This window comes from Allobaculum sp. Allo2 (genome assembly GCF_022701175.1).
In the GTDB taxonomy this organism is placed as follows: Bacteria; Bacillota_I; Bacilli_A; order Erysipelotrichales; family Erysipelotrichaceae; genus Allobaculum; species Allobaculum fili.
This window is the reverse complement of the sequence record NZ_CP078088.1, coordinates 1,871,704-1,928,218: the sequence shown is the minus strand read 5'-3', so window position 1 is coordinate 1,928,218 and position 56,515 is coordinate 1,871,704. Positions and strand designations below refer to the sequence as shown.

Sequence of the window (56,515 nt, the reverse complement as noted above, 5' to 3'; positions counted from 1 at the left end):
AAAGGAACCGCAAAGGATATATACACGTTTCAAAAACGAAGCCGGGCGGAGACAGCCGCACGTCAAAATCCTCAGATTTGTGATTCAAGTAAGGGGTGTCAGAAAATGCACTGTATTATACTGAAGTGGAATAGAGGTAAATATCCATGTCTGTTTTAAAACCTGTCGATTACGATGAATATAAGAAAGTCGTTCCGAAATTTCGCGAAGGAGCGGAAAAATTCTTCAATCACCAGATGAATATGAAGGAATACAAAGGCTTCTCCGGAAAATACGGAAGCTACGCCCAGCGCGGCGGCCAGAAAAGCATGCTGCGTCTGCGTATGAGCGGCGGCCGCGTCACGCCGGAAAAACTGCGCTTTATTGTTGAAATGATTCGCAAGCACGATGTCAAGATGGCGCACTTTACAACATGCCAGACCATCCAGCTGCACGATCTCGATGTCGATACCGTCTGCGACATTATGGAGCAGGCCCCAATGTCGGCATCGTCTGCTACGGAGGCGGCGGCGACTATCCGCGCAACGTGATGTGCTCTCCGCTCAGCGGCGTGGAAGAAGAATACTTTGACGTTATGCCCCATGCCCTTGCGGCTGCTGAATTCCTGCTCGATTTCATCGACCAGGACAAAATGCCCCGCAAGCTGAAAGTCGCGTTCTCCAATTCGAAATCCAACGTCACTCATGCGACGTTCCGCGATCTTGGCTTTGTAGCCAGAGAAGACGGCCGCTACGATGTCTATATCGCCGGCGGTCTGGGAAACAATCCTAAATTTGGCGTAAAAGTCAAAGAAAGCCTGGAACCGGGTAAGATTCTGTACGTCATTGAAGCGATGATCCGCCTGTTCCGTAAATACGGCAACTACGAAAACCGCTCCAAAGCCAGAACCCGCTATTTGCAGGAAAGCCTTGGCCGCGATCGTCTGATCGAGGAATTCGACAAGGAATTCCGCAAGCTCAAAGAAGAAAAGAACCTGTATGTAGACAATTTTGAAGATCTGCGCATTCACAAGGAAGGCGAGGGCGAACCGCTCGAAGAGTCCTTCATCGTGAAGCATCAGACCAACGGCGATCTGTACAGCGTTCTCTTCCATCCGCGCGGCGGCGTTCCTTCGATCGAAACGCTCGGCCGTCTGTCCGGCGCTCTCGAACATATGGATCAGGTCGAAATGCGACTGTCCCCGGACGAAGGGGCCTATATCATTAACCTGACTGCAAACGAAGCCCGTCAGATTCTGGAAATCATTGAATCCGAAGCGGCGCGGACGGCGTTCGAAACGTCCGAATCGTGCATTGGTGCGTCCATCTGTCAGGTCGGTCTGCGCGATTCGCAGGATCTGCTGCGCACGATTCTGGCCAAAGTCAGCGAAGCCGGCGTCGCCGATGACGCTCTGCCGCAGATTCATATTTCCGGCTGCCCGTCGAGCTGTGCCGCCCATCAGATCGGCAAGATCGGTTTCCGCGGCGCTCTGAAAGTCGTCGATAAGAAGCCGGTTCCGACCTTCCTGCTTTATGCCGGAGGAAACGATGAACAGGGCGAAGAAAAATGGGCGTGGAGCTCGGCAATATTCCGGTTGGATCGCATTCCGGATTTCCTGATCCATCTCGCGCGCATCGTGGAAGCTTCTGGCATGGGCTATGATGCCTGGGAAAAGGCCAATCCAGACGGAGTAAAAGAAGCCGCTGCCGATTACCTGATTTAATATCCAATTTGATTTTCACTCACGCTTCGGCATCAGAATTCTGATCCCGAAGCGTTTTCCTGATTCAGACCGGTTTTCTTACACCGGTTTTCAAAACACCATTCAAATACTGTCTTATGAACAAAATTACAAAACGAAACCTGAATTTAAAATCTTCCTTAGCCTCGCGCCTTCTGCTTTGCGCCGCCGTGACTTCTCTTCTGGGCGGCTGCGCGTCGAACTCTTCGCAAACCGCGGATGCTTCCGTTTCTTCCCAGACGTCCTCGCTCTCTTCGGCGCTTTACACCCAGACGGATGAGCAGACGATTGTTCTTAAGGACGATCTTGGCCGTGAGGTCGAAATTCAAAAGCCGGAGCGCGCAGCCATTCTGATCGGAAGCTTTGCGGACCTTTTTGCGGATGCCGGCGGCAAGGATCAGATTGCGGCAGCGGCGCACGATACGTGGACGTCCTTTGATCTGGATCTCGATTCCGAAAAGGTACAGGATCTGGGCGATGTGAAATCCATTGCGCAGGAAACGCTGCTCTCATCCGATCCGGACCTGGTCATCGCCAGTGCCAAAAACGATTCTCAGAAGAAAATGGCGGATCTGCTGGAGGAATCCGGCATTCCTGTCGTTTACTATGATGTGTCTTCCTTTGAAGACTATCTGCGCGTCCTGGAACAGTTCTGTCGTATTACCGGGGATACAAGCAGCTATGAAAAGAACGGTCTCGAACAGCAGAAACGCATCGAAGCCATTCGAAACAAAGAGCGCAATAACCCGCCAAAAGTTCTGGCTCTTCGCGAAACTGGAAAGGGAATCAAGGCGCTTGGCTCTTCCAACTCAGTATTAGGCTCCATGTTAGCGGATCTGAAAACGGAAAACATTGCTGGCGAAGACGGTCTGGACACGCTGTCCATGGAAGTCATCGCGAAAGAAAACCCGGATCAGATTTTTATGTCGCGCAGGGAAAAACGAACGAACAGGCGCAGGAAATCGCCGATGCCCTGTTTCAGAGCGATGCATGGAAAAACCTGGACGCGGTTAAAAACGGAAAAGTGTATGTCCTCGATCAGAAGCTGTACAACCTGAAGCCAAACGCGAAGTGGGCGGATGCTCTGGAAAATCTCGAAACGATCGTCTATGGCGAGTAAACCGCGCAAAATGGTGCTTGGCGCGCTCATTCTCCTGGTTGGGCTTTCTGTGATTTCCATACTGGCCGGTCCGGCCGGCTGGCTGGATCCGATGCAGGAATCGATGCGCTCGATCGTTTTGCATCTGCGTCTGCCGCGCGTACTTGGCGCTCTTCTTGCGGGAAGTGCGCTCGCGCTCTCCGGCGCTTTGGTCCAGACCATTTTGCATAATCCGCTGGCCTCGGCCAACATCATCGGCGTCAACGCCTCGGTCGGCTTTTTTACCATTCTTGGCAGCAGTCTCTTTCCGCTCTCCTTCAGCGCAGGAACGGTGTTCGGCTTTTTGGCGGTCTGGCGTGCGGCCTTCTCGTCGCCAATCTGGCCAGAAAGCGAAAAGCGTCCCGGCTGACAATCCTGCTGGCGGGCATGGCGATCAGCCAGCTGTTTTCTGCCGGGATCGATCTTCTGACCGTCCTGGTCCCGGATGCGCTGAGCGGCTATGCCTCGTTTAAGATCGGATCGCTGGCTTCGCTTTCCTTAAATAAGGATCTGTATGCGTCCATCTTGATTTTGCCGGCAATTGTTCTGGTGTTCCTCTTTTCCAGAGAACTGGAAATGTTTACGCTTGGCGACCGGCAGGCACAGACGCTCGGTCTGAATGTGGAAAAATGGAGTGTCTTCTTTCTGTTTCTTTGCGCGCTGCTGGCGTGCGGGGTCGTTTCGCTCTGCGGCATGCTTGGCTTTGTCGGCCTCATTGTCCCTGCCTGGCTTTCGCGCTATCGTCTGCCGTTTAAGACGTTTCTGCTTCTTTGCGTTCTGGTCGGCGCACTGCTCGTCGGCGCGGCGGATCTGATCGGCCGCTGGATTTTGCTTCCGTGGGAGCTGCCGGCCGGACTGGTCCTCTCACTGGCTGGCGGTCCGTATTTTCTCTATCTGCTTCTGGAAAGGAGAAAACTGGATGCTTAAAGCTGAACATATTCGCGCCGGCTACGGAAACAAAGTCGTCATCCAAGACTTTTCCTCCGATTTTAAAGAAGGAAAGCTGTATATCATCCTCGGCCGCAACGGTTCCGGCAAAAGTACGCTGCTTTCCATTCTCGGCGGCTGGATGAAACCGCAAAGCGGCAGCGTATTGTACAACGGGAAAAATCTCCTTCCTCTTTCTGCGATGGAACGGGCGAGAATTACCGGGCGAATCGCGGACGATACGCTCAATGTGCAGATGAGCGTTCAGCGCTTTGTGGAACTGGGCGATTACGCCAGAGAAGAGAGCCGGTTTTCGCGTTTCTGGAAAAAAGCCGGGAAGACAGATCTCTCCGGCATGCAGTCAGAAGATGCAGCAAAACGGGCACAGGATGCGATGCGTGCATTGTCGATTGACGCGCTGGCGACGCATCGCCTGGATGAAGTGTCCGCTGGCGAACGGCAGAAAGCGGCCATCGCACAGGTGCTCGTTCAAAACCCGCACTGTCTGTTTCTGGATGAACCGGGAGCCAACCTCGATCCTTCCGCGCGTTTTGAACTCATGGATCTGCTCTGCATGCTGAAAGATCCTTCGCGCATTCTCGTCGTCGTGGCGCACGATCTTGATCTCGCTTTACGCTATGCGGATGAAATTCTCGTCCTGGATGGACATCAGAAAGTGTTTCAGGGCAGCGCAATCGAACTTGCCCAAAGCGATCTTCTACAGGAAGTTTTCGAGATCCGCCTGAACGACTGGGACCCGTCTACCCGAACAGCCAGACTGTTTCCGCTTCGTGAAAATCGAACGTTCTTTACGGTACGGGATGAATAAACTTTTTCGATTTTCAGGAATGGGTGTACGTTTTCTTTACGGCTCAAACGGTTTATACAGGACCGGTTTGAAAAGAGAGAAAAGAGGTACGAAACGATGAAGCATAAACTCGAATCTTGCGAGCTGACGACGATCTGTCTGCTCACACGGAATGATGAAATTCTTTTACAGAAACGGAATAAAGGCGAATGGGACGGCTGGGTTTTCCCCGGCGGCCATGTCGAACACGGCGAATCGTTCGTCCACGCCTGCAAGCGGGAAGTTCTCGAAGAAACCGGGCTGCGCCTGCGTACGGTGAAACTGGTCGGCGTGAAACAGTTTCCTCATGGCGATTCCCGCTATATCGTTTTCCTGTTTCGCTCAGACGACTTCGAAGGCAGTCTGATTTCCAGCGAAGAAGGCGAAAACCGCTGGTTTAAGAGGGATGAACTCCCAGAGGGACTCGTCATGGACTTTGATCTGATGCTGGAAGCGATGGACAACGATCATCTCGGTGAATTTCAGTATCGAATCGAAGACGGTCTGTATGTGCCGATTCTCTTTTACGATGACAAAGAGCAGCCGGTACAGCTCAAAGCCGAACACAAAGCCGGAAGCTGATCCGGTCTGGCTTCCAACGAAAATTTCAAAAGAAACAGGCAGAGGAAATCTCTGACTGCACGAAAAATGCGAACGGCTTTAAGCTGGCTGTTCGCATTTTTATGTCTTCGTGTTTCCTGTTTTCGTATTTTGGGTCTTTGCATACGTGATGGGGTCAGGGAAGCAGCGTTTCAATGGCTTCGGCCATGCCGTGTGCATCTGGCGTTTCGGCAATGCGAAGATCGATCGCTCTCTTACTGCGTTCATTTTCCAGAATATCGGCAACTTCTTTCGAAATGGCAACAATACATTTTGTACGGTCGAGCAGATGATCGCGCAGGACGGCTTTGGCACATTCCCGGCTGGAAACGGCGAGCACATCCGTCTGGAGAAGCTCTTTCCAGGCCGGTGAATCGTCTTTTACTTTTGCCGGGAGAAAATCCATGCTCGAACTTTCAAAAGTCACTTCATAGAGCGGATGTTCTAGCACAGTAATCGAAGAAATTTCCTGCAGTCCTCTGGAGAGAACATCAATGGCCTGCCGGCTTTGTGCGAGGAAAACGCGATCTCCCTCAGCGAGTTCGGGCTTGAGGGTTTCAAGAAGGGATTGACTGGAGGAAGGCGATGCGACAAGGTCGGCGAAAATCCCGTACGATTCGAGAACTCTGGCGCTCTGGCGTCCGATCAGCGCAAACCGGGTATTGGCCAGTTTCCTATGATCGATGTGCAGGCGCTGAAATTCGCGCATGAGGACATGAATGCCGTGCGCGCTGGTCAAAACGATCCACTGCGGCAGACCTGAATCAAACAGATCGTCTGGCAAAGGCAGATCGTGATAGCGGACTTTGAGCAGCTGCTGATACTGCACAGAAGCGGGGAGAAGATCTTTCAGCTTCTGATTGAGAGCGTCCGATCCGCAAAGCCCGACGCGCAAATGCCTGGGCGGATCGTATAAAGCGGCCGTTCCGGAAATGACTACGATGGCCGGCGAAAACAGCTGATGCTCTTTTGCACAGGCAGAAAGCGAATCGAGCGTGCAGGAAGCGCTGGCGGTCATCATGGATGAGCGTGACGAAAAAATGGCGCAGGGCGTATGCGGATCCATACCGGCTTCCATCAGATGATGGGAAATTTCATCAAGCCGGTTCATCGCCATCAGAAAGACGATCGTTCCGGAAAATTCAGCAATGTTTTTCCATTCTTCCTTTGTTCGCGGTGTGTTTTCGCTCGTTCCGGTCAGAACCATGAATCCGCCGGCAACATTTCGCCGGGTCAGACCAAAGAGATCTTTGGCGGGAATGCCGTAAAAACTCGAAATGCCGGGAAGAACCTGCAGATCGATATTGTGCTGTCGAAGAATTTCGATTTCTTCCATGCCGCGGCCAAAGACCATCGGATCGCCGCCCTGCAGACGGACAATATGCGCATACCGTTTTGAAAGCTCCAGAAGCAGTTCATGAATTTCCTGCTGACTGGAGCTTTTTCATGTCCGCGCTTGCCGCGTTCGATTTTTCAGCATTGGGGTTTAAATCCAGAATTTCCGGATCGATCAGACGGTCATAGACGATGACATCCGCGCGTTCGATCGCATGCCGGGCAGCGAGTGTAAGGCCTTCAATACCGGCACATCCGGCCCCGACCAGAGAAATTTCAGGCTTTCGATTCATAGAGTTCCTCCTGTGTTCTGCGTGCTCAATCAGCCGTTCGACTTCCTTTGCACAAAGGGCACTTCCTTTCCGTATGGCGTCTTCAAACAGCCTTCGAAAAACGACGGGCCGAAGGGAAGACGGAACGGTCTCGCGAATATAAGGGCGAAGCTGCTTCAGCCAGAGAAGAATGGAATCAAAGTCTTCCGGGACGATCTCCCGGATTTTCTGTTTTAAATAGCGGGCAGCCGTCGGCGAAGCGCCGGAAGTGGAAATGCCGATAGCGTACTCCGTTCCGGAAACGACCGCTCCAAAGGTGACGGTGCACCAGTCCGGATCGTCCACGCAGTTGCAAAGAACGTTTTTCTCTTTGGCCCACAGGGCAATCGCGTGATTGATTTCGGGCTGATCGGTCGCCGCAATGATCAGCAGATAGTCGGTCGGACAAAACCAGTCGGGCGACCATTCCTGCTCGATTTGCATCACGGGTAAAGACGCAAATGCTTCAAGAAAAGAAGGGGAACAGACCGTAATACGGGCATGGAAGGGAAGAAGCCGCTGCGCTTTTTCCAGAGCGGCATGACCGCCGCCCAGAATGAGAACGGGTTTGTTTTCCAGATCAAAAACAGAGGAAACCAGGCCATGAATAAAAACTCCATCTTTCTGCACGCCTTAAATGAAACATAAGGCAAGACTATCGTACGCAAAGATCGAGAAAAGGTACTTAAATACGAACAGGATTTCTCCAGAAGGAAACGGGAAAGGAAATTCGGGCAGGGAAAAAGACGGACAAAACGGATTTTTAAAAATGACCGGAGCTGGAATTTAGCACTTTTATATTAGAAAGCAATAAGGAATCGTTAATGAAAATGAAAGGAATTCTTTCACAGCGCTTTTTCCCTTACTTGTTCTTAACAAAAGCAACCCTCTTTTCTTTATAAGTAGAGGAAATTCCGGGAAGGGGGCATAATGTACAGGAACACTTCAAAATGAATGCGCATTCAAATGGATGAGTCTATCATCACAAAACGATTCGAACCCATTTGAATCGGATTTCAACATAATCCGGATCCGATTTGAATAAAATTGTGGAAGACGAATAAAAAATATTGTAAATTGTCTCATAAAGATACAAACTAAATTTAAAGACACGTTCAGCACAATTTCGTGCAATTCTATTACCCTGTAAAGATGATAAAGGTATACAAAAATCTTAATTTATCGACAGAAAAAATGCTGAATGGGTACTTTCCGCCTCATTATTCCCACCCCGGCCGGATTAAGATTGTTCAAAGACGTTCCATGGGCTTTAAGAACGTGAATCGATCCGGCGAGTTCAGAAAGGAAAAGCTTCTTCGCAAACCGGAATTCTGAGTGCAAAGCTCCTGAAATGCATCATGAAGCAGGCAGCCTGGATTTTGAAATCCAGCAGGGGCTGTTTTCTTTCGTACGGTTTTTGTCCGGCTGCTGCTTTCGCCGGCACGTGAAGAAAATGACAGGTCCGGTTCATGACGGACCTTTTGGAGAAGCCGATCTGATTATGGTTATTTCAAAGCGGGAAACACCGATTGACCTCGAAGAAGGCAGTCCTGAATACGCAATCGTTCATGCCATTCTGGATACCCGGGAAAGACTGCAGATCACGCAGAGCGAGCTAGCCCGCCGCACCGGTATTGACCAGGGCGATATCTCCAAGCTCGAGCGGGGACATCGCAACCCTTCCCTGAAGCTGCTCAAGCGGCTGGCCGACGGCCTGGGGATGGAACTGCGGATTTCTTTCATTCCTATTGAGGACGCAGCATTACAAAACGGGAAGGCCCGGTTCTCTGTCTGCCTGAAGAACCGGTTGAAGAGATGGACTGAAGGCTTCGCTTTTCAGCTGCTGCACCGTATCCCAAAACCACTATTTAAGGCTGTCTGTAAAAGGGCAGCCTTTTTCCATGGGACAGCAAAGACAGATCGCCAGAAACCAGACAGAAAATATCGAAACCAGACTGAAAATAGAGAAAGGCTCGGCTGCGGATCTGCGTATACCCCTAATAAGACCGGCCTGGAGTCGGCTGCTGCTTTCTCATACTGGCCTTGCCGGCCGTCTGGACTGCCCGTCTTGTGAAAAAGAGGCAGTTTTGACAGACTGCCCTCGGAAGTCCAAAATATAAAGAACTGCAAATTTCCCTGCACAATCTTAACGGTGCAGGTTTTCGCGTCCTCAGGCGCCAAAAGAAAAGGACGAAAAGAGGAAAGTCTGCACGGTTTCAGAACAGACGGGATCCGGCAGCCGTTTTTCTCTGGCAGTTTATCCTTGAAGGAATATCGAAACAGAACAGGAAAGGAGTTCAAGTATGAAAGTACTCGTCGGACTGAGCGGGGGCGTGGACAGTGCCATTGCCGCCTATTTACTGAAGGAGCAGGGCCATGAAGTGACCTGCTGCTTCATGCGCAACTGGGATTCGTTTCTCAACCATGACATTGCGGGAAATCCGGATCTGTACAATTCCGTCTGCCCGCAGGAGCAGGACTATCACGATGCCCAGGCCGTTGCAAAGCATCTGCAGCTGCCCTTGCTTCGTGTCGATTTCGTACGGGAGTACTGGGACAACGTGTTTACGACGTTCCTGGAAGAATACAAAAAGGCCGGACGCCGAATCCGGATATTTTGTGCAATCAGTACATCAAGTTTGACTCCTTTTATAAATACGCCATGGAAAACGGATTCGATGCTATCGCGACCGGTCATTACTGCTCGCGCATTGACGAAGACGGATTTGCCTGGCTTGGCCGTGCCGCCGATCAGAATAAGGACCAGACGTATTTTCTGGCGCAGATCGCCAAAGAGCCGCTCTCCAGAACGCTCTTTCCATTAGGTACGCTGACTAAGCCGGAAGTGCGCAGGCTGGCCGGTCAGCTTCTTCTGGATTCGGTTTCCAAAAGAAGGATTCCACCGGCATCTGCTTTATCGGCGAACGCAACTTCCGGGAGTTTTTAAGCAACTATCTGCCGGCGAAAGAAGGAAAGATCATCGATATCGATACCGGTCGGGAACTGGGTACCCATCAGGGGGTGCTGTATTACACGATCGGTCAGCGAAAAGGCTTAAACATTACCGGCTTTGTCGGCCCCTGGTTTGTCGCAGCAAAGGACGTCGAACGAAACCTTCTTTTCGTAGCCCGTACCGACCAGATGCACTGGCTCGTTTCGGATCGTGCCCGTATTGAAAGGATCAACTGGCTCGTTCCCGACGGATTTGAATTCCCGAAACAGTGCACGGTGAAATTCCGCTATCGCCAGAAGGACATTCCGGTAACCCTCGAGGTTCATGGCAATCAGGCGATCGTTTCCTATCCGCAGGGTGTCGAAGCCGTTACGCCTGGTCAGGAAGCCGTATTTTACATGGCCGATAAATGCCTGGGCGGCGGTGTCATTGAACAAGTTTTCTTTGAAGATCGCGATGTCTTTGAAACGATCGAGACCCGAGCCGAAGCCGCAATGAAAGAAGAGGCCGTTCGTCAGGCGGAAGCATTAAAGAAAAAGAAGCAAAAGAGCGGGAAAAGGCCAGAAAGGCCCGACGTAAAGCTGCCAAAGAGCAGAACAGCGCGTCTTCTCAAACCGAAGACACGAAATAAGCAAGCCGGATCGATTTCCAATTTCGAAATGGAATGGCCAGAAAGACGGGAGAAGTTATGAGCGAGTACGAAACGCTGGAGCTGGAACAGCCGGAAACCGAATCGATAAGCGGAACCGTCCGCACTTTCATTTTTGAGCGGGGAAGCTTTAAGATCGGCCGTCTGCAGTATGAAGAAAAAGAGATCTGGTGTTCAAGGGCGGCGGTCTGAATTCTCTGCTCGTCGGAGACGCGGTGACGCTTTTCGGACACTGGATTCAGGATCCCCGCTATGGACTTCAGTTTGAAGTTTCAAGCTGGCAGGCGCAGGAAACCAGCAAGGAAGAGACGCTGGTCCGCTTTCTCAGTTCCGATTTTTTCCCGTATGTCGGCCAGCGCAGCGCCGAAAAATCGTCGACGCGCTCGGGGAAAGCGCGCTTGAGAAAATTCGAGAAAATCCGGAAGTCCTGATCACCAAATGCGATCTGCGCCCAAATCTGGCGGTACGCGTCAGCGAAGGCATTGCGAATCTGCAGGGAAAAGAAGAACTCGCTCTGACCCTGATGCACTGGGGCGTCAGCCTGTCCGAAACGCGTGCGATTCTCGCCCGCAATTACTCTCTGGAAGATTTACAGAAAAGCTGCTTCGCCCCGTTTTACGGCGGGATGGGCGTAACGTATGGCGCCTGTACGCGCATTGCCAACGGACTGAAGCTTTCCGCCACGGATCACCAGCGCGCAGAAGCGAGAATTTACTACGAACTGAAAAACGCCTGTTTCCAGAGCGGCAGTACATTCATTGTCCGTCCGTTTCTGTATGAGCTCTGCGAGCGGATGGACCATTTTGAAGAAAGTCTGATTACCCTGTCCAACTGTGAAATGATCAAGCTGGAAAAGACCGCGTATTTCCGCGGTTTCTCTGGGAAGCGGAAAATTCGATCTGCGATCTTCTGGCTGAACGGATGCTTCAGATGCAGGAACATCCGGGTTCATCCAATCCTGGATATGACCGGCAGTCTCTGATCGAAAAGATCGCGCAGATTGAACGGCGCGATCGCATTACGTACAGCGAAAAGCAGATCGAAGCGATTGAGACGTGCTTTTCCAGTCCGGTTTCCATTTTGACCGGCGGTCCCGGAACCGGTAAAACAACGATCGTCAAAGCCATTCTCGAATGTCTGGATACCGTAATGCCCGGCTGCCGCTATCAGCTCTGTGCGCCGACTGGACGGGCTGCCAAGCGCTTAAGCGAACTGACGGGCTCCACGGGACGTACCGTTCATTCGCTGCTTGGCTGGGATCCCGATGCGGATGTCTTCGAAAAAACGAATACAATCTGTATTCGAGCGATTTTATGATCGTGGATGAATTTTCCATGGTCGATACGCGTCTCTTTTCTGCACTGCTCAAAGCGATGCCCGCAAATACCCGTCTTCTGATCATCGGCGATGAAGAACAGCTCGAAAGCGTTGGGGAAGGCAAGGTGCTCAGCGATCTGATCGCTTCAAAAGAGTTTCCCACGATTCATCTCGACCAGCTTTACCGTCAGAAAAAGGCAGCGGCATCGCAAAACTGTCGGATGAAATTCGCAAGGGCAGCCCTTCGAATTTTCGGATGGCGTCGAACTTTGCGCGCCTGAGAAAAAATGTCGGAGCAGATCGCGCAGATCGTCATGGAAAAGCCAAATCCCGGCAAGGTGCAGATTCTTTCTCCGAAATACGAAGGGGAAGGCGGCGTATTTGAGCTGAATGCGATTATGCAGGAACTGCTCAACCCCTTTTCGACTTCAAAGCCGGAAATCGTAGAAAAAGTAAGACATAACCAGGGCGGCTATCACGAAGTGCATTACCGGGAAGGCGATAAAGTCATGTTAAAAGTGAATATCGCTCAGGAAGGCATTTACAACGGCGATATTGGAGAAATCGTGGAAATCGTCCCGAAAACCCGTACGGCTCTCGTGCATTTTGACAACATCGAATACGAAGTGACCAGCCCGTTCAACGCAATGATTTCCCACGCCTGGTGCGTTTCGGTCCATAAGGCGCAGGGTTCGGAATATCAGGACGTTGTATTTTCCCTTCCGGAACAGGCGATGAAGATGAGCGCAAAACGTCTGGTCTATACCGCTGTTTCCCGGGCCAAGCGGGATCTTAAGATTGTTTCGGTCCGGGAAGTTTTTGAAATCTGCGCCAGACGTATCGATCCTGCTTCGCGGCAGACCACGCTCAAGGAACGTCTGCGCTGGAAAATCCTCTGCGCAAAACGCGTAGCCGAAAAACGCCTAAAGCAAGGCGAGAAGGCACAAAAAGCAGTCAGCCGAACGAATATGCCGCTGCCGGGCACATCGCTGACCTCGCCGGCCTATCATGCCCAGATTGCACAGGCTGCTGAGGCAGAACCGGTACGCTCAAACGAATCGACCGTTTTATCCGCTTTAAATGAAACCCATGCCGATTCATCGGCGATCGATAAGGAAATTGTAGATTTATCCGCCATCGAAGATCTCGATCTGGACGAAGCGCTGGATCCGGGAGATTCGGCCGATATGGATCAGAGAGCTTTAAGTATTCAGCCGGACGCGTCCGATGCAGCCGGCGAAAACGAATCGGATTCCGGTGATCTGCACGACGAATTCCGATCCCAGTCTTCTGAAGAAACAAAATAGGATGCCTGCGACATAAGGCGTCCTTTTGTTTCCAGAGCGTAGCCCGAAGTTTGTGTACGTTTTGGATGGGCGATCGGGAATCGAATGGGAAGGCCGCACGTGTTCTTATGGGATTTGTTTGCGCACAGCTTTTTGAGAGTTTATACTTCTAAAAGCAGCATTGAAGGGAAAAAGGACAGAGTTGCGGCTTGCAGAGAGTCTTCGGCGGTGAAAGAAGACAGCGCATCTGTCTCGAGCCATCCTTGAGCTGCCGCAGTCTGGCGTTATCAGAAAATTAAGGGTGTCCATGGGAAAACCATGGGCAAACCGGGATGGCATCGCGTGTACACGTTCCTGGAAACAGGGGCGTTTTTTATTTTGTCTGTCCATACGCTCTGATAGCCGCTTCAGATTCGAGTTTGAAATGGGAATTATAAGCAGGAAACTGCTGAAAGGAGTCATATGAAACAACTTACCGGAAATCAGGTTCGTCAGATGTTTCTGGATTACTTTGAATCCAAGGGCCATATGATCGAACCCGGTGCAAGCCTTATTCCGCATAACGACCCGACGCTTCTCTGGATCAATGCCGGTGTCGCCGCACTGAAGAAATACTTTGACGGATCGGAAAAGCCAAAGAAAAACCGGATTGCCAACGCGCAGAAATCCATTCGTACCAACGATATTGAAAACGTCGGCAAAACCGCCCGTCACCATACGTTCTTCGAAATGCTTGGAAACTTCTCCATCGGCGATTACTTCAAGCCGGAAGCCATTCCGTTTGCGTGGGAATTTCTGACCAGTGATGAATGGATGGGCATCGACAAGGATAAGCTCTACATCACCGTCTATACGGATGATGACGAAGCGTACCGGATCTGGACCGAAGTATGCGGCGTAGATCCCAGGCACATTTTGCGTACCCAGGAAAACTTCTGGGAGATCGGCAAAGGTCCGGGCGGACCAGACACCGAAATCCATTTTGACCGCGGCGAAAAGTACGATCCGCAGCACCTTGGCGAAAAGCTCTTCTTTGAAGAAATGGAAAACGATCGCTACATCGAAGTATGGAACATCGTATTCAGCCAGTACGATTGCGATCCTTCGATCGACCGCAAGGACTATAAGGAACTGCCGCAGAAAAACATCGATACCGGCATGGGTCTCGAACGTCTGGTTGCGCTCGTTCAGGACGGCGAAACCAACTTCGATACCGATCTGTTCCTGCCGATCATTCACGAAACTGAAAAACTTTCCGGCAAAAATACGAAGGCGAAAACAAAATGGCCTTCCGCGTTATTGCCGACCATATCCGTACGCTCGTCTTCGCGCTGTCCGACGGTGCCGGCTTCTCCAACTCCGGCCGCGGCTACGTTCTGCGCCGCGTACTCCGTCGTGCCGTTCGCTTCGGTCTGAAGCTCGGTCTGGATGAACCGTTCCTTTACAAGCTCGTTCCGACCGTCAGCGAAAACATGAAAGACTTCTATCCGTATCTGACGGATAAAATTGACGAAAACGAAAAAGTCATCCGTCAGGAAGAAGAAATCTTCAAGAAAACTCTGAAAAACGGTCAGGCGCTGCTCGATGATGAAATGGCCAAAGCCAAAGACGGCAAGCTGAGCGGTGAAATTACCTTCAAGCTTTACGACACATACGGTTTCCCGTTTGAAATGACCCAGGAAATCGCCGAAGAAAACGGTCTGAAAGCGGATCGCGCAGAATTCGACGAACAGATGAAGCAGCAGAAGGAAAGAGCACGTGCTGCCCGCAATGTCGAAGATTCCTTCGCCAGCCAGAACGAAGATCTGATGAACTTCACCGGCGCGTGCAAATTCAACGGCTACAACGTTCTTGCCGAAGAAGGCAAAGTCATCGCTCTCTTCAAGGACGGTCATCTTGTCGATGAACTCGACGGCGACGGTCAGGTGATCCTGGATGTTACGCCGTTTTATGTACAGTCCGGCGGTCAGGTTGCCGATACCGGAACGATCAGCTCCGATACCGTAAAAGCCCGCGTAGTGGATGGCGTTAAAACCCGCAACAAGCAGCACCTGCTCAAAATCGAACTCGATGAAGGCATCCTGCATGTCGGCGATACCGTATGGCAGAGCGTGGATGCGGTCCGCCGCGAAAACGTAACGGCCAACCACTCGGCAACGCACCTGCTGCAGAGCGCACTGAAATCCGTACTGGGCGATCAGATTCATCAGGCCGGAAGCTTTGTCGGACCGGACTATCTGCGTTTTGACTTCAACATGCGCGATAAGATCGGCGAAGAAAAACTCGCGGAAATTGAATCCAGAGTCAACGACATGATTACCGACTCCATTCCTGTATCCTGGGAAATCCTCGATATTGAAGACGCAAAGAAAACCGGTGCGACCGCGCTGTTCGATGAAAAGTACGGCGATCAGGTTCGTGTTGTAACGATGGGCGACGTCTCCAAGGAATTCTGTGCCGGCTGCCATGTTGACAACACGAGTGAAATCGGTGTGCTCAAGATCGTCGGCGAGGAATCCATCGGTTCCGATACCCGTCGTATTACCGCCAAGACCCGCAAGGCGGCGTATAACGATTTCGCAGCGCAGCAGAAAATGCTTGAGCACATTGCGCACACCGCTAAGGCGAAAGGCATTAAAAATCTGGATGCGAAGATCGATTCCGCTTTCGATCAGATGAAAGATCTGCAGAAGAAAATTGCGGAACTCGAAAACCAGATTGCTTCCTTCAAGTGCAAGGAATGGGCAATGGAATCCAAGGACATCAACGGCCTTCATGTTCTCTGCAAGAAAGTCGACAACATGGACTGCAAGGCTCTGAAGGAAATTGCCTCCAGCATTAAAGGAAACGACCCGAAAGCAGCCATTCTGCTCATCGCGCAGAACGGCGATAAGCTGACGCTGGTTGCTGCTGCAGGAAGCGATGCAATCGTCAAAGGCGTCAATGCAGGAACCGTCGTTCGTGAAGCCGCAGTACTTACAGGCGGCAAAGGCGGCGGCAAAAAGACCTCGCTCAGGCCGGCGGCAGCGATGCCTCCAAGATCGGCGAAGCCTTCGATTCCTTTACCGCGATGGCCAAATCGCTCTAATTCTGGATCAGTAACAAAATCAACAGAGCCAAAACGGCTTTATACAAGCCGAAAATCAATGCGTTAGGCAAGACGAAAGCATGCAGCGAAGAGAGTTTTCCTGCATGCTTTTCTCTTGCTTTGTTCGGACGCTGTCCGAATGGAACAGGCAAAGAAGAAAGACTGCGTCCAAAAGAAGGTATGCTGGAGGCAGTTCGAATCCAGGAAAAGGGCGGAAACTGCGCGCCTGACGTCTCTGGAGCGCTTTTGGCGCTTGCTTTTCAGCCTGTTTTTCTTGGTGTATGATTAGAATATTATAGAGGAGGGTAAATTATGGCCCGTATTACTGAAACCGTGATGTTTACCACGGAAAAAATCCGTCGTGAGAACATCAAAAGATTCTTCGCGAAGTTTCTGAAGCACTCGAGGAACGCGGATACAATTCCGAAAACCAGATCGCAGGATATCTGATCAGTTCCGATCCTGCCTACATTTCTTCTTATAAAGATGCCAGAAATACCATCCAGAAGATTGAACGCTATGAGATCATTGAAGAACTCGTCCGGGCGTATCTGGAGAAATAAATGGAACGGATTATCGGACTTGATCTTGGATCGGTAACCTGCGGCATTTCGATCAGCGATCCGCTTGGCATGATCGCCAGAGCGCTGACCACGGTCCGCTTTGCACCGGACGACTACGATGCGGCTTTGCAGGATGTACTGAAGGTGATCCGGGAAAACGGCGTTAAAAAGTCGTACTCGGTCTGCCGCGCCACATGAACGGCGATATCGGCATTCGCGGTCAGGTTTCAGAAAAGTTTGCCAAACTGCTGGAAGCCGAAGGCATCCAGGTGGAACTCTGGGATGAGCGTCTGACGACCGCCGCCGCAGAGAAGATCCTGATTTCCGGCAACGTAAAGCGCAAGAAAAGAAAGCAGATCATCGACCAGATGGCCGCCGTACAGATTCTGCAGAGCTATCTCGACCGCCAGAGCGGCGGACTGGTGATGCCTTTTAATTGATGCATGTCTGTTCATTCGCCAGATTCGTTTAGAATCTGGCAATGTTTTCGGTACAATGAACAGGAACAGTCAAAAAGGAAGCAGACGATTGCACAAATAAGCGAAAAATCATCTGCCCTGAATTCTGTTCATCAGTAAGAAAGAAATAAAAGAAAGCTGTAATAAGGGGAATCCCTCAGGCCTGAGGGAGCTGAAAGGAGAAACCGCGATGATTGACTCGAATTCACTGTACGTCGTTGATGAAAACGGCGAAGAAAAACGCATGGTCATTCTGTTTACGTTTGACGATCCGAACACAGGAAAACAGTACGTCGTCTTCCAGGATCCGCAGGGAACGGAAGAGGAAGTATTCGCTTCCGCCTATAACGATGAAGGCGAACTGATTCCGATCGAAACCGATGACGAATGGAACATGGTTGAAGAAGTCATCGGCGCTTTTGCGACCGACGAGGAGGAAACAGAAGACTAGTTCAGGTCGACCTGACGGAGTGTACTGTCTTTCCTGCAATGAAAAAGTAAGAAAACGCAAATCACACGTCGGACTAACTGTTACCATCATCCTTCTGGTTCTTGTGCTTGCCGCAGGAGCCGGAGGCTGGTTCTGGTTTCAGAGCGGACTTGAACCCGTTTCTGACCAGACCGAATCCATCGCGATTAAAGTTACCGAAGGTGAAAGCGCCGCTGAAGTTCTCACGTCGCTTGACGAAGCCGGCCTTCTGAAAAACCGGACGGCAGCCGAATGGTATTCCAAAATTCACGATGGCTTTTCCTATTACGTGGGCACGTACGAACTCGCGAAAAACATGAGCGTTCCCGAAATCCTTGACTATCTTTCCGATCCGGCCAATCTCGCCGCCTCCTATGCGGTCGTGACGATTCCGGAAGGAAGCTGGGCCAAGGATATCGCCAAGCGAATCAGCGAAGCGCTGCCGGATCTGACGGCGGATCAGCTTCTCGATCTGTGGAACAGCAATGAGTTCATTCAGCAGGCGAGTACGCGCTATTCCTTCCTCAATCCCGAGGAAGTCTGCAACGATCAGTATTTTGTAAAACTCGAAGGCTATCTGTACCCGGAAACCTACTACATGGATTTCGACATGAGCGCCGAACAGGTCACTTACATGATGCTCGATCAGTTCCAGGCATATTATGATGCACATAAAGCGCAGTTTGATGCCTCCTCGATGAGCGTCCAGCAGATCGTTACGTTTGCGAGCGTCGTTCAGTTTGAATCGGGCGATGCGTCGATTATGCCTGATATCGCCGGCGTGTTTAAAAACCGCCTCGAGCAGGGCATGCCGCTTCAGAGCTCCGTCACGGTGTGCTACGCACTGTATGACCAGTTCGAAAAGCCGGAAGACTGCGAAACCAATGCCGATATCGATTCGCCCTACAACACCTATATGCATGACGGTCTGCCGATCGGACCGATTCTCAATCCGGGTGCAGCGGCTTTAGATGCGGCGCTTTCCCCAGCGGATAACGACTATCTCTATTTTGTCAGCGACATTTATGGAGACGGCGCGACGCATTTTGCACGAACTTACGAAGAGCATCTCGAAAACGTGGAAAAATACAACCTCAATTACTAAGTCGGTTTTGAGGCTGTGGTACAATTCACCTGTTTCTGACTGCCCGTTCTGCATTTGGAATCGGCAGGAAATACATACGTCAGAAAACAGCGTACGTCTGTTGTATGGCATAAGGTAAGGAGAAATAATCAATGGCAGAAAAGATTTTATTGACCCAGGAAGGTCTCGACAAATATAAAGCCGAACTTGAAGATCTGATTCATGTCGTTCAGCCGCAGGTCATCGTTGAACTGCAGGAAGCCCGTGCTCAGGGTGACTTGTCCGAGAACGCCGACTACGATGCTGCACGTGACCGTCAGGCCCGTGTAGCAGCCCGTATCAAGGAACTCGAAGCGCTTATCAAAAATGCGGTTCTGATCGAAGAAGATACCGGCGACGCGAAAAACGTTCGTCTTGGATCCAACGTAACGATCCGCGATCTTTCCGATAACTCCACGTTCAGCTTTACGATCGTAGGTACATTCGAAGCGGACATTTACGAACACAAAGTGTCCAATGAAACTCCGGTTGTCAAAGCGATCATGGATAAAAAGCCGGCGATACGGTTGTCGTTAAAGGCGTTGACGAACCTTACGAAGTCCGCATCGAATCCGTCAGCTGATTTTTCATCCTGACTCCATTTCAAAATCATCAGGCATTTCTTTTCTCTGGAAAGGAAGTGCCTTTTTCTTATGGAGCTTTACGTGTTTTGGATGGGGCTGGCGCCGATCGGGCAAAAGCGGGCACCGTAAGGGAAGGGATTGTGCTCGTTCTGGATAATGGAAGCGAAAGCCCGATCTGGATCTGCCGCCTGTCTGCGCCTGTTTCTCTGCGCATTTTTTGTCTCATCCTTTTCCAGAATGCATTTCTGGAACGGAAACCAGAGTGCAGACCAATCCAGAATTCAATATTCGAAAGAGAAAATCAGGCGTATCCAAACCGGCAAAGGAGGAGAAATATGAAAAACGAAATGGATCCTTCATCCAGAATGGAAAACGATATTTTGCCCAAAGCGGCGGATTCTTCCTCGTCGATGACAAAGCCGGGAATTCTGCGCGGCGCTTCACCGGATCCGGCGCTGCAGTTTGTCTTTGCGATGTTTGCCACGCTGACGTGGCTGTCTAAAATCGTCATGATTACACCGGATGCCCGCTTAGTCATGGGCGTTTTGCAGCTTTCACTTGGCGTGGCGGCTTTTACCGGAAGCCGTATGAATCTGCTTCGGGATGATCCGCATGGAAACATCAATCTGATTCTTTCTGTTATTCTGGGCTTTGCAAACGGTCTGACGCAGATCGCGTGGAGCGCAGCAGAACTTAGTCACCTTCATTTCCATCCCTGGATTCTTTCTGTGGTATTGCTGGTGGGCGGCGTATACATGCTGTCGTTTCTGCCGCTGATGATGCATGCGCCCGTTTACGTATGGGTGGCTCATCTTTGTGTATCGCTTGGCTTTCTGAGCAGTTCGTTTGGCGACCTGCTCTCTGTTCCGTTTCTTTCCCAGCTTTCCGCCTGGCTGCTGTTCGTGTTCGCCATTCTTTCGCTGTATCAGGGAATGAGCGAAATGTATGCCCAGTACGGCCGGCATCTCTGGCAGGGGCCAAGAATCTGATCGACGGAAAGAACAAGCTGCTTTTCTTTTTGTACCTTTTTCGGATCTGCGCTTTGGCAGGTCCTTTTTCTTCAGGAAACAGAGAGGAGAGCGAGGAACAGGCGGAGAGCAGGCGAGGAGAATTGGCTTCGGGTCAACGGTTCCTGACCCAGCCCTGCGATGGGTCGATTTTGGCTTTCGAGAAGAGGACCGGTACAATAGAGGCAATTCGAATTCTCCTTCTGGAGAATGGAAACAGGCAGTCAGGAAATGAGGGTGCAGCCATGATGTATATTCTGGTCGGTGAAGACGAAGCGAGAATGCAGTATAAGCTCGAAAAGATCCGCGAAAAGGAGAAATGCGAAGAGACCGTTCGCATCGATGCGAAAGCGGATGGGGAAGCGGCACTTCTGTTTGAGATGGATACGATGAATCTGTTTGGAACGAAAACGCTCCTGATCGTGGATAACGCCTCTTTTCTTGGTGCAAAAACGATTCTGGCGTCGATCCGGCAAAAGTCGCTGAACGCAAGCCGGACGATAAAGTTGTTGTTTTCCTCTGTCATTCCAAAAGATCGATACCCGTAAAAAGGCGATCAAGACGCTGGCGACCAATTCGACCGTGATCGAATGCATCGGTCTGACTGAAAAGACACAGCCGGCGGAAGTAAGGGAAATGATGAAGGAAAAGGGGATTACGATGGATCCGGGTGCGTTTGAATGGTTTTGCGCGCACGCCGGCTATTCTTCCTCGAACCTTTCCATGCAGCTCGACAAGATGGCGCTCTATTCGAATCACCTTTCTATGGGGGATGTGAAGGCGATGACCACCGTCGAACCGGCAACGAACGTCTTTAAAATGACAGATGCCCTCTTCGAAAAAGATAAAGTCCGCCTGCTTGGCCTGTACCGGAATTTTCGACGGCAGAATATGGAGCCGATCGCGATTCTCGCTCTGCTGGCCAGCCAGATTCGATTTGTCTATCAGGTTCGCGTACTCATGGACGAAGGCCGCAGTCAGAATGACATGATGAAAATTCTGAACGCTTCTTCCGGGCGGATCTGGAACTCGATGCGAAACGCGCGTCGCTTCCGGGCCGATCAGCTGCTCGATGATCTCGCCTGGCTCAGCCGGCTGGATGAAAGCATGAAAAGCGGGCGGATCGACAAGGACGCCGGCTTTGAAAACTTTATTTTGCAGGTGGGAGCGCAGGAAATTTAATCCGCGCGGTATGCGAATATCAAAATTTTGCTAAATGAAAAAGGAACGCGATGTGTTTACACGATCGGGTTCCTTTTACGGCTGATTTACGGATTGTATATCAAAATAAAAAACGATATCGACGGATCACGCTAAGCTTTCAATCGGATATCGTGTTTCTCATTTTACTGAATGGAGTTGACAGCCTGTGCCAGTCTTGATTTCTGGTTGGAAGCATAATTTTTATGCTTGAAACCTTTGGCAACAGCTTTATCAAGCTTGGAGCAAGCCTGTGCGTAAGCTGCCTGGGCTGCTTCTTTATCCTGTGCTTCTACAGCTTTAAGAACTTTCTTAATGGCAGTTTTGAGAGCGGATTTCTGCGAAACATTGCGGCTTCTAGCTTTATTATTCGTGAGAACACGCTTTTTCTGCTGTTTGATCTGCGGCATGGTGACACCTCCTGACATAATGCTTTGAAATTATAGCAAACCCAATTATGAGATGCAACAAAAGGGATAACTATCGTTTATAATAGTGATCCGAAAGGAGGGCCGACAAATGGAAAATCGCATTATTTTTATGGGAACCCCGCAAATTGCCGCGGATGTTCTCCAGGCTCTGATTGATGACAAGGCAAATATTGTGCTCGTAGTTACCCAGCCCGACCGCAAGGTAGGACGCAAGGGCATACTGCAGCCCTGCGAAGTAAAACAGCTTGCTCTTGAACATGGCCTGCCCGTCTTTTCACCTGAGAAGATTTCCAAAGACTACAAACCGATCGAAGACTGCCATGCAGATCTGATCGTAACCTGCGCCTACGGACAGATCGTCCCCGAAGGCGTTCTGAACGCACCGAAACAGGGGTGCGTCAATCTCCACGGATCGCTGCTTCCGTTATACCGCGGAGCGGCTCCCATTCAAAGGGCGATCTGGGACGGCTGTCCCAAAACCGGTATGTGTCTCATGCTCATGGAAAAGGGAATGGATACCGGTCCGGTCGCGGACAGTATTGAAATTCCAATCGACAGCTGCGAAACCTCGACTACGCTCTTTAAGAAAATGGGCGAAGCCGCCGGAAAGCTGATCGTAAAAATCTGCCTGCTCTGCTGAAAGGCGAACTCGTCTTCCAAAAGCAGGATGCATGCAAGGCTATGTACGCGCAGAAAATATTGCCGGAAGACGAAAAGGTCGATCTGAGCAGGGATGATCGTCAGATCTGCTGCCAGATCCGTGCCCTGTCCAGAGAACCTGGAGCCTATGTCATCGCCGATGGCAAAAGCTCAAGATTCTCGAAGTACGCTACGAACCGGGCGAAACCCCAGGCATCGGCGTCTTTACCAAAAAGGAAAGAAACAGTTTGCCATGGGCGGACACGAAGGACTGTTTCTGCTCGATGAAGTGCAGCTTGAAGGAAAGCCTGCCATGAAGTCCGCCGATTTTTAAATGGAAAAGGCAGAAGCCTGCTCGATAAGAAAGCGGGGATTCATTTGGATCAACAGCACATTCGTAATTTTTCAATTATTGCCCACATTGACCATGGAAAATCCACTCTGGCCGACCGCATCCTCGAACTGACGGATTCGGTGGAAAGAGGGAAATGAAGTCGCAGATTCTCGACTCCATGGATCTGGAGCGTGAGCGTGGCATCACCATTAAGCTCAACGCCGTTGAACTGGTTTATCACGCAAAAACGGGGAAGACTATCTCTTTCATCTGATCGATACACCGGGTCACGTCGACTTCTCGTATGAAGTGTCCCGATCGCTGGCCGCCTGCGAAGGCGCCATTCTCGTCGTGGATGCGGCACAGGGCGTGCAGGCCCAGACGATGGCCAACGTCTATCTGGCCCTGGAAAACGACCTGGAAATACTTCCCGTCCTCAATAAAGTTGACCTTCCAAGCGCCCAGCCGGAAGTCGTTAAACAGGAAATTGAAAACCTGATCGGCCTCGACTGCTCGGAAGCGGTGGAAATTTCAGCCAAATCCGGCCTGAACGTCGATAAGGTTCTCGAAGAAATCGTCAACAAGCTTCCGGCGCCGACCGGTTCCAAGGACAAGCCGCTGCAGGCGCTCGTCTTTGACTCCGTTTACGATCCGTACAAAGGCGTTATCGCCTGGGTTTCCGTCAAAAACGGCGAACTCAAAGTCGGCGACCGCATTCGTCTGATGCAGTCCAAAGCCGAATACGAAGTCACGGAACTCGGCGTTCGTACGCCCAAGCTTTTAAACAAGGAAAAGCTCTCCGCCGGCGATGTCGGCTGGGTTGCTGCTTCGGTTAAGGACATTAAAACCGTGCGGGTCGGCGATACGATTACGCTCGCCGATCAGCCGGCGGACGCGCCGCTGCACGGCTATAAGGAAATGCAGCCGATGGTGTACGCCGGTCTGTATCCAGTCGACAATGCCCGTTATGACGATTTAAAGGAAGCGCTCGAAAAGCTGCAGCTCAACGATGCGTCCCTTCAGTTTGAGCCCGAAACATCGCAGGCGCTTGGCTTTGGCTTTCGCTGCGGCTTTTAGGCCTGCTGCACATGGACGTTGTCGAAGAGCGTCTGGAGCGTGAGTATAACCTCAATCTGATTGCGACCAGTCCGTCGGTAATTTATCAGGTTCATAAAACCGACGGCACGGTGGAAGAAGTTGACAACCCGGCCGCTCTTCCGCCCGCGCAGAACATTGACTGGATCGAAGAACCGTACGTAAAAGCGGAAATTCTCGTTCCGAAAGAATACGTCGGCACGATGATGGATCTCTGCCAGAAAAAGCGCGGCGAGTACATTGATCTGCAGATGATCGACGACACCCGCATGGAACTCATTTATGAAATGCCGCTTTCGGAAGTCATCTTCGACTTTTTCGACCGCATGAAAAGTTCTACCAAAGGCTACGCCAGCTTTGACTACACGTTCTCCGGCTATCGAAAGAGCGATCTGCAGAAACTCGACATCCTGCTGAACGGTCAGCCGGTCGATGCGCTGAGCATCATCGTCCACAAGGATTTCGCTTACGCGCGCGGCAACGCGATGGCTGTCAAGCTGAAAGATCTGATTCCCAGACAGCAGTTTGAAATTCCGGTCCAGGCAGCGATCGGTTCCAAGGTCATCGCCCGTACCAACATCAAGGCGCTGCGCAAAAACGTTCTGGCAAAATGCTACGGCGGCGATATTTCCCGAAAGAAAAACTTCTCGAAAAGCAGAAGGAAGGAAAGAAGCGCATGAAGATGGTCGGCAGCGTCGAAATTCCGCAGGAAGCCTTCATGGCCGTTCTAAGCATGGATGACGACAAATGATCCCTTCGGCTTACGTTCACGTTCCGTTCTGCTCCTCGATCTGTTCCTACTGTGCCTTTGCCAAAAGTGCCCGGCTTGAACTTGTCGATACGTGGCTCGACGCCCTGCAAAGCGAAGTGGAAGCTGAACTTGGACCGCTGAAGCAGAACCATCCGGATTTTCGCTTTCAGACGCTCTATTTTGGAGGAGGTACGCCCAGCGTGCTGAATCTTTCACAGACAAAACGGCTGCTCGAGCTGTTTAAGTACTTTGCAAATGAAAATACGGAGTGGACGGTTGAGGTCAATCCCGAATCGATCACTAAAGAAAAGCTCCGGCTGTATCGAGAAGCTGGAGTCAATCGCGTTTCGATCGGTCTGCAGACCTTTGATGAAGAACGACTGAAGCAGATTGGCCGTACGAACACCGTTCCAAATTCGCTGAAAGCCATCGCGCTATTAAAAGAAAGCGGGATTGAGCGGATCTGCGCCGATCTGATGTACGGCTTTCCTGGAGAAAGTCTGGAAGATCTCAACCGGGATCTCGACGCGTTTTTGAATCTGGACATTTCGCACCTGTCCATTTATTCGCTGATTCTCGAACCGGGAACCCGCTTTGGCAGTCGGTATTCCGAAGACGATCTGGATGAAGATCTCTGCGCTCTGCAGTACGAAACGATCGAAAAACGGCTGGAAGCTGCCGGATACGAGCATTACGAAATTTCGTCCTATGCGAAAAATCAGGCGTACGGTAAACACAACCTTCTCATATGGCAGGATGGTCTGTATTACGGCTTTGGCTTTGGTGCCGTCGGCCGGGATGAAACGGGACTGTACGAACACGCCTCGTCTTTAAAAGCCTGGATGGAAAATCCGTTCGAAAAGATCCGCCCGGAAAATCCCAATCCTGAATTTGACGCGATCATGACCGGCCTGCGGACACGCGAAGGTCTCGATGTTCAAAAGTGGAACGCGAAGTACGGAATGGATCTGGAAAGCCGCTACGTGGACGTTTTAGACAAGTGGAAAGACGTCTTTATCCGAAAAGACGGAAAGCTTTCCTGAGTGAATCCGGCATGGAAGTTCTGGATTCGATTTTAGTTGATTTTCTCTTGAGTAAAGAGTAATCTGATATAGATTCGTGCCCGGCACAGGGTTCTCCAGCCCCTGCTTGGCGCTGAATGACACCAAATGCATTGAGGAGGATATGAAAATGACCAGTGCAGAAAAACAGGCGATTATTAAAGAATACGCCGTACACGAAGGAGACACCGGCTCTCCTGAAGTTCAGATCGCAATTCTGACCCGCCGGATCAACGAGCTCACAGAGCACTTCAAGGTTCACAAACACGACTATCATTCCTACAGAGGTCTGATGAAAATGGTTGGACACCGCAAAAGCCTGCTCAACTACCTGAAGCGCGAAGACCTCGACCGCTACAAAGCTCTGATCGCAAAACTCGGTCTGAGAAAGTAGTCCAAAACAAAGCTATGCTTTCGGCAGTGCCAGACGCACTGCCGTTTTCTTTATCGTCTGGAAAGGAACTGTCTACAAAGGGTCCCTTTCCGCTCTGACGGATCATGCCGGCTTTGGATTTTTCCGGCATTATTCTTCACATTCTTTCGCAATTCTTTTCTGGCTTATGTAAAGAGTTTCGATGCCTGGGAAAATTAATCTTTCTTTTAGAAAGTTTCGATACCGTCAGACAGTGCACAGACAAAAACAGATTCTCGCCGTATCCGCCGTCGTTTTTACCGGACGGCTTAGTACGGGTTTTCCAAGGGCGAAACAGGAAAACGAAAAAGAGGAAAAAGGGTCTGTGTCTGGATCTGGGCTTGATCGATTTACAATAGTGATGATTTTCAAAAAAGTTCCTGGCTGGCCTCTGGCTGCCGTATGCCTTTTTCTGAAAAGAGACAGGAGTACACGTATGAAATTTTTAAAATGGACATCGGCGGGGGCGCTGGCCTGCGGTCTGCTGCTTTCCGGATGTGCCAAACCCGTCCCGGTGACGGAAGACAACGCCCCAAGCGAACTGCTGAAAAAGGCGGCAGCCATTAGCAGCGAATCCACGATGGATGACATCGTAGAAGTGTTCCAGGGCATCGTTGATCAGACGTACGACGCAAATCCGGCCGGTCTGGTCTACGACGAAAGCGGAACATCCACTTCCATCGATACGCTTTCGGACAAGCTCGAAGGAACGAAGACGTCTCTCAGAAGCTACGACATTCGCGTACCGGCTAAAGACCGGTTCTATCAGCTGTACGAATATTCGCTCAAAGATGAAACCGAGCCAAAGGCAAAGGAAAAATCGAGCAGCGAAAGCAGCTCGGTCGAATCGGGAAGCGAGAACGGTTCTGCAGCTGAAAACGCCGATCAGGCTTCCAACAACCAGCAGATCAGCGGCCTTTCGGAATATTCTCCGTACGGGGAAACCGTGGTCTACACCTCGCTTGCAGACGGCGTTCGTATTGCTGGAGCCAACGATCCAATGACCATCACCAGCATCAGTTCCTACGAAAACGAAAACGCGGCCGTGGAAGCCGACCAGCTCGATTCCGCGATTGAAAACTCAGTCGTTTACGCGCTTTATTCCATGTTCGGATCGAACCTGCTTCTGCAGCCGCTCGAATATCCGGATCTGTATGACTTCACCCTCGAAAAATCGGAAACGAGTACCGCTGGACCATTTCCATGGCCGATGCGGAAGCCTACAATACGCAGCTCGACAGTGTATACGAAAGTTCCTACGGCATGAGCCGTCTCGATATTCGCGGCGACGGAACGCTCGTTCTGGACGGCTACGATCTCGAAGACGTTCGTCTCGTTCTGACGACCGATGCCAACGGCGCGCTTAAGAAAATCGAAAACATTACCCGCTCCAAGGCAACCCTTGGCGAGGACAGTCTCGATCTGTCCAGCAACGATACCGTTGCCGTTTCTGCTGCGCCGGAAAGCTGGATGACATTCTTTGAAGGCTTCTTCACGAGCGTAAAAGACGAATCCCTCAAGGAAGGCGACACGTTCAAGCTTCTGCAGAAGTTTGACGTGAAGAAAGCCGATTCGAGCGCTTCTTCCCAGGAAAAGGCATCTTCTGAGGCATCGTCCAAAGCGGAAAGCGCTGCAAATGAATCCAAAGCCGATGCGAAGAGCGAGTCCAAAGAAGAGTCCAAAGCCGATTCCAAGGCAGATTCGAAAGCAGAATCCAAGACCGAATCCAAAGCGGACTCCAAAGCAGATTCTTCGAAAAAGTAGTCTGTAAATGAAAAAGACGGATCCAACCGATCCGAGATACAATCACAAACCAGCGCCGCAGAGTTTTCTGCGGCGTTTTCGTCTGGCGCAAAGCCGCCAGAGAAGAGTGGAGAATCTGACCGGGAACCTGAACAGGTATTGTGAACAGGGGTAAGCGTCAAATAAAAGACGGGTATTTTCTCGACCGCCTCCTTGGGATAATTCCTTTATTCAAGGAGGCTTTTTCATGGAATCAATCATCCCTGCAATCGATCTCGGTATCGATTTCTCCAAAGTTAAAAACATCTATCTGGCTCAGATGCCTGCTGACCTTCGCAAAGGAATTGACGGTTACGTCTCCCCGGTTCAAGGACCTCTCGCTCTGGATCCGCTGGATGGATCCCTCTTTCTCTTCGTTAATCGACAGAAGAACAAGATCAAAGGTATCCTTCGTGACGGAAATGGATTCTGGCTTGTTTATAAGCGACTCTCCAGATCTTCCCTTCAGTGGCCTGTCAGCACTGACCAGTCCGACTTCATGCGAATTGACTGTTCGCAGCTGGCTTCTCTGCTTTCCGGTCTGTCGATTGTTCCCCAGCCGGCATTTCTGCCACGAACTTATAAGTATGTTTAAACCAATTTAAAAGGATGATTTTCTTGAAGGAATATCAAGATAAATCATCCCATTTACTTTATCTATCGCTCTAAATATGTTAAAATTAATACATGAATGTGCCGAACCCTTACCAGACAATCCGCAACGAGCTCCTCGAAGATCTTCATCATCAGATCAGCACCATGACGGAAGAAGAGAAAGACAAATTTATTGAGGATATGTACCTGGATCTCTATTTCGCTAAAGAAATCAATAAAGCCGTGAAAAGCGGCCGCTTTGGTCCTTCTACGGAAAAGATGGTTCCCTTGAAACTGGATTACTCTGAAAACGAGGACGGCGGCCCAGATATCAATATTCTGAATAAACAGCTGGCTCAGCTTGATCTGAAAGCCGATGTTTGTTTTAACCGGGCTGCGAAATATCAGGAAGAGGGAGACCGCTATCGTAAAGAAGCTGAAGATTTAAAGCTCAGTTCTGTTGAAGGAAGCAAGAAAAACCTTCCACCAAGTGCAGAAAGCAGGAAGCGGTCAAAGAAACCACTACCTTCAGTGTAGAAGGGGAAAAGCGCATTTGCCCAGTTTGCGGCTGTGAGATGAAAACTGTTGGAATGAAACGTCACTATAGGATTCATCGGATTCCCGCTCGCTATAGGCTGGAAGAAGTGCTGCGTGAGACAGTCGCGTGCCCAAACAAGTGTACGGATGAAAACGGGAAAGCCATCATCCGCACCGCCGAACCTGACGAGCCTGCACTGATCGACAAGAGTGTCGCAACTTCCTCTATGGTCGCGGGAATTGCCTACGATAAGTTCGTAATGGGAACCCCGGCCTATCGTCAGGAAAAGCACCTGAGTCTCACGGGACTGCCGATCAGCCGTCAGACCATGGGCAACATCCTGGAAAAAACTTACGATCTTTATCTGAAGCCCCTCGTAAAACAAATGATTGAGGATCTCCCAAACTGTAACGTCGTCCATATGGATGAGACGGTTTTAAAGTGCACGGAGGTTAAAGATCGAAAACAGTCTTCTATGGTTGTCGCCGTCAGCGGAATCTATGAAGAGAACCAGATGGCTGTCTATAAGTTTTTCCCTTACAAGAAACAGGAGTTCGTAATCGCCCTCCTTGGCGGTTCTTTTCGTCATGCCCTTATGACAGACGGGCTTTATGCATATGCCAACTACTATGGCCCCTGCAGAAAGCTCAACTGTATGGCCCATGCGAGAAGAAAGATCTTCGAAGCCATCAAAGTCCGGTCAGACTTCGCGCAGTATCAGGCAGACGTCCTGAAGTGGGAAAAGACCACACTGGAGAACGACGAAGAGGCCGCAGAAGCGGCAGCCCAGCTGGACGAAACAGAGAGACCCGAACCAAGTCCGGGTCTCCAGATTCTGCTCACAGCCCTGTCTCTGTTCGGGAAGCTCTACCACATCGAATCTCACGTTGCTTCTTACTCGCACGAGGCGAGAACCGAAGTTCGGCAGGAACTTTCAAAGCCCTGCTTTGAAAGACTCACAAGAGTCATGATGGAGATTCAGAGTGGATTCGAGGAAAGAAGCACCGCCTACAGAGCAGCCAAGTACTTCATGGATCGAGCGAACTCGTTGGGAAGGTACCTGGAAGACGGTGATTATCCGATCGACAATAATGTGGCAGAAAGAGCCGTAAAGCCATTCGTGATCAATCGCAAAAACTTCCAGACTACGAAGAGTATCAAAGGTGCGGAAGTCGTCGCAGCGTTTATGACTTTGTTTCGATCGGCTGAAATGAACGACTTAAATCCAGAGCGCTACATGGAGTACGTTCTGGATGAACTCAAATGGTTCAAAGACGATGAAATCGCGGTAGATGTATTGAAGTCACTTCTGCCGTATTCAAAGGATTTACCTGAATATCTTCGAATTGGATACCGTGGACCGGATCCGAAGTATGAAGAAAACGATGAAGAATAAAAAATACGCCAAGCGGGATCTCGAAAGGGATCCCGTTTAGCGTATCTAATATTCAGTCTCGCGTATACCCGTCGATTGTTTGACACTTACGAACAGGGCGAATGAACCTGAAAAAGGAACGGAGAAGAGAACATCGTCGGGCAGAGGTGATATCTGCAGCGCCAAGATGGTCTGACACCGAGCATCCGGGTTCCGGTGTCAAAAATCGAATGTTCAAAGCCCATATTGCCGACTCCTTTCCAAGGGGGATAGAACGAGGATTTTCGTTGTGTTATGATAGCGCTTGATAAACTAAAAGTGAGGTAAATAGACAAGATGGCTAAACAGGTATTTCATCTTGACTTTTGCGGAAAGAACATCACGGTAGAAACCGGTGAAATCGCCAAACAGGCTAGCGGCTCAGTACTCGTCCGCTATGAAGACACGGTTATTCTTTCGACCGCAGTGGCTTCGGCCCAGGCCAAAGAAGGACTGGATTTCTTTCCCTTAACGGTCAGCTATGAAGAAAAACTGTATGCGGCCGGCAAAATCCCAGGCGGCTTTCTGCGCCGCGAGGGACGTCCGACTGAACATGCGACACTGACTGCCCGAATGATCGACCGGCCGATCCGACCGCTGTTTGCGGAAGGCTTCCGCAACGAAGTTCAGGTGGTGAACACGGTCTTTTCCGTAGATCCGGACGCATCGAGCGAAATGGCTGCGATGCTGGGTGCATCTCTGGCCCTCTGCCTTTCGGATATTCCGTTTGGCGGACCGATCGCCGGCGTAAAAGTCGGTCTGATCGACGGGGAATTCATTGTGAACCCGGATACGGAACAGGCAGAACGTTCGGAAATTGATCTGACCGTTGCCGGTACGGCTCAGGCACTCAACATGGTTGAAGCCGGCGCCAACGAAGTCAGTGAAGAAGTCATGCTCGAAGCGCTGATGTTCGGTCACGAAAAGATCAAGGAACTCTGTGCTTTTGAAGAAACCATTATTGCTGCATGCGGCAAGCCAAAACGCGAAATTCAGCTTTTTGCCTTTGACGAGCAGCTCGAAGCCGCTGTACGCGACGCGTACGAAAGCGATATTCGCAAAGCGGTATCCATTCAGAAAAACTCGAGCGCTACGCTGCAATCGATTCGCTGATCGACAAGGCGGTAGCGGAATACGAAGCAAAAGAATACGAAAGCGAAAAAGCGAAAGCCAGTACGCTTAAGCAGGTTGGACAGATCTGCCGCAACATTGAAGCGGATGAAGTCCGCCGCCTGATCATTGAAGACAAGGTTCGTCCGGACGGCCGCGCCATCGACGAAATCCGTCCGCTGAACTCGCAGGTTGACCTGATGCCGCGCGTTCATGGTTCCGCCATGTTCACCCGCGGAGAAACGCAGGTTATTTCCTCGACGACGCTCGGCGCGCTCAATGAAAACCAGATTATCGACGACGTAACCGAAGTCGATAACAAGCGCTTTATGCATCACTACAACTTCCCGCCTTACTCCGTAGGCGAAACCGGACGCATGGGTTCTCCAGGACGCCGTGAAATCGGTCATGGTGCCTTAGGCGAACGCGCACTGTCCAAAGTTCTTCCTTCGGTAGAAGAATTCCCGTACACGATCCGTACGGTAGCGGACGTTACCGAATCCAACGGTTCGTCTTCGCAGGCCTCCATCTGCGCCGGCACGATGTCGCTGATGGCGGCAGGTGTTCCGATCAAGGCGCCGGTAGCCGGTATTGCGATGGGTCTGATCATGGATGACGAGAGCGGCAAATACACCGTTCTGACCGACATTCAGGGTATGGAAGACCACTTCGGCGATATGGACTTCAAGGTAGCCGGAACTGAAAACGGAATTACCGCTCTGCAGATGGACATCAAGGTCAAAGGCATTACCCGTGAGATTTTCCAGGAAGCCCTCGCACAGGCCAACAAAGCCCGCAAGGAAATTCTGGCCAACATGCTCGCGACCATTCCGGAACCGCGCAAGCAGCTCTCGCCGTATGCACCGAAGATTGCCCAGATGAAGATTTCCGTAGACAAGATCAAGGATGTCATCGGACCGGGCGGCAAGATGATTAACCAGATCATTGCCGACTGCGACGGTGTCAAGATCGACATTGAAGACGACGGATCCGTAGTGATTTATCACAAGGATCAGGCAGCCATCGACAAGGCGGTTGCGGCGATTAACGAAATCTGCCGCGAAGCCAAAATCGGCGACGTGTACGAGGGCAAGGTTGTCCGCGTGGAAAGCTATGGCGCCTTCGTCAACCTGTTCGGAAAAACCGACGGCCTGCTCCACGTATCCAACATCAGCTGGAACCGCGTAGAAAATGTGGAAGACGTTCTCAAGATCGGCGATGTGATCGATGTCAAAGTCACCGAAATTGAAGACGGAAAAGTCAAAGTCTCGGCCAAAGCGCTGCTTCCTAAGCCGGAAGGTTATAAAGAACCGGAACGCAGAGGTCCAAGAAATGACCGCGGCCGCAGACCAGGCGGAAACGGAAGACGTCCGGATCATCGTCATGGCGACCATCACGGCGATCATAAAGACCGTCCCGCAGCGGCCGCTGAAACCAGCGAAACCCCGGCGGAATAAAGTACGCAAAGATCAGAAGCTCACCCTTCTGGTCTTTTGTTTTGTACATATTCGAAAGCCGAAGAGAGACGGGCCGCTGTGCTAGAATAGACAGGACAGAAAGAGTGAAAAAACAAAATGAATTATCGTACTCTTGCGAATCAGTATTTTGATTCCTTTAAAAAGATCTCAAAACCCTTGTTTCCATCCCTTCCGTCCGGGATAAGGAACATGCGAATACGAATGCGCCTTTTGGTCCAGCCGTTCAGGATGCCCTGGAAACGATGCTGGCCATGGGAAAACGGGACGGTTTTGCCACCAAAAACTTTGACGGCTATGCCGGAACGATTACCATTCACGATGCCGGACCAGACGCAGAAAGCGTCGGCATTCTCGGTCATCTTGATGTTGTACCAGCCGGCGACGGCTGGACGCGTCCGGCTTATGATCTGACGCAGGAAAAAGGCTGGCTGTTTGGCCGCGGCGTTCTCGATGACAAAGGCCCGCTGCTGGCGGCGTACTATGCCATGAAAATTTTGCACGATCAGAATGTAAAGCTGAATAAGACCGTGTATCTGATTGCCGGAACCGATGAGGAAAGCGGCATGGAAGGCATCGACTACTACCTGAAAAACGGCGGTCCGATTCCGGCGATGGGATTTACCCCGATGCGGATTTCCCGGTCATTTACGGCGAAAAGGGAAACATCCATATGCTTCTCGAAAGCGATGCGCCCACGATTATTTCTTCCATGACAGCCGGCGAGCGTCCGAATATCGTCATTCAGAACGCGTCTGCCGTTTTGAACACGAAGGAATTTGATCCCGCGCTTTTCGATTTCTATCTGCGTACCAACGATCTGAAGGGTTCCTATTCCATTGAAGACGATGGCGTGCATATTTCCATGATCGGCAAGCCGGCACACGGCTCTACGCCTTACCTTGGCAACAATGCCGGAGTACATCTGTTCAACTACGTTGGCCAGGCGTATAACGACGCGCTCTCCAATGCGATGTATGCCCTGCTCAAGGACTGGAAAGGCACTCCGGAACACATCGATATCGACGGCCTTTACATGGGCTTTCTGACGATGAACCCGGGCCAGATCGAAATCAAGGACGGTCACGCTTCCGTTCTGATCGATATCCGCTATCCAAACGATACCACTCCCGAAAAGGTTCTTGCCGGCTTTGAAGAAGCGGCCAAGGAAAGTCCGGTCGACATGCATGCGAAAATGGTTTCCGCAGGCAAGCCGCTTTTGTAGACCCGAATTCCAGACTCGTAAAGATCTGATGCAGTCGTATGCCGACTACACGGGCGATACGTTCTCCCCGGCCATTACGATCGGCGGCGGCACGTATGCCAAGCACTTTGACAACTTCGTAGCCTTTGGCCCTGAAAAGCCGTGGGAAAAAGCACCGGCCGATCTGCACGTCGGCTCGATTCATTCCGCCGATGAAGGCGTATCCGAAGACGCACTCGAAGAAGCGATCGCCATTTACGCGGATGCGATTGAAAGGCTGGCTTCCTGATGCGGATGCGCCGCATTCCCTGGGCTGCTGACTATCTGACTACATCGCCCTCGCGTGTTCATGCGCCTGAGCAGAACAAAGGAAACTGGAATTCTTCGAAAAACGGAAAGCTCCATCTCGAAATCGGCTGCGGCAAAGGCGGCTACTCGGCCGTAATGGCCGCGCTGTATCCGCAGGATACGTTTGTGGCTGTCGAGCGCAACGAAAGCGCTGCCGGTCTGGCCGCGAAAAATTCGATGAAGCCGGCGTGTCCAATCTGTCGCTCGTATATGGCGACGGCGCGGATCTGTCGCAGTGGTTTGCGCCGGGCGAGCTCGATATCATTCATCTGAACTTTTCCGATCCCTGGCCCAAAAACGAAACGCCAAGCGCCGTCTGAGCGCGCCCGGTTTTCTCGAACAGTACAAAACGGTTCTGGCCGATAACGGTCAGGTTATTATGAAAACCGATAACCAGGCGCTTTTCGAATACTCCCTGCCTGTGTTTGCGCATGCCGGATTCATGCTGGAAGAAGTCAGCGTCGATTTTCGAAGAGAAGACCATCCGGAAGATCCGCTGACTGAATACGAAGAAAAATTTGTACAGGCCGGAAACCCGATTTATCGGGCCATCTGGCAGAAAGGCTAAAAATGAAACAGCTTCATACCCCGACTGAAGTGAAGAACGCCATGCAGCAGAACAAGCCTGCTGTTCTGGCGTGGTCCGCCGCATGGTGCCCGGACTGTGTATACCTGAAAACCTTTATCGATAAGATTGTCGCCGACAATCCGGAATTCGATTTTTATATGCTGGATCGCGACGAACTGCTGGATCTTGCCATTGAGCAGGAAATTCTCGGCATTCCGTCCTTTACTGTCTTTAAAGACAGCAGGGAAATCGGACGTTTCGTATCCAAGGACAGAAAAACCCCGGAACAGATTCAGGCGTTCCTCAATACGTGCAAGGAGGCTTAACTATGGGAATTAAAGACATGATGAAATCGTTCCTGTTTGAAACCGTCGATTCCATCGAAGACGATGACGAAGATGTCGTCGAAGAAACCACCGAAGAACCTGTTGAAGAACAGCCTGCAGCTGCAGAGCCTGTTTCTCCTGCGGTTCACGAAACGCCGGCGCCAGCCGTGCTCGAACCGGTCACTCCGGCGGAAGTGGACCGTCAGGCTAACGATTTCCTGGCAAGCACCTCCCGCAAGCCGGAATCTTCGCTCTTTGCGGGCGTTGAAGAGACGCTGAGTCCTTCGACAAACAGCAGCAGCCAGACTGCCAGAAGCCATGCGAAAAAACGGAAGCAAAAAAGCACCGGCCCAGGCGCGCAAAGGTGCTTCCCGCAAGGATAAAACCGCCTTTATTGACTACTCTGCCGTTCTTTCTCCAATTTTCGGAAACCTTCCCGAAGATCAGAAAGATGTGGACGCCGTACACGATGCGATCAATCTGCCGGAACCGCAGGATCACTCCGACATGATTCAGATCATCTCGCCAATGTACGGCACAACTCCAAAACCAAAAAGCGCGCCCCGCTTGGCGAACGCCGTTCCGCTGCTCCCAAAGCCGCAGCCGAAGCGCCCGCTAAGGAAGCCGAAAAAGCCGCACCGGCGCATGAGGCAGCGCAGGCTTCCGCAGCGGCGCGCACAAACACAAACCGCACGCGTCTGACGGATGAGCTTCTCAGCAATGCCGCAGCCGCTTCGAATACCCATTCCAAACCTATGGATCTTGCCGCCTATCTTTCGCGTCCGGCAAGAACGTCTTCAAAGGACGGCGATAAGGAATGAATTATTTCTTTACCGGCATCAAAGGAACCGGCATGGCCGCTCTGGCCGAAATCCTTGCCGATCAAGGCAATGAGGTGCGCGGCTCCGATATCGAAAAATACATTTTTACCGAAGACGGACTGAAAGAGCGCGGCATCGAAATTTATTCCTTCGATCCCGCCAATATCCAGCCGGGCGATACCGTGATCGCCGGTCTCGCGTTTGAAGACGATCATCCCGAACTCGTTCAGGCCAGAGCCATGGACGATGTGAAAGTGTATCGCTACAACGAGTTTTAGGCCATCTTCTGGAATCCTACAATTCCATCTGCGTAGCCGGCTGTCATGGCAAATCCACCACGACTGGTCTGCTCGCGCACATTCTTTCTGCGTGGGAACCGACCGGCTATCTGATCGGCGACGGAAACGGCCATATGCCTGCCGATGCGAAGCATTTCGTTCTCGAGTCGTGCGAATTCAAGCGGCATTTCCTGGCGTATCATCCCGACTACGCGCTGATCACCAATATTGAGCTCGACCACGTCGACTACTACAAAGATCTTGACGACTACATTTCCGCCTTCCAGAGCTTCATTCGCCAGACGAAAAAGAAGCCGTCATCTTCGGCGACGACCCCTGGCTGCCCGGACTGAACTATCCCATTCCGTATGTCAAATACGGTCTGAACGACGGCAATGACTATCAGGGCGTCAATCTGGTGCAGGATGAACACGGCTCTACGCTAAGCGTTCTGTACAAAGGTGAGAAAATCGTCGATCTCATCCTGCACGAAAGCGGATTGCCTTTCGTATGGGATTCCCTGGGCGCATTCGCGCTGGCGCATCAGCTTGGCATGCCGGCCGATCAGATTGCGGCACAGATCGATTCCTTTAAGGGCATCGCCCGCCGTTCTGTGATTGAAGAAATCGGCGAAAACGTTCTTGTAGACGATTACGCGCACCATCCGACCGCTATTCGCGAAATGATCCGCGGCATGCGTCATCGCTATCCGGATAAGAAGATCGTCGCGCTGTACAAACCGGATCGCTATTCCCGTCTGGAGTATTTCCTGGACGGCTTTGCCGATTCGCTTAACGAAGCGGATGCGAGCGCCGTACTCGACTTTGATTCCAATATTCATCCGGAAAACGATTCGATCAAAGTGACCATTCAGGATCTTCTCGATCGTCTTGAAAATGGCCGTCTGCTGGAGATCGATGAAGTAAGCGCAAAGCAGCTGCAGAATCTGGGCCCCGCGGTTTATATCTTCATGTCTTCGAAAAACATTTATCTTCTGAAGAATCTGCTCAAAAGCGCCTTCTCGAAGCCGAATAAAGTCCGCCTCAAACTGGATTTACATGCGAAAATCCGTCGCATTCCGCAGGGAATGGACGGATTTTTTGAGGCGCTCAGTGAGCAGGTCACAAGAAGGCGCCTTCTGAATTGATCGATGGTATATTTGATTAATAACATATCCGTTTTAGATTAATGCGTTTAGTATTTCTTTATTTTCCATTCTGGAAAACGACTGAATCTGGAGCCAATCGTCAAAGAATTTCTTTACGTCATCGAACAGAACACTGAATCTTTTCAAAGTTCAATGAAAAGTTTTCATCCGTAAGAATGAATAACGTCATCAGTGCTATAATTTGAGCGAATTGAAACATCTCAAAACGGATCAGACAGAGAAAGGAATTGTATGACAGTAAATCTTGATGTTCTGATGTATCTGGCCAGAATTGCCCTGGCGATTGCGGGTGTCATCGCTCTGGTTTATCTCGCGATGCTCTTTAAATCCGTAATCGACACCATGAAGACCTTTTCCAAAACTCTGGAAGCCGTCAATCGGGATCTGGTAAAACTTGAGTCTCCTCTGAACACGATCGGACAGGTATCCAATACGGTCGATCAGGTTTCGGATTCAGCCAAGAAGGCCGCCATGGGAGCCATCAAAGTTTTCTCAGAAGGTACAACGCGGCTCGGATCCAAAATGAACCAGAAATCCGAAGGCGTTAAGCGCAAATCGACCCGTCCAGAAACCGAGCCGGATGTGCAGCCGGAAAGTCAGTCTGCTCCTGCAGCCGATTTCCAGCCGGTCGGCATCGTGAAAAAGGAAGTCAGCGCCATCGTCACGGAAGAAAGCCAGACCCGGCCTGAATAGAAGGACTGAACGGCCAGCACAGGACGCCAGTCAACAGACGTCCAGTCAGTCCAGAATTGTTTCGAACCAGGAAAGCCATGGAGGATATGTAATGGAAGACGAAAAGAAAACAGTCGATACAGAAGAAGTAAAAGCGACTGAAACGGCTGAAAAAGAACCAGCCGATACCCCCGAACTGCCAGATGTGCCAGAAGAAGAACTTCTCGAAGCACCGAAAGAAGAAGCACCGGCAGAAGATACAGAAGCCAAGGAAGATGCAGCGCGTACTGCAGCCATTGACGAAATGGAAAAAGCCACGCAGAAAGCACTGGATGCCATGCGCGAAAAAGACAATCCGGAAAATGCCAAAGTCGTGGACGATGCGGAAGAAGAAGCCAGAGAAATCTTTGATGATTTTTCCAAATGGATGAAAGACAATACGCAGCCGGAACGCCTGAAAGCGGAATTCAAGGTCGTATCCGAGAAAATCGCGGAAGTACTCGAAAACGCGCGCAAATCGGCGATCGCCGTTTCCCAGAGTGAGGACTTCAAAAGACAATGGAGTCCGGAAAGAACTTCGTACTCGGAACTGCCGGCCTGATCGGCGACGGTCTGAAATTCGGCTACGACAAGCTGATGGAAATCCCGGAACTGCGCAAGATCTCAGATAAAGTCAATGACAAAGTCGACGATCTGCGCCACAGCGAAACGCTTCGCAGCGCGGTTGACCGTTCCGAAGAAGGATTCAACCAGTTCACAAACGCACTGTTTAGCGGCATCAAGTCGTTCTTCACTCAGCCGGAAGCCAAAGAGGGTAAAGAAGACAAACACGATCTGCCGGATCTGCCAGAAGATACAGATGGGGAATAAGCAATGAAACGAATTACAATTTACGATGTCGCCAAGGAAGCGGACGTATCCCTTGCGACCGTGTCCCGTGTTATTAACGACTCCCGCGTAGTCCGCGAAGATACCCGTCAGCGCGTACAGGAAGTCATTGAAAAGCTCGGCTATAAGCCCAATGCAGTAGCGCAGGGCCTCGCTCTGTCCAAGACGACGACGGTTTCGATTGTCATGTCGGAAAAGCTGCTCGCCTACAACGCCCGCATTCTCAACGGACTGATGGACGTAGCGCACATTTACAACTACAACATCATGTTCCACACGACATCCAAGGGCATTTCCAAAATGCAGGATGTCATCGAATCCATTATCAAGTCCCGCGTTGACGGCGTCATTCTGTTTAATGACAATTTCACGCAGGAAGAAATGGACGTACTCAACGAATACAAAGTGCCGATGGTCGTTGTCGGCAGCAAGTTTGAAGATTCCGAACACGAACACGTCGGCAACGTATTCGTTGACTTCGAACAGCTCGCCTACGATCTGGTCAAGGACTGCTTTGAAAAAGGCGTTACTGACATCGCCCTGATGGAAGACAAGCTCAACCTGTCCATGATGACCCAGATGAAGCAGGGCATTTCCCGCGCCTTTGAAGACGCCGGCATGACGTTTGAAAACTATCTGTCCTATAACGATACGTACAAGACAAGCTACGAGTATTTCTCGGACTATCTCAAGACGCACAAGCCGCATACGCTGAACATCGCCTTCCGCGATTCGCAGGCGATCGCCATGCTGAACGCAGCCAAGGAAAACGGCTATTCCGTTCCGGAAGATCTGCAGATTGTTACGGTACTCGATTCCAAGTATCTGCCGATGATGCGTCCGACGCTGAGCGCCTACAATGTGCCAGAATACGACATGGGTGCGATCGCGATGCGTGTTCTGACAAAAATGCTCGTCGGCCAGGACGGCCAGAATCTCGAAAAGATCATCGAGATCAAAGCCTCTCCGATTGCCAGAGAATCCACTCTGCCAAGCGAGCTCAAATAGTATTTCAAAAATCCAAAGCAGGCTTCAAGCCTGCTTTTCGACTGTTCAGGGCGTTTCGTCAAAACGAAACAGGCTGAACAAATAATCAAACCGAAAAACGAAAAACCGAACCTCCCGGTTTTGAAATCCAGGAGAGGGATCGTTCGGTTTCTCAAAACGGCATACAAACGAATGTGGGGTAGAATGAAGCCATGGAAATTGTTTTTAATCAAATGACGGACCATCTGCCGGATCACGATTACGTAAAGGATTACCAGACGATCATGGAAAAAGCCGGACGGCTTATGAATCTTGACGACGATCTGGTCTGCTCCGTAATTTTTGTCGATCCCGAGCAGATTCATGAAATCAACCGCGACTACCGGAACATTGACCGGCCAACGGATGTCATTTCGTTTGCGATGAAAGATGACTCTTCCAATATTTTCATTGAAGAAGAAGAAAAAGAGCTGGGCGATATTTTTATCAATACCCAGGCAGTGGAAGATCAGGCCAGAGAATACGGTCATTCCGTACGCCGTGAGTCCTGCTTCCTGTTCTGCCACGGCCTTCTGCATCTTTGCGGCTATGATCATATGACACCGGAAGATGAAAAAGTCATGTTTTCCTTACAGAAAGACATCCTTCATGAAGTGGCTGATCAATAGATTTCGCTACGCCTTTTCCGGCGTTCGCTATGGAATGCTTCGCGATCGCAGCGTCCGCTTTCAGTTTGTTCTCGCCGCTCTGGCGATTGCGGCCGGGCTGATTCTGAAAATTTCCAGAAGCGACTGGCTGTGGATTATCCTGGCCGTCTGCCTGGTCATCATGGCGGAAATTTTTAATTCCTGTATCGAAAAACCGTGGATTACATATCGGAAAAACGGGATCCGCGCGCCGGTCTGATCAAGGATATGGCCGCTGCTGCGGTTCTGATGGCTTCAGTCTTTGCGCTTTGCGCGGCCATGTTTATTTTTCTGCCGCCTTTTCTGGCCTGGTTTTCGTAAAGAAAAACTTCTGGCTGGATCCGGATCAGTTCCGGTCTGCTTTAGAATGGAGAGTTTTGTATGGCATCTTTTAAATCTGGATTTGTGGCTATCGTCGGCCGGCCCAATGCGGGTAAATCGACGCTTTTAAACGCTTTACTTGGCGAGAAAATCGCCATCATGTCAGATAAGCCGAATACGACACGAAACAATATCGCCGGCATTCTTTCCCAGGACGCTGCGCAGTTTGTCTTTGTGGATACGCCGGGCATTCATAAACCGCAGCAGGAACTTGGACGCGTCCTCAATAAAAACGCGTATATCGCTATGGAAGACGCGGATGTCGTGGCCTGGATTGTCGATGGAACGCAGTCCTTTGGCTCGGGCGACAATTTTATTCTCGAACGTCTCAAAACGCTTGGAAAACCGATTATTCTGCTTTTAAACAAAGTGGATAAGATGTCCCGCGAAAATCTGCTTAAACGTCTGAACTACTGGTCCGGACTGTACGATTTTGCAGAAATCATCCCGCTCTCGGCTCTGAAACGCGAAAATATCGATGAAGTTCTGCACGTCTTCAAGGATTACCTGCCGGAAGGCGATCCGCTCTATCCGAGCGAAATGAAGAGCGACCACGGTCTGAACTTCCAGCTGACCGAACTCGTTCGCGAAAAGATCCTGCAGAAAACGCACGACGAAATTCCGCATTCCATTGCGGTTCTGCTGGAAAGCATGGAAGAAGTCAACGGCAAGGTTTACCTGTCCTTTATCGTCATCGTCGACCGCGACTCGCAAAAAGGCATTCTGATCGGAAAGGGCGGCGACATGATCCGCTCCATCCGCATGAGCGCCCAGAAGGACATTAAGGAAAAACTGGGCAAGCCTGTCAACATCGAGCTGTATGTGCGCGTGGAAAGAACTGGCGCAATAAGGAAAACAAAATTAAGGAATTCGGTCTGGACGAACTCTCCGACGACTGACCGGTTTACTAGCTTCTGGTACAGACGACTCTGGCCAGAAGCTGTTTTCTTCTGGGCTTTTCCTGGGACGTGCAAATCCGGATAATAAGAGGCGTGCTGAGTACGGCAGGCTACAAAGAAACGACATTGCCCTGCATTCTTGGCCGCGAGTCAGAAGGAGGAAAAACGCATGGAAGAAGAAAATCAGTTTTTGAGTCGGGCGAAGCGCGCATTCAGTCCAGACAGGGGCTTGTTCTTTCCACAATGGACTACAAGGACAACGATGGCCTGATTACGATGGCGGATGAAAATGGAATTTTTAAAGTCTATGCCAAAGGCGTACAAAAGGAAACGTCCAAAACCGCCGGCTGTTTCTGCCGTTTTCGCTTACCCGTATCGCTTACGATCCGAAGTATTCCCGGGATTTTCTGTTTCTGATCAACGGACAGGTGATCGAGTCGTACTGGAAAAATTCGTCATCGCTCGAATACCAGTGCATCAACCAGATCCTGACGTCCCTGATTCTTCGGCACGACAGTACACCCGAAATTTATTACGATCTGCATTCGTTCTGGCAAAAGGCGCAGGAAGGCGAAATCGCGGATGCCCGACTGGCTGCGTGCAAGACGATGATCGAAATTCTTCGTGAAGCAGGCGTTCTGATGAATGTGGATGAATGCACCGTCTGTTCGAGAACGGACCGGATCGCAGGCGTGTCCATCGAAACCGGCGGATTTGTCTGTCTTGACCATCTGGGCGAACACCAGCCCTGGCCCAAGGCAGATCTCATGCTGCTGCGTCGACTGACGCGCTATCCGTTAGAAAAGCTGTATCGTCAGGATCTGCGCCCGCAGGACGATCAGTTTCTGCTCTGGCTGATGGAGTGGTATCAGTACACGACCGACAGCCGTCTGCGCTCTCTGGATCTGCTGAAACAGCTGATCGAAATGGGTGATCGAAAGAAAGACAAAACGTCTTCGAACCAATGCCATTCGGTTTTCCGGATAAAACAATGATTTGAACCTAACCTGTCTCGGAAGTCGTACCTTCCTCACGGTGATATCACGGTGACATTATCTTATTTGGATAAGTTTATCTTGTCTTTTGAAAAATTTGGCGCACTTAAAAGAGCTGCTGTTCAGTATCTCCAAAACAATCTTAGTTGTATAAGAAAATTATCTACATTATTCGGTGCTGATTTGAGTCCGGTTTTCTTTGAGTATGCCGATCAAAATACCTGCCTTCTTTGACCTGTGATTTATGCTTCCAGATCTGCCTGAGCAGATATTCTTCATCCTGGAACTCGTAATTAAAGAACTTTCTAAGAAGCTCAAAGGCGAACTTCCGGTTGAGGACCGTTTTCCGTTTTGGCTGTTTCCTGGGAGCGGGTTGATGAATCTCGCAATAGGTGACGCCTGTGCTGCAGAGATTACAAAAGGTCAGACGAGCCCAGATCTCCTGCTTAACCGCATCCATCTTTATGGCATGAATAGCCTGTAAACCTGTCGAATATTTCAATTCCAGGAAGCCTGTCTCAACAGACCATCTGGATTTATACAAATCGCGGATGTCCTCAATCGAAAACTCAGATTCAGGGAGACTGGTTATGAAGTACGGATATGGTTCAGGTGCGCCGGGTCTGGTGTCGGTATGAAGTTTCACAAGTCGAATGGTGAAATTGCACTCGCCATTTGCGTCCAGACAGGATTTATCTTTTCCGGCCAGCGGATAGTGGAGTGCGTCGCCTTTATACTTGGCCAGATTCTTTTTGACCAGAATCAGATTCTTTGTGATATCTACTTCCGGATCTATGTCGTATTCTTCTGCAATCTGTAGAAGAGCCTGATAGTCTCGTTTCTTCAGACGAATCAGAAACAGCTGCGCCAAATCCATGATCGCCTTTTCAAAACTGAAACCATGAAATCTTCGATCCATGATAAATATCCCTTTTTCTGTGATTCGGCGCATCAGTTCAAGAGCACCGATGCGTTCGTTTTTCTTAGCGAGTTTCTGGATTTCTACATCTGTGAAGAGCTTATTATCTACGTCATAAGCAGCGACCACATGGGCTCCAGCCCGTTTGCGTTTTGGAGATTTGGTCCGGAGGAAGTCGTCGCTGTTCTTGTTAAAGGGTTCGAGATGCAGAGTGGAGCCATCAATGGCATACGTCGGGTAAAGATACTTGCGATCCTCAAATGCACCTGTAAGGAGCAGTCTGCTCATGACCTGGTCAAAGATGTCCTTAAAGAAGTCGGAACGGAGCTTGCTTCTAGCTTCGCTCAGTGCTGAATTGGCAAACTGGTTTTCTTCACAGAAGCCTGCATAAGAGGCAAGCTGGATCGGGAGATTCGTGCTCTGCATGGAGAAGATAAAGTCGACCAGCTTATCCAGAGGCAGCTTTTGGGTGTCACGACAGAAGGCGCTGTTCTGATGGTAGTTCGCATGACCGCTCATTACCGTTGCGGTCGATTCCTGGAGAATCGTACGCAGCTGGTCAGGCGATGGATGGTGACCGGAGGGCACAGTAGAGCCCATGGCGGTTTGTAAAGCGAATGCAGTGGAGCTTAAATGCGGCATGTCAATAGTTCCTTTCCAATTTGGAAAGGGGAAAATGACCCCTTCAAGCTCCGCTGGATTATGGCCTGAAGGGCCCGCGATTTTTGTCAATAATCTCATTTGTACAAGTTTTGAAACTTCCTAAACTTCCTGCCACAAAAAAGACAAATTATCTCAAATGGATAATTTGGCAATCTACAAAACCGTTAACCGAATGGCATTGTCTTCGAACTGAATTCTCAGGAATTCGAAACGAAGACGTTTATCTTTATCTAAAGCAAATTTGGACGGAGCAGGAAAGCTGTGTCAGAAAAGGTGAGGCAGCTTGAGAAACTGCTTTCCGGGCGCTATGCGGAACGTACGAATTACTGTTCGTTTTCCGACAGATCGAGACGCGCCTTTCCGGTTTTAAGCGCCGTTTCGATGACATGCGCATCCGGATCGATATAAATGGTTTTGAACGATTTCATCGTCGTAAAGCCGGGGCCTTTTCCCGGAACCTTCCTGAGCTGGTTAATCCGGGTGTAGTCGACCGGCACGCTCGAAGAATAGCGGCCTTTGGAAAACCAGGCGGCCAGCATGGCGCAGAAGCGAATTTCTTCTTCACTCGGATGTTCGCTCTGCAGCACGACATGGGAGCCGTGATAATCCTTGACGTGAAACCAGAGATCGCTGCGTCTGGCCAGCGTCCAGGTAATGTACTGGTTCTGGAGATTGTTCTTGCCGGCGTAAATGGTCGAATCGCCCATTTTCAGAACGACGATATTGGGCATCTTTTTCTTCTTGCGCCGCATCGCATCTTTTTGAGATGCAGAACATGCCGGTCCGCCAGTTCCTGGCGGATTTCCAGAACGTCATCGGCGCTGCAGTATTTGAGCTGCTCGGCAAGCATCTGGAAGTATTCGAGCTGATTGGCGCACTGCTCCACCTGCTCGGCGAGAATTTCGCGACCGCGCTTAAGCTTGCGGTACCTGTGATAGTAAATGTTCGCGTTGTCCTTGATCGAATAGCGCGGATCCAGATCGATTTCCAGCTTATCGCCGGTATCGAACGATTCCAGCGTCACGTGCGAAGACTTTGGCAGATCGAGATGGGCAAACAGCGCGTCGCCGATCTGACGCATTTCGTCATACCCGTACGATTCTTCCAGCGACTCTTCCAGACGCGGGAGCTTTTGGACAGCTTGCGGATTTCTCGATCCACGGCTTTGAAGACATCGCCGCACTGCAGGGAAATGCGCCGGCGGTTTTCATCGGCTTCAAACTGCGTTTCCAGCCCTTCCATCAGGGGAGGGACGTCCAGGGCGTCTGGAGATGTTCAAAGGGAAGCACATGGAATTCCTTGCCGGTCCGATACAGAAGATCGGAATGCGTCATCTCGTCGTAAATTTCTTCATACGTCTGTCCGTTTTGCATGCGGTACAGAAATTCACGGGAAAGCGCGGGCGAAAAGCCTTCAATCTGGCTGACCAGTGAACGGTCCGGATCGATCGTAACCGGCGGTTCGGGCATCTGCCGTTCCGGTTTTTGCGGCAGCGTGTAAAGCGCCCCGGATGCAGCAGACGCTTGGAATTTTCGTAGACCGGAATTCGCTTGAGACAGTCGATAATTGTCTGGTCTCTGGAATCGACGAGAATCAGGTTGGCATATTTGCCCATCATTTCCGCATACAGATCGTATTCGACGCGATCGGAAAACTCATTGGACGCCACGATATGAAAACGGACTATCCGGTCGTATCCCATCTGTTCAATGGCTGTGATATAGCCCTGCGAAATGCGTTTGCGCAAAAGCATGACAAAGGGGAAGGATTGGGCAGAACGTCCTTGTTTTTTCGTCCAGATAAAGACGGCACGTGTTGGAATGCGCGCAAAGCGCCAGCCTGGCGCTGCCTTTTGCGGCTTATGCAAGAAGAGCAGAATCTCTTCATCGCTAAGACTCTGAATTTTTCCAATTTTGGCTCCTTCGTATTCCTGAAGCTTATTTACGACGCGTGAAAGCAGAAGACCGTCAAAGGGCATACGCCTACCTCCTTGTCCGCTTGGGACTGATTTTTATAAAAGAAATGCAGAAATTTCTTCAAATCCTGAATTCTCGTATAGTATAGAGAAAATCCTGATGCAAACAAAACGACAGGAAAATAGAGCAGCGCAGCCGCATACGCCAGCGTCTGGCGGGGGCAGCGGTTCTTTTCCTGTTCTGCGGCTTTTCTTACAGCAGCTATGCGTCAATGGACGTGCGGCATAGGAATGGAAGTTCGCAGATTCCCGTTTTAAAATCGCGGTATTTTCCCGTTCTGGCTTCAGAGTTTCTGGAAGAGCACGAAATTCCGTATTTTTCATTCGGCCGGTTTTCTTTTTACTGGTCTGGCTCACGCCAATCCGAAAAAGAAACGAATACGAAACATGCCTTAAACAATACAGAAGCGGATGAGCAGCTGTGAATGGTCTGTGCAAACAGAGCAGCCTTCAGCCAGAACGTGCAGGAAAGCGCAAATTAAAATCAGACAGAAGGAAGGATTACAATGAACGACACAAAACACGATGCCCGCATTTACATTCTCAGCGGCCCAAGCGGGGTAGGAAAGCGGACGATCCGGGAAAATCTCGACATGGATGCGCTGAATATGGTCAATTCCGTATCGTGGACCACGCGCGATCCGCGCCCGGAAGACATCGAAGGCGTTACCTATCATTTCGCAACGCCGGAAGAATTTGAAAAAGCCGCAGCCAATGATGAATTTGCGGAACACGCCGGCTTTGCCGATCACGCGTATGGAACCCCGCGTTCGGAAATCGAGAAAAACCGGAAAGCTGGACGCAATGTCATGCTCGAAATTGAAGTGCAGGGCGCGAAACAGGTCATGAACAACTACCCGGAAGCCGTTTCGATTTTCCTCGTTCCGCCTACGCTTGAAGATCTTGAAAACCGTCTGCGCAGCCGGAGCACGGAATCGGAAGAAGCCATTCAGGCAAGACTTGCCAGAGCCAGAGAAGAAATGGCCATGCAGGGTGAATACCAGTATGTCGTTGTCAACGACGACGCGCAGAGAGCGGCCGATGAAGTGGCATCCATCATCCGAAAGACAGCGCTCTAAAAGGCAAGAATAAAGGGAAAATCACTTCTTTGCCCATTGACTTTTCAGGGCCTTTGCTTGAAGGTCCTTGCCTGCAGTGCTAAACTGATCGTGTTATCAATCCCAAGGGAGCGGACATCCGCTCCCTTCGATTTTGTAAGGAGAGAGAATGGATAATCTGAAAACCCTGATTGAGCCTGCCCTGAAAGAAAAGGGCTGCATGTTGTATGAGCTCGAATGGGACACCAAAATGAGGCCCCTGATTCTTCGCGTCATGATCGACCGTGAAGACGAGCCCATTGATCTCGACATCTGCGCCGAGTGTTCCGAAGCACTTTCCGTGCTGTTAGACGAAGCGGACGCGATCCCTGGCGAATATATGCTGGAAGTATGCTCCCCAGGCGCTGAACGGCTCCTGAAAACCGAAAAGCAGATCCAGAACCAGGTCGGCAAGTATGTACGGATCGAACTGATCCAGGAGCAGGATCACGTCAAGGAAATTTTCGGCAAACTCGATGCGGCGGATGAGAACGAACTGAAAATCAGCACGTTTATCAAGGGCCGTCCGAAAAATACCAGGTCAGACGAGACAATATCGCGCACATTCGCAGCGCTGTAAAAGTTTAATACAGAGGAAGATATGCCTAACAAAGCAATGAAAGAAAAGAAACCAACAAAAACCAAACGCAATTCAAAATCCAGGGAACTCGAAGCGGATGCAAAAACAGCGCAGGAAGCGCTCGAAGCCATCAAGTCCTTCCGCAATCTCTCGCCGGAAGTTCTTACCTCCGCTCTCAATGACGCCATCGAAGTCGGCTACCGCAAATCCCACGGTCTGAAAACCGCGAGAATTCGTACCGAACTCGATCCCAAGGGCGGCCTGAAGGCCTTCCGGATCTGGGACGTTGTGGAAACGGTAGAAGATCCGGAAACCCAGCTCGATGTCGAAGAAGCCAAGGACATTACCCCAAATCCGATCGTGGGCCAGGTTCTTGAAGAAGAAGCCGATATCGAAGACTTCGTTCGCAACGATATCTCGACCGTAAAGAGCGTTATGCTCCAGAAATTCAAGGATGCTGAAAAACAGGAAATTTTTGAAGAGTACCGTGACCGCGTCAGCGACATGGTCGACGGTCTGATTCATTCCGTAGAAAATAATTTCGTCATGGTTCGTCTGGGCGCCGATCAGGAAGGCAAGCTTCAGCCCGGTGCAACCGACGCCGTCATGCGCAAATCTGACCAGATTCCTGGTGAAGAGTACATCGAAGGCAAAATGATCCGCGTGGTCATCACAAAAGTCGACAAGGAATCCAAGGGCGCCATGGTAATGGTCAGCCGTTCCTGCAACGACATGATCAAGCGCCTGTTTGAAAAGGAAGTCGCCGAAATTTCTTCCGGAACGATCGAAATCAAGGCGATCGCCCGCGACCCGGGACTCCGCGCCAAGATGGCCGTCATTTCCAACAACGAAAACATCGATCCGATCGGTGCCTGCATCGGTCCGGGCGGAAGCCGTGTCCGTGCAGTATCTTCGAATCTGAACGGGGAGAAAATCGACATTTTCGAATGGTCCGACGATCTGCAGCAGCTCGTAGCCAACGCGCTCTCGCCTGCGCAGGGTGTTCAGATTTTCCCGCATGAAAAAGCCGCCGATAAACTCGGCAGCGAAAAAGTCCGCCGCTCCACACGCGACCGCAATCCGAACGACGATTCCCGTACGCTGGTTGCTGCCGTACCAGACAATCAGCTGTCCCTGGCCATCGGCAAAAGGACAGAACGCCCGTCTGGCGTACAAGCTGACTGGCTACCGCATCGATATCCGCTCCCAGAGCGAACTCGATGAACTTGGTATCGACTGGAGAGGGTACGTAGAAGAAATGCATCGCGAGTACGAAGAAAAGAAAGCCCGCGAACGCGCCTACAAGCAGCAGAAGCGTATCGAAGAACTGCAGAACTCCAACGAACCGACCGCCAATATCGCCGATGTAGCCGACTACGACTACGATGTCGATTACGACGATCGTCACCTCGACCGCATGGATACGCTCGCCAGCCGCGAAGCGCAGTACGAAAGCGAAGCCGAACCGGCAAACGAAGCGCCGAAAACCGCAGAGTCCAGTGTCAGCGTTAAGGAAAAGGAACTCGACGAAATGGAAGAAGCGGCACGCATCGCCAAGGAAAAACGCAAATCGCTCAGCGAAAAGCGTACGACGTACGTGTCCAAGTTTGAATCTGCTGCCGAAGCGCCAAAAGCTGAACCCGCAAAACCCGCTAAACCTTCCAAAGGCAAGGATGACGCGAAAAAGAAAAAGACGAGCGCCGCAAGGAACGCAAGAAACCGGCCTTCAACGTACTTCATCCGATTTACACCGATGAAGAGCTCGCTGAAATCGAAGACAACGAAATCGAAGAAGAAGAAAATCGTTACAGCGACGATATCGACTACGAAGATTACGATTCCTACTACGAAGAATAAGCGGATCGCTTCTTCTTCTGAAAACTTGCACAGACCTGTATTCCAAGGACAGCACAGGCTATTTCTTTTCAAAACCTGTGTGTCTGTGTAAACTTGTCAAAGCGGTCTGAAAGACCGCAAGTCAGGCAGAGACAGCCTTAGCCTGATGGCATATCCATATTCTGAATTTGATTTCCATCCCAGGAGGGGAATCCAATCCGAAACTGGAACCGAATATGCCAAGTAAGCCCTGACTGGAAAGGAGATCGATCGCCATGAGAAAAATTCCGATGAGAAAATGCGTCGTGACGCAGGAGAGATTTCCCAAAAGGATCTGATCCGGGTCGTGCACACCCCGGAAGGGAAGTGCTCGTCGACGCGACCGGCAAGAAAAACGGCCGCGGCGCCTATATCCAGAAATCTATGGAAACGCTGGAAAAAGCCAAAAGAACAAAGCGCTCGCCAGAGCCCTCGAGTGTGAGATTCCAGATGCGGTCTATGAAAAACTGGAGCTGATGATCCGTGCCGGCTGATGCGACGGTTTCTCTTTTAGGACTCTGTATTCGAGCCGGAAAGTTTGCTAAAGGCGATGCCCTGATTCCCGCAATCTCTTCCAGAAAAGCAAAAGCGGTCGTAATCAGTTCCGCCTGCGGTGCAAACCGGACGAAAAAACTGCATGACAAATGTTCGTTTTATTCCATACCGTGCTACACCCTCGAAGCCGATCGCTACGATCAGCTTGGCAGCAAAGCCGGAAATTCCATCGCCATTCTCGACGCCGGATTTGCCAGAGGGATCGAAAAGTACTTAACGCCCGATCCCTCGCCAAACGTGAAGAAACGCAGGATGGAGAATCTTTGTCATAAAAGAATTTACAAATTCCCTTCGCAAGTCTGTCTATTTCGATGTTCGTACTGGAGTGATTCAAGCTTGAGTACATTCCGAGTACGCCGTAAAAGACAGAAGAGCGAAGTCTTCCCAGAAGCATAGGAAAAACAGACTGTCCGCCTTTGGACAGAACTTCTGTTTTCGTTTTTAGAAAAGGATGGTGATTGAATGGCCAATAAGCCAGCAAGACGCAAGCCGGGAAACAATAACCGGAATCGTAACAACAACAATCGCGGAGGATCGCGCAATAACAATAACAACCGCCCTTCCAGACCGAGAATCGAGTATCCAAAGGAAATTACCTACTCGCTTCCGATCACGGTCGGTGAACTTGCCGAACTGATGAAAAGAAACTCATCTGAACTGATCAAGTTCCTTTTTCTGCTCGGTAACATGTGCACGATCAATACGCCGCTGAGCGATGACGAAATCGAACTGATTTCCGAAGAGTTCAAGGTGAAGGCCAACAAGGAAGTTGTTGTTGACGAAGATGATATCGAAGACCAGATTGCCAACCGTGAATTCGATGAGAAAGATCTTAAACCGCGTCCGCCTGTTGTCACCATCATGGGTCATGTCGATCACGGAAAAACTACCCTGCTCGATACCATTCGTTCCGCCCACGTCGTAAAAGGCGAATTTGGCGGAATTACCCAGCACATCGGTGCCTACCAGGTCAGCCTGAACGGCCGTAAGGTTACGTTCCTGGATACGCCGGGTCACGAAGCGTTTACCGCCATGCGAGCTCGCGGTGCCCAGATTACCGATATCGTCGTTCTGATCGTCGCAGCCGATGACGGTGTCATGCCGCAGACGAAAGAGTCGATCGACCACGCCCGTGCAGCCGGGGTACCAATCGTCGTTGCCGTCAACAAGATCGATAAACCAGGTGCCAACCCGGACCGTGTCATGAGCGAACTCGCCAACGAGGGCGTCATGCCGGAAGAATGGGGCGGCGATACGATTTTCAACCAGATTTCCGCACGCAGCGGTCAGGGCGTAAACGACCTGCTCGAATCCCTGCTTCTCGTTGCCGATATGCAGGAGCTGAAAGCCAACCCGGATGCAGCCGCCAGCGGTACCGTTATTGAAGCCAAGCTCGATAAAGGCCGCGGACCGGTCGCTACGCTGCTCGTTCAGCAGGGTACGCTCCACTCCGGCGATTCTCTCGTTGCCGGAACCGCCTATGGCCGTATCCGTAAGATGACTTCGGATAAGGGTATGGAACTCAAGAGTGCAGGACCGTCGACTCCAGTCGAAATTATCGGTCTGAACGAAGTGCCGCGTGCAGGCGATGTGTTCATGGTTTACGATTCCTATAAAAGGCTGCTGAGATTGCCGGTCACCGTCAGTCCAAGCAGATTGAATCGGAACGTGCTTCTTCCTCTGCCCGCTCTCTGGAAGATATGGCCCGCATGATCAGCGAAGGCGATATGAAGGAAATCAACGTCCTCATCAAAGCCGACGTTCAGGGTTCTGCAGAGGCCCTGAAAGCCTCGATCGAAAAGCTGGCTGTGGATACCGTCAAAGTCAACGTCATCCGTTCGACCGTCGGTTCCATCACCGAATCGGATATCATGCTCGCTTCCGCGTCGAACGCCATCATTTACGGATTCAACATCCGTCCGACAGCAGCCGTTCGTAAGAAAGCGGAAGAAGAAGGCGTGGAAATCCGACTGCACAACATTATTTACAAGGCACTTGAAGAACTTGAAGGCCTGATGAAAGGCATGCTCGCCCCGGTTTACGAAGAAGTCGTTACCGGTCAGGCAGAAGTTCGTCAGATTTATAAGGCATCCAAAGTCGGAACCATCGCTGGTTCGTACGTAACCGACGGCGTGATTCGCCATAACTCCTCATGCCGCCTGATCCGCGATGGCATTGTTGTCTACACCGGCAAGCTGGGATCCCTGCGTCGTTTCGATAAGGACGTGAAGGAAGTCAGCCAGGGCTTTGAATGCGGTATGACAATTGAAAACTTCAACGACATCAAAGTCGGCGATATCATTGAAGCTTTCGAAGATCAGGAAGTTAAAAATGACGCTTAAACAGGACAGAATGGATCAGATCCTCAAAAGGAGATCAGTCGGATTCTTCAGTTCGAACTGAAAAACCCGAAACTCGGCTTCGTGACCGTTACGGATGTGGAATGCACCCGCGATATGTCGCAGGCGAAAGTATACGTCTCCTTTCTGGGAAAACAGGAACGCAATGATGCCGGAATGAAAGTGCTGCAGGCCTCGAAAGGCTTTATCCGCAGTACGCTCGCCCGCAACATCAAAGCGCGCAAGATGCCGGATTTGATTTTTGTTCAGGATACTCTCTCGATCAGGGCCGCAAGATCGACTCGATTCTGAGTTCTCTGAATAAGAACAGCAGCGAAACCATGGCATCCAAAGAAGCCAGAGAAGCGAAAGCCCACGCGGCTGACGCAGAAGAGAAAACCGAAGAAAACTAAGGCTTTCTCTTCTGGACGCATTTGACCCATAGAAATGAAAAATAAACCGCAAGGCAGGAAGAGTTCTCTTTCTGCCTTCTTCGTATCGCTGCTGTACGGACTTTTTGCTGGATCGCTCTTTCTTTTCCTGATCGTTTTTGCCGGCGATTTTGAGATCATCTGGAAACAGGCCATATCCTCTCCGGCACTGATCGTTCCCTCGCTGACCGTGGGGGCACGGTTTTTCTCTTTCCTGTTTCGAAAGCGTAAAATTCTGTCTTTTCTCATTTCGGCAGCGGGCGTGGCGGCGTTTTGCGGCTATTTCGTCTATCTGCTTCATACGCCGGTTCCGTTTATTCAGCTGATTACCGTGCGCGACTCGGCTGTCCAGCAGACGCTGCAGCAGTCCTCATCCCTCTTTGAAAACTGCGTGCAGGAAGGCAATGAACATCCGGCGGTCTATTTTGAAGTGAGCGATCAGGCATCTATGCCGGGCGACGCGGAAAAGAAGGCGATCGTGCAGATGATTCACGAACTGCCCTCCGCTCTGAAAAAGCAGGCGGCTGGAATTTATTTTCTGAGCGAAAACTCGTTCAACCAGGCGATCGAGCAGGAGACGAATATTGATGCAGCCGGTTTTTCACGTGCGTCCAACTTCACCGCCGCCATCAAGGTGCCGGATCTGAACCGGTCGGAATACCTTACGTATTTTCGAAACGGAAGAACATGCAGTCTTTCCAGTCCGGAAAGCTTTAAGGAGACGATCGTTCACGAACTGGTCCATTTGGCGGATGTACGAACGCACGGATCGACGCTGCGCATATCCTCTTTGCCGCGCTGGAAAGAAATTTATGAGACGCAAAAAGATCTCTTCGGTGAATATGGAGCGACGAACCGCAGCGAATTTTTCGCGGAAGCCGGCGTCTACTATTTCCTGTATCCGGATTTATTAAAAGAAATGAGTCCGGCCGTATATGACTTTTTCTTCGAATATCTCGGATAGAAATCTTACTTTCTTCTTCTGCGGGAACGTCTTTCGTGCTCTGCCTGTATAATCCACAACTGTACAAATTTCTTTGAATGGTTTTCTCTGTTTTCGAACAGAGAAAGCCGTTTTTCATTTCTGTGAAATCGTTTTTAGAACGGCTGTCAAAAGGAAACAGGCAAGAAAGATAAATTTAAAGAAATCAGACAATCGATTGTACATATTGATTGGAGGAAATTTTCACAATGACTGCTTCGGTATAATTCAGATAAATTCTGCAAAAGAGAAAGGAAAACAACGATGAACAGAAAAACTGTATTCAAAAAGGTTTCTGTCCTGGCTCTTGCGCTGTCCATGACGATGACAACCCCTGCCTACACGCTTGTAATGCCGGTCCTTGCCAGTGAAGAAACCACCCTGAAAACAGAAGTACAGATTACCGATCTGACGGTGAAATCCGGTCTGAAAAAACGGATCTGTCCTTTACGCTGCCCGAAAACGCCGACAGCGCACTGACGTACAAAGTGTATCGCGGAACCAAAGTCGATGAACTGAGCGAAATCGGAACCGCCAGCGTATCGGAAGGAAAGGGCACCTTTACCGATACCGACAGCGTCACAGACAAACTGTATTTTTATCGGATTCAGGCGGGGATGCCAGTCAGAGCGTTGCCTCCGAAGTGCAGTACAGCCAGACGGCTGCTGGCATGGATTCAATCGCCAACGCCCCGTTTTATAAAGATACGTCCAAAATCGAGTTCGATAACAGCACGTTGGTCGAGCTGACCCCCGAAGAAATCAGCACCTTCCGGGATATGGACAAACCGACGATTTTCGTAAAAGCTGCGCCTAAGGAAAACGTGACCCATACCCAGATGTTTTTCATGGCCAAGGATACGGCGGGAGCAGGCGGCAATGCAAACCGGATTTACTTTCAGCTCAGTAAAATTGCTGACAATACGTATCAGCCGCAGTTTGCCTGGAACGGTGTCGCCTATGCGGGAGATGTCTCACGCTTCAAAGGCGGCGAAACGCATATCTGCGCTCTGGGCTATACGTCCGATAACAAGATTTCTCTAGTCAGTGACGATCCCGCACAGTCGCGGACCCAGTTTACACGCGAGGCGACCGGCTTTAAGGCAATTAACAATCTGGATGAAGCCACGCTCGGCGGCTGGAAAGTCAGCGGTACACCTGCGACAACAAATTATTTTGAAGGAACGATCGATTACGTAGCCATTACGGATGAGGCGATCAGCGAGCAGGAACTGCGTTCTTTTGTAACCTACAAGCCTGAGACCAGAACTTTCTCCATCGCGCTGGATGCAGGAGAGGGAAGTCTTGAGGCCGAGATGCCGTCTGTAACCAAAGCGGCAAGTGCCGTCGTTCTGACCATTCCCGAAGCCGCGCCAACCAAAGCGGGCAGCACCTTTACCGGATGGACGGCCAACGGAAAATCGTATCAGCCTGGAGAGCCTGTTATCCTCGATGCCAATGCGCCTGTGCTGTCTTTACAGGCGGCGTATCAGGATGACGGCACGACCGATCCGGAAGAACCCGATCCCGTTACGCTTCCAGTTCTTCAGGCTAAAGGCCGTTATCAGGAAACGGTTCTCTCGATCGAGCGTCCGCAAGACGATACGAAAATTTACAGTATTCTTCGTGCCGAAGAAGAAGGCGGAACGTATGCGCAGGTCGGAACGA

The 56,515-nt window shown here is 50.7% G+C and carries 59 protein-coding genes and 14 pseudogenes (1 of these 73 cut by a window edge); 65 read left to right on the top strand and 8 right to left on the bottom strand.

The genetic code is table 11. From position 1 onward, the window contains the following. Positions 1–146 precede the first annotated feature (146 nt). From KWG61_RS10825 to KWG61_RS10800, 6 genes and pseudogenes are all read left to right on the top strand, one after another. The gene (locus KWG61_RS10825) at positions 147–530 is read left to right on the top strand and encodes a hypothetical protein (RefSeq protein WP_242743722.1); all 384 of its coding nucleotides are present in this window, start codon (positions 147–149) and stop codon (positions 528–530) included. Continuing rightward, complete coding sequence (locus tag KWG61_RS10820; RefSeq protein WP_242745668.1) at positions 530–1,702, top strand: nitrite/sulfite reductase; 1,173 nt, start codon at positions 530–532, stop codon at positions 1,700–1,702. Before KWG61_RS10825 ends, KWG61_RS10820 begins: the two co-directional genes overlap by 1 nt. 116 nt (positions 1,703–1,818) lie before the next feature. Further along, a complete protein-coding gene (locus KWG61_RS10815) occupies positions 1,819–2,778 on the top strand; it encodes an ABC transporter substrate-binding protein (protein ID WP_242743721.1) in 960 nt (319 codons plus the stop codon). Between the two features lie 21 nt (positions 2,779–2,799). Then, positions 2,800–3,785 (top strand): annotated as a pseudogene (locus tag KWG61_RS10810) (FecCD family ABC transporter permease). Continuing rightward, on the top strand, positions 3,778–4,614 hold the full coding sequence (locus tag KWG61_RS10805) for an ABC transporter ATP-binding protein (protein WP_230267799.1): 837 nt from the start codon (positions 3,778–3,780) through the stop codon (positions 4,612–4,614). Before KWG61_RS10810 ends, KWG61_RS10805 begins: the two are co-directional and overlap by 8 nt. A gap of 96 nt (positions 4,615–4,710) precedes the next feature. Next, positions 4,711–5,214 carry an 8-oxo-dGTP diphosphatase gene (locus tag KWG61_RS10800; RefSeq protein ID WP_230267798.1) on the top strand — a complete coding sequence of 168 codons (504 nt, stop codon included), beginning with the start codon at positions 4,711–4,713 and terminating at the stop codon, positions 5,212–5,214. Positions 5,215–5,368: 154 nt separating this feature from the next. Here the strand turns inward: KWG61_RS10800 and KWG61_RS16360 are convergent, their stop codons facing one another. Together KWG61_RS16360 and KWG61_RS10790 are read right to left on the bottom strand one after the other, a co-directional pair. After that, the gene (locus tag KWG61_RS16360) at positions 5,369–6,613 is read right to left on the bottom strand and encodes a uroporphyrinogen-III synthase (RefSeq protein WP_367614371.1); all 1,245 of its coding nucleotides are present in this window, start codon (positions 6,611–6,613) and stop codon (positions 5,369–5,371) included. A 34-nt stretch (positions 6,614–6,647) separates the two neighbouring features. Beyond that, entirely contained in the window at positions 6,648–7,508 is an 861-nt protein-coding gene (locus tag KWG61_RS10790; protein WP_256460671.1) for a siroheme synthase, read from the bottom strand. Between the two features lie 823 nt (positions 7,509–8,331). On the opposite strand from KWG61_RS10790, the gene KWG61_RS10785 reads away from it, so the two are divergent. The 16 genes and pseudogenes from KWG61_RS10785 (at position 8,332) to holA (ending at position 21,557) form a co-directional block, all read left to right on the top strand. After that, on the top strand, positions 8,332–8,952 hold the full coding sequence (locus KWG61_RS10785; RefSeq protein ID WP_242743720.1) for a helix-turn-helix domain-containing protein: 621 nt from the start codon (positions 8,332–8,334) through the stop codon (positions 8,950–8,952). 229 nt (positions 8,953–9,181) lie between these two features. Then, positions 9,182–10,280: pseudogene (gene mnmA / locus KWG61_RS10780) on the top strand (tRNA 2-thiouridine(34) synthase MnmA); the annotation flags it as partial. 239 nt (positions 10,281–10,519) lie between these two features. Beyond that, positions 10,520–10,672 carry a hypothetical protein gene (locus KWG61_RS10775; RefSeq protein ID WP_242743719.1) on the top strand — a complete coding sequence of 51 codons (153 nt, stop codon included), beginning with the start codon at positions 10,520–10,522 and terminating at the stop codon, positions 10,670–10,672. Further along, the gene (locus KWG61_RS10770; protein WP_242743718.1) at positions 10,651–10,911 is read left to right on the top strand and encodes a hypothetical protein; all 261 of its coding nucleotides are present in this window, start codon (positions 10,651–10,653) and stop codon (positions 10,909–10,911) included. The genes KWG61_RS10775 and KWG61_RS10770 overlap by 22 nt, the downstream gene beginning before the upstream one ends. Before the next feature lie 92 nt (positions 10,912–11,003). Continuing rightward, complete coding sequence (locus tag KWG61_RS10765) at positions 11,004–11,462, top strand: hypothetical protein (protein ID WP_242743717.1); 459 nt, start codon at positions 11,004–11,006, stop codon at positions 11,460–11,462. Beyond that, positions 11,402–12,019, top strand: a pseudogene (locus KWG61_RS17630) (AAA family ATPase); the annotation flags it as partial. The gene KWG61_RS10765 and the pseudogene KWG61_RS17630, both read left to right, overlap by 61 nt. A gap of 65 nt (positions 12,020–12,084) precedes the next feature. Further along, positions 12,085–13,104 (top strand): ATP-dependent RecD-like DNA helicase, encoded by a 1,020-nt coding sequence (locus tag KWG61_RS10755; protein WP_242743716.1) that lies wholly within the window; start codon positions 12,085–12,087, stop codon positions 13,102–13,104. Between the two features lie 441 nt (positions 13,105–13,545). Then, positions 13,546–16,171 (top strand): annotated as a pseudogene (gene alaS, locus KWG61_RS10750) (alanine--tRNA ligase). 312 nt (positions 16,172–16,483) lie between these two features. Continuing rightward, positions 16,484–16,734, top strand: a pseudogene (locus KWG61_RS10745) (IreB family regulatory phosphoprotein). Beyond that, positions 16,735–17,174: pseudogene (gene ruvX, locus KWG61_RS10740) on the top strand (Holliday junction resolvase RuvX). 208 nt (positions 17,175–17,382) lie between these two features. Next, complete coding sequence (locus KWG61_RS10735) at positions 17,383–17,643, top strand: DUF1292 domain-containing protein (RefSeq protein WP_230267790.1); 261 nt, start codon at positions 17,383–17,385, stop codon at positions 17,641–17,643. Next, the gene (gene mltG, locus KWG61_RS10730) at positions 17,573–18,766 is read left to right on the top strand and encodes an endolytic transglycosylase MltG (protein ID WP_256460669.1); all 1,194 of its coding nucleotides are present in this window, start codon (positions 17,573–17,575) and stop codon (positions 18,764–18,766) included. The genes KWG61_RS10735 and mltG overlap by 71 nt, the downstream gene beginning before the upstream one ends. A gap of 131 nt (positions 18,767–18,897) precedes the next feature. After that, positions 18,898–19,367: pseudogene (gene greA / locus KWG61_RS10725) on the top strand (transcription elongation factor GreA). Between the two features lie 336 nt (positions 19,368–19,703). After that, on the top strand, positions 19,704–20,357 hold the full coding sequence (locus KWG61_RS10720; RefSeq protein ID WP_230267787.1) for a hypothetical protein: 654 nt from the start codon (positions 19,704–19,706) through the stop codon (positions 20,355–20,357). 263 nt (positions 20,358–20,620) lie between these two features. Next, on the top strand, positions 20,621–20,923 hold the full coding sequence (locus KWG61_RS10715) for a hypothetical protein (RefSeq protein WP_242743714.1): 303 nt from the start codon (positions 20,621–20,623) through the stop codon (positions 20,921–20,923). A gap of 34 nt (positions 20,924–20,957) precedes the next feature. Continuing rightward, positions 20,958–21,557, top strand: coding sequence for a DNA polymerase III subunit delta (gene holA, locus KWG61_RS10710; protein WP_242743713.1), 600 nt, complete (start codon positions 20,958–20,960; stop codon positions 21,555–21,557). A gap of 164 nt (positions 21,558–21,721) precedes the next feature. On the opposite strand, the gene rpsT is transcribed toward holA, so the two are convergent. Continuing rightward, on the bottom strand, positions 21,722–21,985 hold the full coding sequence (gene rpsT / locus KWG61_RS10705) for a 30S ribosomal protein S20 (RefSeq protein WP_230267785.1): 264 nt from the start codon (positions 21,983–21,985) through the stop codon (positions 21,722–21,724). Positions 21,986–22,094: 109 nt separating this feature from the next. Here rpsT and KWG61_RS10700 point away from each other — a divergent pair, with 109 nt between their 5' ends. From KWG61_RS10700 to KWG61_RS10565, 32 genes and pseudogenes are all read left to right on the top strand, one after another. After that, complete coding sequence (locus KWG61_RS10700; RefSeq protein ID WP_242743712.1) at positions 22,095–22,646, top strand: methionyl-tRNA formyltransferase; 552 nt, start codon at positions 22,095–22,097, stop codon at positions 22,644–22,646. A 41-nt stretch (positions 22,647–22,687) separates the two neighbouring features. Next, positions 22,688–22,933: a hypothetical protein gene (locus KWG61_RS17625; RefSeq protein ID WP_367614202.1), complete on the top strand. Its 246-nt coding sequence runs from the start codon at positions 22,688–22,690 to the stop codon at positions 22,931–22,933. A gap of 90 nt (positions 22,934–23,023) precedes the next feature. Further along, on the top strand, positions 23,024–23,137 hold the full coding sequence (locus KWG61_RS17620) for a GTP-binding protein (RefSeq protein WP_367614201.1): 114 nt from the start codon (positions 23,024–23,026) through the stop codon (positions 23,135–23,137). Positions 23,138–23,249: 112 nt separating this feature from the next. After that, a complete protein-coding gene (locus tag KWG61_RS17615; RefSeq protein ID WP_367614370.1) occupies positions 23,250–24,056 on the top strand; it encodes a GTP-binding protein in 807 nt (268 codons plus the stop codon). 11 nt (positions 24,057–24,067) lie between these two features. Beyond that, positions 24,068–24,825: pseudogene (locus KWG61_RS17610) on the top strand (GTP-binding protein LepA). Further along, complete coding sequence (gene hemW, locus KWG61_RS10690) at positions 24,822–25,868, top strand: radical SAM family heme chaperone HemW (protein WP_242743711.1); 1,047 nt, start codon at positions 24,822–24,824, stop codon at positions 25,866–25,868. The pseudogene KWG61_RS17610 and the gene hemW overlap by 4 nt, the downstream one beginning before the upstream one ends. A 148-nt stretch (positions 25,869–26,016) precedes the next feature. Then, complete coding sequence (gene rpsO, locus KWG61_RS10685; protein ID WP_288338847.1) at positions 26,017–26,280, top strand: 30S ribosomal protein S15; 264 nt, start codon at positions 26,017–26,019, stop codon at positions 26,278–26,280. A gap of 454 nt (positions 26,281–26,734) precedes the next feature. Then, entirely contained in the window at positions 26,735–27,565 is an 831-nt protein-coding gene (locus tag KWG61_RS10680) for a hypothetical protein (RefSeq protein ID WP_242743710.1), read from the top strand. Then, positions 27,502–28,062 carry a hypothetical protein gene (locus tag KWG61_RS10675; protein ID WP_242743709.1) on the top strand — a complete coding sequence of 187 codons (561 nt, stop codon included), beginning with the start codon at positions 27,502–27,504 and terminating at the stop codon, positions 28,060–28,062. Before KWG61_RS10680 ends, KWG61_RS10675 begins: the two co-directional genes overlap by 64 nt. 226 nt (positions 28,063–28,288) lie before the next feature. Further along, complete coding sequence (gene tnpB / locus KWG61_RS10670; RefSeq protein WP_242743708.1) at positions 28,289–28,675, top strand: IS66 family insertion sequence element accessory protein TnpB; 387 nt, start codon at positions 28,289–28,291, stop codon at positions 28,673–28,675. Between the two features lie 92 nt (positions 28,676–28,767). Further along, positions 28,768–29,211 (top strand): hypothetical protein, encoded by a 444-nt coding sequence (locus KWG61_RS10665; protein WP_242743428.1) that lies wholly within the window; start codon positions 28,768–28,770, stop codon positions 29,209–29,211. A gap of 38 nt (positions 29,212–29,249) precedes the next feature. Next, positions 29,250–30,608, top strand: a complete 1,359-nt coding sequence (locus KWG61_RS10660; RefSeq protein WP_242743384.1) for a transposase — start codon at positions 29,250–29,252, stop codon at positions 30,606–30,608. A 315-nt stretch (positions 30,609–30,923) separates the two neighbouring features. Beyond that, positions 30,924–33,193: pseudogene (gene pnp, locus KWG61_RS10655) on the top strand (polyribonucleotide nucleotidyltransferase). Positions 33,194–33,378: 185 nt separating this feature from the next. Further along, positions 33,379–33,927: a Sapep family Mn(2+)-dependent dipeptidase gene (locus KWG61_RS10650; RefSeq protein WP_242745662.1), complete on the top strand. Its 549-nt coding sequence runs from the start codon at positions 33,379–33,381 to the stop codon at positions 33,925–33,927. After that, positions 33,885–34,436 (top strand): peptidase dimerization domain-containing protein, encoded by a 552-nt coding sequence (locus KWG61_RS10645; RefSeq protein WP_242743707.1) that lies wholly within the window; start codon positions 33,885–33,887, stop codon positions 34,434–34,436. Before KWG61_RS10650 ends, KWG61_RS10645 begins: the two co-directional genes overlap by 43 nt. Continuing rightward, positions 34,399–34,704, top strand: a complete 306-nt coding sequence (locus tag KWG61_RS10640; RefSeq protein WP_242743706.1) for a hypothetical protein — start codon at positions 34,399–34,401, stop codon at positions 34,702–34,704. The genes KWG61_RS10645 and KWG61_RS10640 overlap by 38 nt, the downstream gene beginning before the upstream one ends. Further along, positions 34,704–35,331: pseudogene (gene trmB / locus KWG61_RS17605) on the top strand (tRNA (guanosine(46)-N7)-methyltransferase TrmB). The gene KWG61_RS10640 and the pseudogene trmB overlap by 1 nt, the downstream one beginning before the upstream one ends. 2 nt (positions 35,332–35,333) lie before the next feature. Continuing rightward, positions 35,334–35,657, top strand: a complete 324-nt coding sequence (locus KWG61_RS10630; protein WP_230268313.1) for a thioredoxin family protein — start codon at positions 35,334–35,336, stop codon at positions 35,655–35,657. A gap of 2 nt (positions 35,658–35,659) precedes the next feature. Then, complete coding sequence (locus tag KWG61_RS10625; RefSeq protein ID WP_242743705.1) at positions 35,660–36,040, top strand: hypothetical protein; 381 nt, start codon at positions 35,660–35,662, stop codon at positions 36,038–36,040. Beyond that, positions 35,976–36,359: a hypothetical protein gene (locus KWG61_RS10620; protein WP_242743704.1), complete on the top strand. Its 384-nt coding sequence runs from the start codon at positions 35,976–35,978 to the stop codon at positions 36,357–36,359. The genes KWG61_RS10625 and KWG61_RS10620 overlap by 65 nt, the downstream gene beginning before the upstream one ends. Positions 36,360–36,474: 115 nt before the next feature. Beyond that, the gene (locus KWG61_RS17600; RefSeq protein WP_367614200.1) at positions 36,475–36,756 is read left to right on the top strand and encodes a Mur ligase domain-containing protein; all 282 of its coding nucleotides are present in this window, start codon (positions 36,475–36,477) and stop codon (positions 36,754–36,756) included. Between the two features lie 8 nt (positions 36,757–36,764). Continuing rightward, entirely contained in the window at positions 36,765–37,109 is a 345-nt protein-coding gene (locus KWG61_RS17595; RefSeq protein WP_367614369.1) for a Mur ligase family protein, read from the top strand. A gap of 65 nt (positions 37,110–37,174) precedes the next feature. Continuing rightward, positions 37,175–37,903, top strand: coding sequence for a glutamate ligase domain-containing protein (locus KWG61_RS17590; protein ID WP_367614199.1), 729 nt, complete (start codon positions 37,175–37,177; stop codon positions 37,901–37,903). Positions 37,904–38,155: 252 nt separating this feature from the next. Next, entirely contained in the window at positions 38,156–38,617 is a 462-nt protein-coding gene (locus KWG61_RS10610; RefSeq protein WP_230268316.1) for a hypothetical protein, read from the top strand. Positions 38,618–38,708: 91 nt separating this feature from the next. Beyond that, positions 38,709–39,197, top strand: a complete 489-nt coding sequence (locus tag KWG61_RS10605) for a hypothetical protein (protein ID WP_242743703.1) — start codon at positions 38,709–38,711, stop codon at positions 39,195–39,197. Then, the gene (locus tag KWG61_RS10600; RefSeq protein WP_242743702.1) at positions 39,155–39,466 is read left to right on the top strand and encodes a hypothetical protein; all 312 of its coding nucleotides are present in this window, start codon (positions 39,155–39,157) and stop codon (positions 39,464–39,466) included. The genes KWG61_RS10605 and KWG61_RS10600 overlap by 43 nt, the downstream gene beginning before the upstream one ends. 3 nt (positions 39,467–39,469) lie before the next feature. Then, entirely contained in the window at positions 39,470–40,492 is a 1,023-nt protein-coding gene (locus tag KWG61_RS10595) for a LacI family DNA-binding transcriptional regulator (protein ID WP_230268318.1), read from the top strand. 191 nt (positions 40,493–40,683) lie between these two features. Then, positions 40,684–41,139 (top strand): rRNA maturation RNase YbeY, encoded by a 456-nt coding sequence (ybeY, locus tag KWG61_RS10590; protein WP_230268319.1) that lies wholly within the window; start codon positions 40,684–40,686, stop codon positions 41,137–41,139. Then, a pseudogene (locus KWG61_RS17585) lies at positions 41,081–41,478 on the top strand (diacylglycerol kinase family protein). The gene ybeY and the pseudogene KWG61_RS17585 overlap by 59 nt, the downstream one beginning before the upstream one ends. 60 nt (positions 41,479–41,538) lie before the next feature. Further along, entirely contained in the window at positions 41,539–42,522 is a 984-nt protein-coding gene (gene era / locus KWG61_RS10575) for a GTPase Era (RefSeq protein ID WP_367614198.1), read from the top strand. Positions 42,523–42,530: 8 nt separating this feature from the next. Beyond that, entirely contained in the window at positions 42,531–42,854 is a 324-nt protein-coding gene (locus tag KWG61_RS10570; protein ID WP_242743699.1) for a recombination protein O N-terminal domain-containing protein, read from the top strand. 11 nt (positions 42,855–42,865) lie between these two features. Beyond that, positions 42,866–43,432: a DNA repair protein RecO gene (locus KWG61_RS10565; protein WP_242743698.1), complete on the top strand. Its 567-nt coding sequence runs from the start codon at positions 42,866–42,868 to the stop codon at positions 43,430–43,432. Positions 43,433–43,595: 163 nt separating this feature from the next. Here the strand turns inward: KWG61_RS10565 and KWG61_RS10560 are convergent, their stop codons facing one another. From KWG61_RS10560 to KWG61_RS10540, 5 genes are all read right to left on the bottom strand, one after another. Beyond that, the gene (locus KWG61_RS10560) at positions 43,596–44,993 is read right to left on the bottom strand and encodes an IS4 family transposase (RefSeq protein WP_242743697.1); all 1,398 of its coding nucleotides are present in this window, start codon (positions 44,991–44,993) and stop codon (positions 43,596–43,598) included. A 344-nt stretch (positions 44,994–45,337) separates the two neighbouring features. After that, positions 45,338–45,745 carry an NFACT RNA binding domain-containing protein gene (locus KWG61_RS10555; protein ID WP_242743696.1) on the bottom strand — a complete coding sequence of 136 codons (408 nt, stop codon included), beginning with the start codon at positions 45,743–45,745 and terminating at the stop codon, positions 45,338–45,340. Further along, positions 45,724–46,197: an NFACT family protein gene (locus tag KWG61_RS10550; protein WP_242743695.1), complete on the bottom strand. Its 474-nt coding sequence runs from the start codon at positions 46,195–46,197 to the stop codon at positions 45,724–45,726. The genes KWG61_RS10555 and KWG61_RS10550 overlap by 22 nt, the downstream gene beginning before the upstream one ends. Before the next feature lie 147 nt (positions 46,198–46,344). Next, a complete protein-coding gene (locus tag KWG61_RS10545) occupies positions 46,345–46,992 on the bottom strand; it encodes an NFACT family protein (protein ID WP_242743694.1) in 648 nt (215 codons plus the stop codon). Between the two features lie 33 nt (positions 46,993–47,025). Beyond that, on the bottom strand, positions 47,026–47,313 hold the full coding sequence (locus tag KWG61_RS10540; RefSeq protein WP_230267882.1) for a hypothetical protein: 288 nt from the start codon (positions 47,311–47,313) through the stop codon (positions 47,026–47,028). Between the two features lie 182 nt (positions 47,314–47,495). On the opposite strand from KWG61_RS10540, the gene gmk reads away from it, so the two are divergent. From gmk to KWG61_RS10485, 11 genes and pseudogenes are all read left to right on the top strand, one after another. Further along, positions 47,496–48,068 (top strand): guanylate kinase, encoded by a 573-nt coding sequence (gmk, locus tag KWG61_RS10535; RefSeq protein WP_230267883.1) that lies wholly within the window; start codon positions 47,496–47,498, stop codon positions 48,066–48,068. A 148-nt stretch (positions 48,069–48,216) separates the two neighbouring features. Continuing rightward, entirely contained in the window at positions 48,217–48,666 is a 450-nt protein-coding gene (rimP, locus tag KWG61_RS10530; RefSeq protein WP_242743693.1) for a ribosome maturation factor RimP, read from the top strand. 21 nt (positions 48,667–48,687) lie between these two features. Continuing rightward, a complete protein-coding gene (nusA, locus tag KWG61_RS10525) occupies positions 48,688–49,890 on the top strand; it encodes a transcription termination factor NusA (protein ID WP_242743692.1) in 1,203 nt (400 codons plus the stop codon). Further along, positions 49,772–50,614, top strand: a complete 843-nt coding sequence (locus KWG61_RS10520) for a hypothetical protein (RefSeq protein WP_242743691.1) — start codon at positions 49,772–49,774, stop codon at positions 50,612–50,614. Before nusA ends, KWG61_RS10520 begins: the two co-directional genes overlap by 119 nt. Positions 50,615–50,777: 163 nt before the next feature. Then, a pseudogene (locus tag KWG61_RS10515) lies at positions 50,778–51,035 on the top strand (YlxR family protein). Beyond that, positions 51,025–51,492, top strand: coding sequence for a hypothetical protein (locus tag KWG61_RS10510; RefSeq protein WP_242743690.1), 468 nt, complete (start codon positions 51,025–51,027; stop codon positions 51,490–51,492). Before KWG61_RS10515 ends, KWG61_RS10510 begins: the two are co-directional and overlap by 11 nt. 66 nt (positions 51,493–51,558) lie before the next feature. After that, positions 51,559–53,438: pseudogene (gene infB / locus KWG61_RS10505) on the top strand (translation initiation factor IF-2). Then, positions 53,428–53,848: pseudogene (gene rbfA / locus KWG61_RS10500) on the top strand (30S ribosome-binding factor RbfA). The pseudogenes infB and rbfA overlap by 11 nt, the downstream one beginning before the upstream one ends. Before the next feature lie 34 nt (positions 53,849–53,882). Beyond that, positions 53,883–54,830, top strand: coding sequence for a hypothetical protein (locus KWG61_RS10495; protein ID WP_242743689.1), 948 nt, complete (start codon positions 53,883–53,885; stop codon positions 54,828–54,830). A 282-nt stretch (positions 54,831–55,112) separates the two neighbouring features. Next, positions 55,113–55,328, top strand: a complete 216-nt coding sequence (locus tag KWG61_RS10490) for a hypothetical protein (RefSeq protein ID WP_242743688.1) — start codon at positions 55,113–55,115, stop codon at positions 55,326–55,328. A 190-nt stretch (positions 55,329–55,518) separates the two neighbouring features. Beyond that, on the top strand, positions 55,519–56,515 hold the 5' portion of the coding sequence (locus KWG61_RS10485) for a hypothetical protein (RefSeq protein WP_242743687.1). It continues 563 nt past the right edge of the window; 997 of the gene's 1,560 nt are visible here — the first part of the coding sequence; its start codon is at positions 55,519–55,521; the stop codon falls past the right edge of the window.

What these genes read in the sequence shown, in the direction of transcription:
- KWG61_RS10825 (WP_242743722.1), top strand. Translation starts at nt 147, where the DNA reads ATGTCTGTTTTAAAACCTGTCGATTACGATGAATATAAGAAAGTCGTT.
- KWG61_RS10820 (WP_242745668.1), top strand. Translation starts at nt 530, where the DNA reads ATGTGCTCTCCGCTCAGCGGCGTGGAAGAAGAATACTTTGACGTTATG.
- KWG61_RS10815 (WP_242743721.1), top strand. Translation starts at nt 1,819, where the DNA reads ATGAACAAAATTACAAAACGAAACCTGAATTTAAAATCTTCCTTAGCC.
- KWG61_RS10805 (WP_230267799.1), top strand. Translation starts at nt 3,778, where the DNA reads ATGCTTAAAGCTGAACATATTCGCGCCGGCTACGGAAACAAAGTCGTC.
- KWG61_RS10800 (WP_230267798.1), top strand. Translation starts at nt 4,711, where the DNA reads ATGAAGCATAAACTCGAATCTTGCGAGCTGACGACGATCTGTCTGCTC.
- KWG61_RS10785 (WP_242743720.1), top strand. Translation starts at nt 8,332, where the DNA reads ATGACAGGTCCGGTTCATGACGGACCTTTTGGAGAAGCCGATCTGATT.
- KWG61_RS10775 (WP_242743719.1), top strand. Translation starts at nt 10,520, where the DNA reads ATGAGCGAGTACGAAACGCTGGAGCTGGAACAGCCGGAAACCGAATCG.
- KWG61_RS10765 (WP_242743717.1), top strand. Translation starts at nt 11,004, where the DNA reads ATGCACTGGGGCGTCAGCCTGTCCGAAACGCGTGCGATTCTCGCCCGC.
- KWG61_RS10755 (WP_242743716.1), top strand. Translation starts at nt 12,085, where the DNA reads ATGTCGGAGCAGATCGCGCAGATCGTCATGGAAAAGCCAAATCCCGGC.
- KWG61_RS10735 (WP_230267790.1), top strand. Translation starts at nt 17,383, where the DNA reads ATGATTGACTCGAATTCACTGTACGTCGTTGATGAAAACGGCGAAGAA.
- mltG (WP_256460669.1), top strand. Translation starts at nt 17,573, where the DNA reads ATGACGAATGGAACATGGTTGAAGAAGTCATCGGCGCTTTTGCGACCG.
- KWG61_RS10720 (WP_230267787.1), top strand. Translation starts at nt 19,704, where the DNA reads ATGAAAAACGAAATGGATCCTTCATCCAGAATGGAAAACGATATTTTG.
- KWG61_RS10715 (WP_242743714.1), top strand. Translation starts at nt 20,621, where the DNA reads ATGATGTATATTCTGGTCGGTGAAGACGAAGCGAGAATGCAGTATAAG.
- rpsT (WP_230267785.1), bottom strand. Translation starts at nt 21,985, where the DNA reads ATGCCGCAGATCAAACAGCAGAAAAAGCGTGTTCTCACGAATAATAAA.
- KWG61_RS10700 (WP_242743712.1), top strand. Translation starts at nt 22,095, where the DNA reads ATGGAAAATCGCATTATTTTTATGGGAACCCCGCAAATTGCCGCGGAT.
- KWG61_RS17625 (WP_367614202.1), top strand. Translation starts at nt 22,688, where the DNA reads ATGTACGCGCAGAAAATATTGCCGGAAGACGAAAAGGTCGATCTGAGC.
- hemW (WP_242743711.1), top strand. Translation starts at nt 24,822, where the DNA reads ATGATCCCTTCGGCTTACGTTCACGTTCCGTTCTGCTCCTCGATCTGT.
- rpsO (WP_288338847.1), top strand. Translation starts at nt 26,017, where the DNA reads ATGACCAGTGCAGAAAAACAGGCGATTATTAAAGAATACGCCGTACAC.
- KWG61_RS10680 (WP_242743710.1), top strand. Translation starts at nt 26,735, where the DNA reads ATGAAATTTTTAAAATGGACATCGGCGGGGGCGCTGGCCTGCGGTCTG.
- KWG61_RS10675 (WP_242743709.1), top strand. Translation starts at nt 27,502, where the DNA reads ATGGCCGATGCGGAAGCCTACAATACGCAGCTCGACAGTGTATACGAA.
- tnpB (WP_242743708.1), top strand. Translation starts at nt 28,289, where the DNA reads ATGGAATCAATCATCCCTGCAATCGATCTCGGTATCGATTTCTCCAAA.
- KWG61_RS10665 (WP_242743428.1), top strand. Translation starts at nt 28,768, where the DNA reads ATGAATGTGCCGAACCCTTACCAGACAATCCGCAACGAGCTCCTCGAA.
- KWG61_RS10660 (WP_242743384.1), top strand. Translation starts at nt 29,250, where the DNA reads ATGAAAACTGTTGGAATGAAACGTCACTATAGGATTCATCGGATTCCC.
- KWG61_RS10645 (WP_242743707.1), top strand. Translation starts at nt 33,885, where the DNA reads ATGCTTCTCGAAAGCGATGCGCCCACGATTATTTCTTCCATGACAGCC.
- KWG61_RS10640 (WP_242743706.1), top strand. Translation starts at nt 34,399, where the DNA reads ATGCGAAAATGGTTTCCGCAGGCAAGCCGCTTTTGTAGACCCGAATTC.
- KWG61_RS10630 (WP_230268313.1), top strand. Translation starts at nt 35,334, where the DNA reads ATGAAACAGCTTCATACCCCGACTGAAGTGAAGAACGCCATGCAGCAG.
- KWG61_RS10625 (WP_242743705.1), top strand. Translation starts at nt 35,660, where the DNA reads ATGGGAATTAAAGACATGATGAAATCGTTCCTGTTTGAAACCGTCGAT.
- KWG61_RS10620 (WP_242743704.1), top strand. Translation starts at nt 35,976, where the DNA reads ATGCGAAAAAACGGAAGCAAAAAAGCACCGGCCCAGGCGCGCAAAGGT.
- KWG61_RS17600 (WP_367614200.1), top strand. Translation starts at nt 36,475, where the DNA reads ATGAATTATTTCTTTACCGGCATCAAAGGAACCGGCATGGCCGCTCTG.
- KWG61_RS10610 (WP_230268316.1), top strand. Translation starts at nt 38,156, where the DNA reads ATGACAGTAAATCTTGATGTTCTGATGTATCTGGCCAGAATTGCCCTG.
- KWG61_RS10605 (WP_242743703.1), top strand. Translation starts at nt 38,709, where the DNA reads ATGGAAGACGAAAAGAAAACAGTCGATACAGAAGAAGTAAAAGCGACT.
- KWG61_RS10600 (WP_242743702.1), top strand. Translation starts at nt 39,155, where the DNA reads ATGGAGTCCGGAAAGAACTTCGTACTCGGAACTGCCGGCCTGATCGGC.
- KWG61_RS10595 (WP_230268318.1), top strand. Translation starts at nt 39,470, where the DNA reads ATGAAACGAATTACAATTTACGATGTCGCCAAGGAAGCGGACGTATCC.
- ybeY (WP_230268319.1), top strand. Translation starts at nt 40,684, where the DNA reads ATGGAAATTGTTTTTAATCAAATGACGGACCATCTGCCGGATCACGAT.
- era (WP_367614198.1), top strand. Translation starts at nt 41,539, where the DNA reads ATGGCATCTTTTAAATCTGGATTTGTGGCTATCGTCGGCCGGCCCAAT.
- KWG61_RS10560 (WP_242743697.1), bottom strand. Translation starts at nt 44,993, where the DNA reads ATGCCGCATTTAAGCTCCACTGCATTCGCTTTACAAACCGCCATGGGC.
- KWG61_RS10555 (WP_242743696.1), bottom strand. Translation starts at nt 45,745, where the DNA reads ATGCCCAATATCGTCGTTCTGAAAATGGGCGATTCGACCATTTACGCC.
- KWG61_RS10545 (WP_242743694.1), bottom strand. Translation starts at nt 46,992, where the DNA reads ATGCCCTTTGACGGTCTTCTGCTTTCACGCGTCGTAAATAAGCTTCAG.
- KWG61_RS10540 (WP_230267882.1), bottom strand. Translation starts at nt 47,313, where the DNA reads ATGAAAAATACGGAATTTCGTGCTCTTCCAGAAACTCTGAAGCCAGAA.
- gmk (WP_230267883.1), top strand. Translation starts at nt 47,496, where the DNA reads ATGAACGACACAAAACACGATGCCCGCATTTACATTCTCAGCGGCCCA.
- rimP (WP_242743693.1), top strand. Translation starts at nt 48,217, where the DNA reads ATGGATAATCTGAAAACCCTGATTGAGCCTGCCCTGAAAGAAAAGGGC.
- nusA (WP_242743692.1), top strand. Translation starts at nt 48,688, where the DNA reads ATGCCTAACAAAGCAATGAAAGAAAAGAAACCAACAAAAACCAAACGC.
- KWG61_RS10495 (WP_242743689.1), top strand. Translation starts at nt 53,883, where the DNA reads ATGAAAAATAAACCGCAAGGCAGGAAGAGTTCTCTTTCTGCCTTCTTC.
- KWG61_RS10490 (WP_242743688.1), top strand. Translation starts at nt 55,113, where the DNA reads ATGAACAGAAAAACTGTATTCAAAAAGGTTTCTGTCCTGGCTCTTGCG.